This is a genomic window from Cupriavidus alkaliphilus (genome assembly GCF_014191175.1).
Taxonomy (GTDB): Bacteria; Pseudomonadota; Gammaproteobacteria; order Burkholderiales; family Burkholderiaceae; genus Cupriavidus; species Cupriavidus alkaliphilus.
Genome location: NZ_JACHWE010000002.1, coordinates 736,132 through 792,450 on the forward strand (window position 1 = coordinate 736,132; position 56,319 = coordinate 792,450).

Below are 56,319 nucleotides of genomic sequence, written 5' to 3' on the forward strand. Positions count from 1 at the left end.
GCTGTGCAGGCCGGTGGAATAGCGCCACACCGGGCCGTCGTCGCCTTCGGTCAGCACGTAGATGTTGACGCGGCCGCCTCCCCGCTTGAGCGAGGCCTCGATCGCCTCGACCACGCGCACTTTCTCGGCATTGCCAAGGCGGAAGCGGTCCGCAACCACGTCGAGCAGCTTGCGCGCGCCGGTGGGCGACTGCACCACGCGCTGCGCCTGCACGCGCGTATAGCCGCTGACCGACAGCCACTGCTGGACTTCCTCGTCGGTGGCCGATTCCGGCAATTCCACCGGGAAGGTCACCACCAGCCGGGCGTCGTGGTGCGGCTGGCCGGTGGCCGTGCGCGCGACCAGTTCGGCGTAGATGGTTTCCGGCGAGTCATGCCGCACCGGCTGCGCGGTCTGCTTGTCGAACAGCTCCGCCGCGCGCGCGTACAGCAGCTTCAGGTGATCGTTCAGCTCGGTCATCGTGCCGACCGTCGAACGCGAGCTGCGCACCGGGTTGGTCTGGTCGATGGCAATCGCCGGCGGCACGCCATCGACGCGCTCGACCTGGGGCCGGTCCATCCGGTCCAAGAACTGGCGCGCGTAGGCGCTGAAGGTCTCGACGTAGCGGCGCTGGCCTTCGGCATAGAGCGTGTCGAACACCAGGCTGGACTTGCCGGAGCCGGAGGGCCCCGTCACCACGGTCATCTCGCCGGGACGCAGGTCGAGATCGACATCCTTGAGGTTGTGCTGGCGGGCGCCGCGAATGCGGATTAGCTGCTTGCTCGACACGGTTTCTCTTTCGGATCAGGACGTTAAGGGAAGGGCGGGACACGTCCCGACCACTGTACATCCATACAGTCTATCAGGTTGGAAACGAATTCGTATCGATCGGCTCGCCGTGAATCAGACAACTGACGGTGCGGCCGGTTGTGCCAGCGGCTTTGATTGATGCTTCCGCCAGTCAACCAACCGGTCTTCTTTCGAATTATCGTTGTATTGCCATTTATCGATTACCGGTATACGATATGATCCAGTCATTCCGATGCTCTGGCACCTTTGAACTGTTCCGGGGCCGCTGGGTGCCTCGCTTTGCCAACATCCATGCGGTAGCCGTGCGCAAATTGGTCATGCTGCACGAAGCCACGACGCTGGACATGTTGCGCTCGCCGCCGGGCAACCGGCTGGAGCGGCTAAGCGGCGAGCGCAAGGGCCGCTACAGCATCCGCATCAACAGCCAGTGGCGGATCTGCTTTATCTGGACCCACGACGGCCCCGCCGCCGTCGAAATCATCGACTATCACTGAAAAGGGCGAACACCATGGCGTACTTCAAGGATGGCATGCGGCCGGTCCACCCTGGCGAGATCCTGCGCGAGGAATACCTGGTGCCGCTGGACATGAGCGCCAACGCGCTTGCCGTCGCCCTGCGCGTGACAGCGGCACGCATCAACGAGATCGTGCGTGAGGAGCGCGGCATCACGCCTGACACGGCGCTGCGGCTGGCACGCTATTTTGGCGGCGATGCGCGTTCGTGGCTGAACCTCCAGGTCAACTACGACCTCAAGGTCGCCGAGCGCGACCATGGCGAGCGGATCGCAGCGGAAATCACGCCGCGCGACCCGGCGGCAGCGCAGGCAGTGCAGACCCGGGCAGCGAAGTAAAGACGCCGTCCGGGCGGCGCAGCCGCACCGCCCGGACGCCCCGCGCTAGCGCGCCAGCGCTTCCGCCACCGCGCGGAAGGCCCGGAACGTGATCGCGTTGTTGGCCCCATTGCCGGCCACCGGATGCGAGGCGTACCGCACGATGGTCAGCTCGGCTTGCGGGTCGATGTAGATGCGCTGGCCATGGATGCCGGCGGCCTGGAACATGCCGTGGCTGTCGTGCGAGACCCACCACATGTCGCGGTAGCTCCAGCCCGGCAACGCCGCCGCGCTGCCGGACCTGGCGAACAGCTCGCGGCTGCCGCCGCGGCGGATATCGGCCACCACCGACGCCGGGATGATCTGCTTGCCGTTGAAGCGCCCGTTGCCGCGAATGGTCTCGCCAAAGCGCGCGAGGTCGCGCAGGGTAGTGTTCAGCCCGCCGCCCCCGGATTCGGTGCCGATGCTGTCGACGGTGAAATACGCGTCCTGCTCGGCGCCCATCGGCTGCCAGATCCGCTCGGACAGCAGCTTCGCCAGCGGCTGCCCCGAGGCACGGCGCAGGATCCACGCCAGCACCTCGGCATTGACCGTCTTGTAGGCAAACGCCGCATCGTGGCTGCCGTCCTTCTGCAGCGTCTTCAGGAAGTCATAGAAGGTGCCGGGGCCGTTGTAGTCCGCCGGCCGGGCCAGCATGCCGCCGGCGCGCGCGTAGTCCCAGACCTCGGCCTTGGGATCGGCATAGTCCTCGGAGTAGCGCACGCCGATGGTCATGTCCATGACCTGCCGCACCGTGGCATCGCCGTAAGCGGTACCAGCCATCTCCGGCAGGTAGCGCGTCACCGGCGCGGCCGGGTCGAGCTTGCCTTCTGCGGCCAGCATGGCGGCCAGCGTGCCGACGAACGACTTGGTCACCGACATCGCGATATGCGGCGTATGGCTGTCGAGCGCGCCGAAATAGCGCTCGTAGATGACCGTGCCCTTGTGCATCACCAGGATGCCGTCGGTATAGGTCAGCGCCAGCATCTCGTCGAAGGTGCGGCGCGTACCGTCGGCATCGGTGAACGGAATCGCGCCGATGGCCTGTTCCGCGCGCGGCAGCGTGCTGGCCGGGCCGGGGCCGCGCCACACCGAGGCGGTCGGCACCAGCTCGCGCACGTGCGAAAACAGCCACCGATTGCGCGGAAACTTGTTGCCCCCCGGTACATGGGTGATCAGCTTGTCCGGAGGCGGGGGAAAGCCTTGCATCCAGCCCACGACGTTCGGGTCGGTGGCCAGCGCCGCGGCCACCGTCGTCGCCGGTGCGGCGGGCGCGGAAGCGGCGCGGGCGGCGGGCTGGCTCCACGCCGGCAGGCTCGCCGCGAACAGGGCCACGCCAGCCAGGCGGCGCCATGGCCGCGGGGATTTCCGATGGGGCTTCAACGACATGCTGTCTCCTTCATGATTTTTGTCAGGGATCGCCGCCCTCGCCTCAGTCCGTCGCTGCCTCCGCGCCCTGCTGATGTGTAATCAGTGCTTGGGTGAGCTTGTCGATGCAGCGATCCAGCGTTTTCACTTCAGCCTCGGTCAGCACCGACAGGAACATCTTCTCCAGCATGTCGCCGCGCTGGTAGGTCTGCGCCACCAGCGCTTCGCCGGCCGGGGTCAGGTAGAGGTTCAGCTGGCGGGCATCGGCTTCGCCCACTTCACGCCGCAGCAGGCCGCGCTTTGCCAGCGCGGTGACCAGCTTCGATGTCACCGTTTTTTCCAGCAGCACCAGTTCCATCAAGCGTGTCAGCGTCAACCCCGGCTCCAGCCCGGCGAAACGCAGCACACGCAGTTCGCGCAGGCCGATGCCGAATTCACGCTCGTAGAAGCCGGAGGCCGAATTCTTCGTCATTTCGCAGAGCCGGTTCAGGCGGAACGACATGAACTCGAGGATCGAGTGGGTGCGGGTGGCGTTGGACATATGGGCTGTAGGTGGGGCGGCAAATGGATTCTATGGGCAATAGTTTCCATTGGCAACTATATGGGCTAATCATTTTGGGGCAGGCAGCGCGCCGCGCATCCGATCAAGCCGGGGAGCCGGATGCTTGCTGCGTGTCGGCATGCGGCAGGGCCAGCGCATGATGCGGCACCGGCACCGTACGTCGATACCAGTCGTCCACCCAGCCGTCGACCAGGCTGAAATCGCGGACCTGCTCCGGGCGGCGCAGCAGCACGCCCAGCACACGCAATTGCAGGAAGTCCGGTGACGGCCTGGTCCGCCATGCCGCCGGCCCATAGAGCGTGAGTTCGACCTGGAAGAAGCCGTCGCCGGGACAGGTCACCGTCATCACGCGAGACATTTCCTCGCCGACCTCGCTCCATCCGGTATGCACGCTGAGCAGCGTCGGCGAGCGCACGAACTGGGTCAGCTCAAGCTCGCCGTGCGTATACGAGATGCCGTTGCCGTCCTCCATCGGCACGCCGAACGTCGCAGGGCGCCAGGCATATTCGATGGCCAGCACATCGCCCTGGCACAACTGCAGGTAATAGCGGAAGCTGTGGCGCCGCTCGGCCTCCCAGTCCGTGGTCGGGTCGGCGATGCCGGCTTCGTCCCAGCCTTGATGCCGCGGGTCGAACAGCACCACCGCGCTACGCGGCACTGACGCTTCGTGCCGGGCCGGCATCGCAGCGCGGTCCAGCGCCGTGGACTCGTGGGTGATCTCGACGCGCCATTGTCCGGCTGCGTCGCAGCGCCAGCTGGCGCCGCTCTCCTGCTGTGGCGCGTTGCATTGCGCCAGGCGGTCGGGCGAGTCCGTCTCCAGCCACGCCTCGATCTCGCCGTGCTCGGTCCCGGACGGGTCGCCCTGGCCCACGCCGATCTCGTAGACGCCGTCATGCAGTATGGGGATGCACGCGAAGCGCGCGGCACTCACCCGGACCTCCCGGCGCGGCAGGCCGCCATCGCGCCAGCGTCCCGAGATGTCGCAATGCCAGGATTGCCCGGCCGGCGTCGCGGCGGCGGGGGCGTAGCGCAGCAGCAGGCGGTCGCCGGCACGCAGGAAGTACTCGCGGGTGGCGCAGATGTCCGTACGCGGCCAGCGTTCGTTGAACGAAATGCGGAAGACGTCGAGTGGCAGGTGCCAGCCGTTGCCATCGGGGGCCGGGTGTGGCGTTGCGGCAGCCGTCCCGGACGGCGCTGAACCCTGTACCAGGCCAGGCGCGGAGGGCTGCACGGCGACGCGGGGAGCCGTGTCGCAAGACCCCGGGGAATCCGGCGAGACCGGAAGCCGCTTACCCTCGGCGTCGCCGAGCCAACGGCCCGCCAGAATGACCAGCAGCACCTCGCCAGCCCAGATCAGGACTGCCAGAACAGCCACCCACCAGCCCGACACAACCTGGCTGGCAACCAGCACGGCAATCGCGGCGAGTATCCAGAACATGGGCGGTCGGCGAAGAAAAAAGACGCGGGAGCCTGGGCTGCCTGCCAGATCAGGCTGGCTCAACTGGCGTGGCCGGCCCCTCGACCACCGGGCAGCCACCCGCGGCGGCGCTTAGTCCAGCAGATGCCCCATCCGCGTGCGCTTGGTCGCCAGGTATTTCTCGTTTTCGGCGTTGGACGGCACGATGTGGCGCAGTTGCTCCGAGACCGTAATGCCCGCCTTTTCCAGCGCGGCGGCCTTCAGCGGGTTGTTGCTCATCAGGCGCACCGACTTGACGCCCCACTGGTGCAGCAGGTCCGCGGCAAAGGCATAGTTGCGGGCGTCGATGGCCTGGCCCAGCGCGAGGTTGGCGTCGACGGTGTCGAGGCCGCCGTCTTGCAGGCGGTAGGCCCGGATCTTTTCGGCCAGGCCGATGCCGCGCCCTTCGTGGCCGCGCAGGTACAGCAGGATGCCGCGGCCCTCGGCGGCGATCTTTTCCATGGCGAGTTCAAGCTGGGGCCCGCAGTCGCAGCGGCATGAGCCGAACACGTCACCGGTCAGGCATTCGGAATGCATGCGGATCAGCACCTTGTCGCCCGCCACGTCGCCGACGCTGAGGGCCAGGTGCTCGATGCCTGAGTCGGCGCCCTTGAAGGCGTGCGCCGTGAAGTCGCCGAATCGCGTCGGCAGGCGCGCCGAGTCGATCAGCTCAATTTCTGTGTCATTCATACCGGAATTCTTGGTCAAAAGGCGGGGGCGCAGCCCGGCACCGCCGACATTATGAGCGGAATCGGTCGTTCGCGCTGGAATTCCCCCGCCAGGGCCGGCTTCGGGGGTGGTCGGCCAATTCCTACAAGCGCAAGCGCCGTCGACTTATGCAGCCGCTTCAAACGGGCCCCTAGACTCGGTATACAGGACACGGACCGTCCCCGGCGGGCACGGAAACAATGCGCAGCACCCGCCTCGCGGCACGGCCGCAGCAGGAGTTCGCGATGACAGCCAATCCATTGAGCGCCGAGGCCGCCGGCACCAAGCTCGCAGCATTGTTCGACACCAAGCTCGCGGCCAGCAGCGCCGCCGAGCGCGTTTGCTACGAGGCGCACCTGAAGCGGGGACAGGTGCGGCTGGTGCACCCGTACGAGGCCCATTTCGGCCGCAAGCTCGAGCCCGAAAACGACGGCATCGTCCACACCGCGGTGCGCTCGCACCTGATCATGGCAGCGTTGGGCGCCATTATCGGCCTCGCCGTGGTCGGCATCCTGCACCGGCAGGAAGTCGACGCGGTGATGCAGAGCCCGGGCCTGGCAGCCGGCGCGGCGATCTTCCTGGGGTTGATGTTCGGCATGCTGCTGGCCGGCCTGATGACTGCGCGCCCGGACCACCAATTGGTGATCACGCCGGTGCGCGAGGCCGTGCAGCATGGCCGCTGGGCGGTGCTGGTGCACCCCACTACGCCGCAGCAATGCAACGATTCCCTGCGCGCCCTGCGCAATACCACCAGCGAAGTGCTCAGGACCGCCTGATTACGGCTCGACCGAGGTCTCGCGCTTGAGCGTGCGCAGCACGAAGGTCGAGCGGCTGTGGCGCAGGCCGGGCAGCTTGTAGAGCTTGTGCCGCAGGAATTCCTCATAGCCCTGCGTGCCGGCCACCGCCACCTTGATCAGGTAGTCGTACTCCCCGGTCAGCAGGTAGGCCTCCATCACCTCGGGCAGTTCCGCCAGGGCCTTGCCGAAGCGGTACAGCATGTCATCGTCGTGCCGCTCCAGCGTGACTTCGATCAGCACGGTGTCGGGCAGGCCCAGCGCCTTCTGGTTCAGCAGCGCGGCGTAGCCTTCGATCACCCCGCTTTCTTCCAGCGCGCGCACGCGGTTCCAGCATGGCGTGGCCGACAGCCCCACCTGCTCCGCCAGACGCGCATTGGACAGGCGGCCGTCGCGCCGCAGTTCGCGCAGGATGCGGCGGTCGGTGTCGTCGAGTTTGGGCGACTGTGCCATCAAACACCATAGGAAAAGAATAATCTTCTTTTCATTCTATCAAAGCACGTCAGTTATCCTGATATTCCCACCAACATGGAGAAAATCAGAAAGCCAATTCTGCGGCACGGCTGGTAAATTTACCTGCATAGATCGACTGCCGGAAACGACACATGCCAGCCACCCGCTCCCTCCCCACCCTGCGCCTGTCGCTGCGACTTGCCCCTGCCGACCTGTTCGGCGCCATGGAATGGGTGCTGGCCAATGCGCGCCGTACCGGACTGGCGCCGCAGCAGCTGAGCTTCGACGCCGCCCCGCAGGCCGTGCTGCATGCCACCCTGACGGCAGATGATGCCGGCCTGCTGTGGCTGTTCCTGCGCCGCCTCGATAACGGCTTCGACGTGGAACTGCTAGTGGCCGACGTGGAGGATCCGGACGACGACACCGTGGCGGAACCGGCGCCGCGCGCCGCCACCCGCCGCGACCGGCCCGCCGAGCTGATGCTGACGGCCTGAATCGATCCGGCCGCCGCTACGCGGCCGGCGCCAGCAGCTCGATGCCGTCGAGCTGCGCTGCGCAGGTATCGCGCACGATGGCGACAAAATCCGCCACGTAGGGCCGCCGCGCCATCGCCGACGGCACGGTCGCGTAGAGTTCGCTCCACAGTCCTTTGGCGCCGATGCGCTTGGCCAATACGTAGTCGTGGTCGACGTAGTTCTTGACGCCCCAGTTGGGCAGCGCCGCCACGCCGCGGCGGCTGGCCACCAGCTGCAGCACGGCCACCGTCAGTTCGGCGGTGCGCCGCTCCAGGTGGATGCCGGCGGGTTCGAGCACCTCGCGGATCAGGTCGATGCGTGACTCGGGCACCGGGTAGGTAATCAGCGTTTCGCCGGCAAGGTCGGCGGCTTCGATGCGGCGCTTGTTGCGCAGCCGGTGTTCGTTGGCAATGACCGCGAGGATCTCGAAGCGGAACAGCGGCGCCACCTCCAGCCCGCGCCGCGCCGCCGGCTGCGATCCGATCACCATGTCGGCGCGGCCGTTGCGCAGCAGCGCGATCGGATCGGCATGGAAGCCCGCGACCAGGTCCACCTCCACTTCGGGCCAGCGCCGGCGGAACTCGTCCATCACCGGCATCAGCCAGTCAAAGCACGTATGGCATTCCAGCACCACGCGCAACTCGCCGCGGGTGTCGCCCTTGAGCCGTTCGATATCGCGGTCGGCCGCGCTGACCGCGGCCAGCACCTCGCGCGCCAGCGCCAGCAGGCGCTCGCCCGCCGGCGTAAAGCGCAGTCCCTGGCGGGTGCGATCGAACAGCGGCAAGCCGTAGTGCGATTCGATCGCCTTGATCTGGTGCGACAGCGCTGACTGGCTGACATGCACCCGCTCGGCCGCGGTGGCCAGCTTGCCGGACTCGGCAATGGCCACCAGCGAACGCAAATGGCGAACTTCGATCATGCGTGGCCCCCGCGTCGCCATCCTTCCGTCTTGATATGAAATGGATTCATATAATGTTTAAAACTTGTCGCTTGATTCATTTTATGGGTAAACCGACACTGTGCGCCAGACCTCTACCGGAGCAACATCGATGGCACGCACCCATATCCTCGGCTTTCCCCGCATCGGCGAGCGCCGTGAACTGAAATTCGCGCAGGAAGCGTTCTGGCGCGGCGAACGCACCGAGGCCGAACTGCGCACGGTGGCTGCCGGACTGCGCCGCCGCCACTGGCAGCTGCAGGCCGAGCGCGGCCTGGACACCGTCGCCACCGGCGACTTTGCCTACTACGACCAGATGCTGAGCCTGACCGCGTTGCTGGGCGCGCTGCCCCGCCGCTTTGGCTTCGACCCGGCGCAACTGACGCTGGCGCAGTATTTCGAATTGGCCCGCGGCAATCGCGAGCAGCCGGCGATGGAAATGACCAAGTGGTTCGACACCAACTACCACTACCTGGTCCCGGAGCTGGACGCCGACACCACCTTCGACGGCGGCCCGCAATGGTTTTTCGAGGAAACCGATGAAGCGCTGGCGCTGGGGCTGCGTGCCCGTCCCGCGCTGATCGGCCCCGTCACCTACCTGTGGCTGTCGAAGAGCCATGTGCCGGGCTTCGACCGGCTGTCGCTGCTGCCGCGGCTGCTGCAGGCATATCGCCGCATCCTCGGCCAGCTCAAGGCCCGCGGCATCGAATGGGTGCAGATCGACGAGCCGGCACTGTGCCTCGACCTGGAACCGGCCTGGCTCGATGCCTTCGACACCGCCTATGCCGCGCTGCAGGAGGGTGGCCCGACGGCGCGCCCGAAGCTGCTGCTGGCGACTTACTTCGACACCGCTGCCGACCATGCGCAGCGCGCTTGCGCGCTGCCGGTCGACGGCTTCCATATCGACCTGGTGCGCGCCCCGGCGCAACTGGCGGCATGGCAGGCCGTGCTGCCCGAGCATGCGGTGCTGTCGCTCGGCGTGATCGACGGCCGCAACATCTGGCGCACCGACCTGCGCCGCGTGCTGGACCTGCTGCGCCCGCTGCACGGCGCGCTGGGCGAGCGCCTGTGGCTGGCGCCGTCGTGCTCGCTGCTGCATGTGCCGGTGTCGCTGGCGCATGAAGCGCGGCTCGATGCCGAGCTGAAGTCCTGGCTCGCCTTCGCCACCGAAAAGCTGGACGAACTGTCGGTGCTGGCGCGCGCGCTGAACCAGGGCGACGGGACCGTCGCCGATGTGCTGGCGGCTTCGGACGCCGCGCAGGCGTCGCGCCGGGCCTCGCGGCGCGTGGTCAATCCGCGCGTGCAGCAGCGCCTGGCTGGCGTGGATGACGCGATGGCGCATCGCACCAGCCCCTTCGCCGAGCGCATCGAGCGCCAGCGCGCGGCGCTTGCGCTGCCGCTGCTGCCGACCACGACCATCGGTTCGTTCCCGCAGACCGCCGCGATCCGCCAGACCCGGGCCGCGTTCAGGCGCGGCGAGATCGGCGCGCTGGAATACCTCGAGCGCATCCGCGCCGAGATCGCACTGGCGGTGCGCAAGCAGGAAGCGCTGGGGCTCGACGTGCTGGTGCATGGCGAGGCCGAGCGCAACGACATGGTCGAATACTTCGGCGAGCAGTTGTGCGGCTATGGCTTTACCGAGAACGGCTGGGTGCAGAGCTACGGCTCGCGCTGCGTCAAGCCGCCGGTGATCTACGGCGACGTGTACCGCCCGGAACCGATGACGGTCGACACCGCCCGCTACGCCCAGTCACTGACCGAGCGGCCGATGAAGGGCATGCTGACCGGCCCCATCACCATGCTGCAGTGGTCCTTCGTGCGCGACGACCAGCCGCGCGCCACGACCGCGCGCCAGCTCGCGCTGGCGATCCGCGACGAGGTCTGCGACCTCGAGCAGGCCGGCATCCGCGTGATCCAGATCGACGAACCGGCGCTGCGCGAAGGGCTGCCGCTGCGCCGCGCCGACTGGGACGCCTACCTGGACTGGGCGGTGACCGCGTTCCGCCTTTCGGCCAGCGGCGTGCGGGACCAGACCCAGATCCATACGCATATGTGCTATGCCGAATTCAACGACATCCTGCCCGCGATCGCGGCGATGGACGCCGACGTGATCACCATCGAGACCTCGCGCTCGGCGATGGAACTGCTGGAAGGCTTTGGCGACTTTGACTATCCCAACGAGATCGGCCCGGGCGTCTATGACATCCACTCGCCGCGCGTGCCGTCGGTGCAGGCGATGGAGCGGCTGCTGGACCGCGCCTGCCAGGTGGTGCCGCCGCAGCGGCTGTGGGTCAACCCGGACTGCGGGCTGAAGACGCGCGGCTGGGAGGAAACCGAAGCGGCGCTGGCCAACATGGTCAGCGCGGCCCGCGCGCTGCGCCAGCGCCTGTCGGCCCCGGAAATCGCGGCGTGGAAGCGCGTCGAGCGCACTGCCGCGGCCGGCGCCGCCCCCGCGCCGCACGCGGCCGGCGCCTGCACCGCGTGCGCCACGCACGCGCACTGACCAGCCGGCCTCAGGCAAAACACCGCGGCGTAAACAAAGCAGGCCGCATGCCCGTCGGGGCATGCGGCCTGTTTGCCTGCGGGCGTCCGGCGGATCAGTTCACGCGCATCACCGCCGGCGGCATCCAGCTGCCGTCCAGCAGCGCCTGTTCCGGCCAGTACGCGCGCAGCATCATGTTCAGGCCATCGGGCGGCGCCGGCAGCCAGTTGGCAGCCTTGGCGCCGGCCGGGCGCTCATGCTGGATGTAGATGTCGAGCGAGCCGTCGCGGTTGTAGCGCAGGCGGTCGCGGCTGCCGATGGCGTAGCGCCGGATCGGGTTCGGGACAAAGGCCTGGCGCTCGTTGTACAGCGTCAGCGACCAGAACGCGCGCGCCGGCGGCAGCTGGTCCTTGTCGAAGTGCAGCACGTAGCGTGCCCCGCCCTGCAGCGGCTTGCCGTTGGCATCGGTGCGGGTGGAGGCGTAGATCGCATCCTCCGGCAGGTTGGCGCCCAGGCCCACCCATGCCGTGACCGCGCGGCGGCCATAGCTGGTGCCGTAGGTGCCCAGGTCGCGATGCATGACCCAGCCATTGCCGGCATCGGCGTTGCCCTTGCGCGCCGCCTGCTCGATCGACGCCAGCGCGGCCGTGGCCCCTTCCTGCACGGCCCGCGCGGTGGACGGCTCCATCACCGTGGTCTTGAACGGCACGCCCGGGCGAATGCCCATGCGGTGCATTTTCTCGACCATGGCGCTGTCGGCCGGTGCCGGCGGATTGGCCGGCAGCAGCGCGGCAAACCGCGTGAAGAACGCCTGCGCGTCCATGGCCGCGACCTGCTCGACCGGGGCGCTGTTGGGGTCCAGCCCGGGCCGCGCCGCGGCCTTGTCCGGCACGCGGCGGCCGCCACCCCAGGCCGACAGCGGCGTCAGCCGGTACTGGTCCTGCAGCCGGTGCACCAGCGGCAGGTCCTGCGTGCCGTTGGCCTGCGTGCGGCCGATCAGCCAGACCATCGACGTGGGCGAGCGGATCTCCTGCACGCCCTTGGGCAGCGTGCCGCGCCAGTCCGGACCGGTGATGGCGAAATTGCCGCGGCGGGTGCCGGTGGTGCGCTTGCCCGGTGCGGCGAACACATTGGTCCAGGCGTCCATCAGCGGCATCAGGTAATAGCGCCCGCGCGTATCGGGCACGGACAGGATCACCGGCTCGCGCGACAGGTCCAGCCACGCCGACGAGTACAGCGTGTCGGCGTTGGGGCTGACCACATCGGTGAAGGTGGCGTCCGGGAAGGTGCGCTTGTGGCTGAAGGTGTTGGCGGGCGTGCGCAGCGTCATCAGCTCGCGCGTCACGTCCATCAGCACCATCGGATAGGCAAAGGTGAAGACTTCGGCGGACAAGGCCTTCATGGCCTGGTCGGAAGGCGGCTGCTCGGCGGCCGCCGGGTTGCCGGCATAGTCAGGCCCGGTGGCGCAGCCGGACAGCATGACGGCGAGCGTGACCGCGCCCGCCAATTGACGAAAGATAGGCTTCATGACCCCGATTCCCAAAGTTCTTGCGTGTTCTCCGGGCATTTCGGCTATGACTGCCGGCATGTCGTCCCGGAGGCGCATCTGTCCGTCGCATCTTGTCCGCGTGCTACGACCCTGTCAATTACTCGAATGCGGGGATCCGAGACCGGGCGCACCGACGGCAGGACACTACGGCGAAGGGGTGCATGATAAGCCACGCGGCCGGGCTGCGGAAAGGCCCGGCATGGCTGCGGTCAGCGGCTCAGTGGCTCAGCGCGCCAGGAAATCGACCACGACCTTGCTGAAGGCCTGTGCCTGCTCCAGGTTGGAGATATGCGCGGCTTCCAGCTCGACGTAGTGCGCGCCGGGAATCGTCTGCGCCAGGTGCACGCCATCGCGCGGCGGCGTGGGCAGGTCGCCCGAGCCGGCGATCACCAGCGTGGGCGTGGCAATGCCGGCGATCGCGGCGCGCAGGTCGGCGTCGCGCACCGCCAGGCAGTTGGCGGCATAGCCGGCGGCCGGGCTGGCGCCGAGCATGGCGCGCAGCGACGCCACCAGTTCCGGATGCGCGGCGGCGTAGGCCGGAGTCAGCCATTTGTCGACCACGGCGGCGGCGATCGACGCCACGCCGTCGCGTTCGACCGCCGCGGCGCGGTTGGTCCAGTTTTCGGGCGGGCCGATATACGCCGCGGTATTGCACAGCACCAGCTTGAGCAGCCGCGGCGCATGGTTCAGCGCCAGCCACATGCCGGTGATGCCGCCCATCGACAGGCCGCAGAAGCTGGCCTGCCCGATGCCAAGCTGGTCGAGCAGCCCGATCACATCGCCGCCCAGCTGCGCGATGCTGTAGGGACCGGGCGGCACCGACGACTGCCCATGCCCGCGCGTGTCATAGCGCAGCACGCGGAAATGCTGGCTGAAGGCATCCACCTGCGGTGCCCACATGTCCAGGCTGGTGCCGAGCGAATTGGACAGCACCAGCACCGGCAGGTGCTCGGCGCCATCGAGGCGGTAGTGCAAACGAACGTCGGGAAGATCGGCGAAGGGCATGGTATCGGTCAGTCAGGGATCGCGGGCGGTATTGCGGATCGGTCCGGCTCAGTTCTGCGCGATGGCGGAACCGTGCTGGGCCAGCGGCGTGACCTTGATCTCCATGTACGGGTACAGCGGCAGCGCGGTCAGCAAGGTGTGCAGTTCATCGTTGTCGCTGACGTCAAAGATGCTGACGTTGGCGTACTGGCCCACCACGCGCCACAGGTGGCGCCACTTGCCTTCGCGCTGCAGGCGCTGCGACATGGCCTTTTCATCGGCCTTGAGCTGCTCGACGAATTGCGGGTCGAGCGATGCGGGAATCCTGACGGTCATTTCGGCCATGAACAGCATGGGGTCTCCTGGATTGGGTGGCGATGGGGCGGCGTGCGCGGCCCGGCTTACAGACGCGGTTTACAGACGGCAAGTGCCGTCGAGATAGGCCTTGCGCCAGCGCACGATGCGCACCTCGGCAAACAGGCCCGCCGCGGCGAACGGGTCGGCGTCGATAAAGCGCTGCGCGGCCTCGCGGCTGTCGACATCGACGATATAGACGCCGCCGCCGGCGTCGGAGCCGTCATCGTTGAGCTTGGCGCCGCAGGCCAGCAGCAGCGCCTTGTTGGCGTCGAGGTAGTCCAGATGGCTGGCGCGGGTGGCCTGGCGCACGTGCTGGTGGTCGGGCTTGTCGACGGTTTCGATCAGGTACGGCATGCGTTTCTCCTGTCAGCCTTGCGGCCGGGCATCAAAGTCAGGCAATCTGCGCGCCCCACATCAGCATCGCAGCGATATAGATCAGGCCTACCCAGAACATCATGATCACGGTGTAGCCCATCACGTCCTTCAGGTTCAGCTTCGACAGCGCGAGCGCGGGCAGGATCCAGAACGGCTGCACCAGGTCGTTCCAGGCGTTGCCGAGCATCACCGACATCGAGGTCTGGCTGACCGAGCTGTTGATGGCCTTGGCCGCGTCGACCATGAACGGACCCTGGATCACCCAGTGGCCGCCGCCGGACGGCGCGAAGAAGTTGATCACGAAGGAACTGACCAGGCCCCAGAACGGCAGCGTCTGCGGCGTGGCGATATCGACGAACACGCGCGAGATGGTATCCACCAGCCCAGAGCCGGCCATGATCGCCATGATGCCCGCATAGAACGGGTATTGCAGGATGATGCCGGAAATGGTCTTGATGCCTTCGTTGAGCTTGGCCACGTAGTTGACCGGCGTGCCCAGCAGCAGCACCCCGCCGAACAGGATCAGGAAGTTGATCAGGTTCAGGTCGAGCGAGCCGCCCTGGGTGAAGTAGATGACGGCATAGGCCATGCCGCAGAGACCGATCGCCAGGCTCAGGATGCGGCTGTTGTTCAGGCGCCCGGCCAGCGTGTTCTCGCCGCCGATGCTGTGTCCCGGGCCAGCGTCGGCCCGGGCCGGTTCCTGCTCGCGGCGGATCTCGACCACTTCGGCCGGATGGCGCGGGTGCAGCCAGGCATTGAGCAGCGGCAGCGTGACGATCACCGCCAGGCTGGTCAGCAGCATCGGCGTCGAGAAGATGGTCTCGGACAGCGGGATCACCCCCATCGCCTTTTCCATCGGATGCCCCGGGGTCGAGATCAGCACCGGGATGCTGGCCGACAGGCCCAGCCCGTAGAGGGTGAAGCCGCTGTAGGCCGAAGCGATGATCAGCGGGTAATGCACGCCGCGGACCTTCAGCGCCAGCTTCTTCGCGATGATGCCGCCGATGACCAGCCCGAAGCCCCAGTTCAGGTAGCTGCCGATGCCGCCCACCAGCGTGGCGACGATGATGGCCGTGCGCGGCGTATGCACGGCGCCGACGATGCGGTCGAGCATGCGGTCGGTCAGCGGCGCGGTGGCCAGCACGTAGCCCATCGCCAGGATCACGGCCATCTGCGTGGTGAAGGCCAGCAGGTTCCAGAAGCCCTTGCCCCAGCTGGCGATCACCGCCGGGGCCGCCTGCCCCTGCACCAGCACCGCCAGTGCCATGGTCAGCAGCGTCAGGCCGATGGCAAACACAAAGGGATCCGGCAGGTACCGGCGCATGAGTTCGGTGAAGAACCCGGCGATCTTGTTCATGACTTCCTTGTCTCCAGAGTCGGCGAAAGTTACGCCATTAGAACTACAGTTCTATATGCGAACTTCACGAAGGCGCGTGGCTATGCTAATGGCCGTTCGACCGGTAGGTCAAGGAAATGGGAAGTCGCGATTACCGCTATTTGGCGCAATAGTTACGCGCTTGCGCCCTCGGTATTTTCGGTGAAGCGACGGCGCAGCTCAGTACCGCATCTGCACATCGTCGACCTTGCCGGTACGCGCGTTGTAAAGGCAGGCGTAGTGGAAGCCGATCGCGGACGAGCTGTCGTCCGGCTCGAACACGCCTTCGCCGTTGACCGAGGTCTGCGCGTTGGGGCGCTGGTAGTACTGCTCGCGGTCGGCCATCAGCATGACGCTGCCGGGTTGCGGATAACGGCGCTGGAGCGCTTCGGCCACCGCCGGCTCGCAGGCCGCGGATGCCGCCCGGGACATGGCCTGGGGATCGACGGTGATGCGGGTGCTGGGCGGCGGCACCGGGCGCGGCGCCCGCTGCGGCGGCGTCTCGCAGGCCGCCACCAGGCACGCAACCGTCAGGCACAGGTAAGAAGCTCGGATCACGCGGACCTCCTCCGATGGGAGCGCCGGCGGTGGCGCTCCGGAAAGTGAAGCGGAGCTATCAGGTTACTGCCTGTGGCCGGAAAAGCCAAAGCCCGCCCGCGCCTGCCGCCGGGCCGGACCGGCGTGGCCGCGGCCGCGGCGCCTGGAGTCAGCGGACTTTCGAATCCGCGAACGCGGCTAAACTAGCGCACGCGGCCGTGCCCTGCCTTCCCCTGTCTTGCCCCCGCCCGCGCCGCGCGTACAACCCACGATGCCGACACAATGACAACCACAGAGACAAGCGGCAACCGCCCCGCCAATCCCACGCCGCTGCTGCGCACGGCCGCCAGCCTGCTGGTGGTGCGCGATGCGCCCGCCGGCATGGAGGTGCTGCTGGTGCGCCGCGTCGAACGCGCCAACGACCGCAGCAGCGGCGCCTATGTTTTTCCCGGCGGCACCCTCGATGCGCAAGACCGGCACCTGCACGCGCACGCGCACGGCCTCGATGACGTGCTCGCCAGCGAGCGCCTGGGCCTGCCGGCCAGCGGGCTGGACTTCTACCTCGCCGCGGTGCGCGAATGCTTCGAAGAGGCCGGCCTGCTGTTCGCCTGCGACCATCAAGGGCGCCTGCGCGCGCCGCACGAGCTGGACGCCGCCCAGCAGGCGCTGCTGCGCGAGGCCGTGCAACGCGGCGGTCCCGGGCTGGCCCACGCCTGCGAGCAGCTGGGCCTGCGCCTGGCGGCGGACCGCCTGGCCTATCACAGCTACTGGCTGACGCCGCCCGGCCTGCCCAAGCGTTTCGATACCCGCTTCTTCGTCGCCATCGCTCCGGAGGGCCAGCTGGCCGTACCCGACGGCACCGAGATCGTCGAGCACCGCTGGGTGCGCCCGGCCGAGGCCGCCGACCCGGCCAGCGGCCTGCCGATGATGCATGTCACGCGCCGCACGCTGGGCTCGATCGCGCAGTTCGAGACCGCCGCGGCCTGCTTTGCGTATTTCTCGCAGCTGCGCGGCATCGCCTGCATCATGCCGCGGCTGGCCACCGGCGCGGCGGGAGTGCGTCCGGTGATGCCAAACGAGCCCTGCTACGCCGAGATCGGCCGCATCGATCCCGACGGCAAGGTGCACGGCCGCTACGAACTGGCACCCGGCGTGCCGGTGCAGTTGTCGCCGCGGGTATGGCGGGTCACGGCCAACAACGGCAGCGTGATGACTGGCCCGGGCACCAACACTTACCTGGTCGGCGGCGGCGCGCGCAATGAATGGGCCGTGATCGATCCGGGCCCCGACGATGGCGAACATGTGCGCGCCATCCTGGAAGCGGCGCCCGGCCGGATCCGCTGGATCCTCGCCACGCATACGCACCTGGACCATTCGCCCGCGGCGGCGGCATTGCAGGCCGCCACCGGCGCCACCGTGCTGGGACGCGCCGCACCCGCCGGCCCCTGGCAGGACGCCACCTTCACACCGCAGCGCGAACTGCAGCACGGCGAGCGCCTGGCCTTGTCCGACGCTTGCACCCTGCGCGTCTGCCACACTCCCGGCCATGCGTCCAACCACCTCTGCTACCTGCTCGAGGAAGAAAAGACGCTCTTCACCGGCGACCACGTGATGCAGGGATCGACGGTGGTGATCGGCCCGCCCGATGGCGACATGCGCGCCTACCTCGACTCGCTCGCGGCGCTGCAGGACGAAGACCTGGAGTGGCTGGCGCCGGGACACGGCTTCCTGATCGCGCGCCCGCAGGACGCCATCCGCATCCTGGTGCGGCACCGCCTGCAGCGCGAGGCCAAGGTCGCCGGCGCGCTGCGCGAACTCGGCCCGGCCGCGCTCGGCGAACTGGTGCTGCGGGTCTATGACGATGTGCCGCCGCGCATGCACCCGGTGGCGCAACGCTCGCTGCTGGCGCACCTGATCAAGCTGCGCGACGAAGGCAAGGCGCGGGAGGCGGATGGCGTCTGGTCGGAAGCCGCCGGGTGAGGCTGTCAGCGGCCGTTGAAGATTTTTCGGCGGGGGGCTTGCGCAAATCAATAATTGCGATACAATTGCGCCTCTCGTGTGCGGCTGTAGCTCAGTTGGATAGAGTACTTGGCTACGAACCAAGGGGTCGTGGGTTCGAATCCTGCCAGCCGCGCCACCTATGCAGAAAGAAAAAGGGCTTCCGGAAACGGAAGCCCTTTTTTGTTGCCGCGCGCCTTGCGCGCGACTGCCCCCACCACCCTTACCACCGATAGCGCGCACCGACAGTGCCGCTCGGGTTGCGCCCCGCCCTGACCTTGAACCACAGCTTCACGCCGGTCTTGGTATTGCCATGCGCGCCGATATTGAACGAGAACAGTCCGCGCAGCAGGTCGGCATCGATCTTGGTGCCGTTGATATTGATGACCTGCTTGCGGCTCTCCTGCCACCAGTCAGCCTCGACGAACGGATAGATGCCGGCCAGCCGCGTCGGCTGCGCGCCGTACAGGCGCACGCCGATGCCGGTGGCGCTGGCATCGCCGGGCATCGGCTGCGACAACTTGTTCGGGTCGGCGCTCATGCCGGGCTGGTAGGCGAGTTGCAACCGCGGCTGGATGGTCAGCCCGCCGGCACGCGGCACCACGGCATCGACCGCCAGCGCCATGGTGCGTACGCGATTGTCGGCAAAGCCGCTGGCGGTGGTGATGTCATCGAGATGCAGCGACAACCGGCGCGCACGCTCGGGCATGGCCGCTGTCTCGCGGTCGACGGCGGCGAGACCCGGGGCATCGTCATCGGGCCCGGCGCCGCTCGCGCGCGGCAATGCGGAAGAAGATCGGGATGAAGATGGCGGCGACACGGCCGCGTATTCGACCACCACCGGCTCCAGCGGCTGGACCATCCAGCCGCTCGCTTCGGAGGCGTCGGCCAGCGGCCCGGAAACCTGCGCCGGCTCCGCCGGACCGGCTTGCGCCAGGCTTGCCTGCAGCGGTGGATCAGAGCCGGAAGCGCCGTGGAAATCCGGCAAGGCTTCATCTGCGTGGGCCAGCGCACACATCAGCATGGCCAGCATGGCGCAGTAATGCAGGTGATGGCGGACGATGCCGGGATGCGCGGCACAGCCGTGCCATCCGGGGCTCGTCCCCGCCTCCCTCTCTCTCGATGATGACAAGACCACAGTCATGGCAACCACCTTCGGGACGTTATAAATGCCTGCCCGATGAGCTTGAGCATAGGTCAAATGCCCCGCCAGCGTTAGCCGCGAATGTTCGGCCGCGCGCGCCCGCGAAAGCCTGCCGGACAGCGGCCGGCGCCGCTGTCGCCGGCGCGAATCGCGGACGATTTGGACAGCTGCCGCGGCCTTTTCGTCAATAATGTCGGGATTGACAGAATTTTCACGCATGGCCCGGCCACTGGCAGCCGGGTGGAGACAGCATGGCCCTGCGGCAACGCGCCCGACAGCTTGATCCCGGCAACGGCAGTGCGCCGAGCGCCGGCAACGGACCGCGCCGCAGCCTGCAGCGCAAGCTGGCAGTGGCGACCACGGTGGGCGGCCTGTGCACGGTGGTGCTGGCGGCACTGGTGATCGCCGCCTCGTACGGCGACTTCGCCGCGGCCCGGCAAAACCTGTACGACATCTCGGCGTACCGCGACGTGCTGGACGCCGCCAACACGCTGTCCGCCGAACGCGGCCCGGCCAACAGCGTGCTGGGCGAACCGCCCTCGCCCCACAGCGCGGCGCGCGCGCGCCTGCAGGTGTTCCGCGCCCGCAGCGACGCCGCGCTGGCGCGCCTGTCCGCGCCGCCGCCGGCCCCCTTCGGCCTGCACAGCCACCACCTGCCGCCGCTGATGGTCGAACGCGTGCGCGAGCGCCTGGTGCGGGCGCGCACCGAGATCGACGAACTTGCCGCGCGCGCGCCGCAGCAGCGCGACATGGACGAGATCCGCCACGCCATCGAAAGCATGTTCGAGGTCGTCGACGCACTGCAGCCCGCCATCGCCTGGCAGGTACGCGAGCTTTCCGTTTGCGATGACGGCCTGGCCGCGCCCGCGCTGACCGGCAAGATGCTGGGCGACCTGCGCGAGTACGCGGGACGCATGGCATCGCAGATCATGGCGCCGGTGGCGGCGCGCCAGCCGATGCCGGTGCAGAGCCTGGTCGACGCGACGCGCTCGCGCGGACGGCTGCTGGAGCTGTGGCAGCTGGCCGGGCCGGCTTACAACATGTTCGGCGCCGCGCCGGCGCTGGAGCAGGCCTATGCCGACGCCGGCCACCAGTTCTTCGGCCGCGGCGTGGCCATGGTCGACAGCCTGGTCACGCAGGGGCGCATCTCGGGCAACTACTCGATGACGCCCACCGAACTGACCAGCCGCTACGTGCCCACGCTGGAGCCGCTGGAGCGGCTGCGCAGCGTGTTCCTGGACGAGGTGGTGGCGCATTTCACCGGCACGCGCGAGCGCGCGTTGCGCCGGCTCGCGGCCGCGTGCGGCACCTCGGCGCTGATCCTCGCGGTGCTGGGCTACATGCTGGTGTTCGCGCGGCGCTCGGTGTTCCTGCCGCTGCTGCGCGCGCGGGCGGAGGTGATCGCGCTGGCCGAGGACCGCGGCCAGCCGCACCAAACCCCGAGATCCGAGACAGCCATGCAGGCCAGGCGCATGGGCCAGGCCGCGGAGATGCGGCGCCTGTTCGATGCCATCGACATCCTGCGCCGCAAGCTGCGCGAGCGCGCCGCGCTGACCGCGCAACTGGAGCAGCAGGCCCGCACCGACAGCCTCACCGGCCTGCTGAACCGGCGCGCGCTGGAACTGGTGGCGGCCCGGTACGGCGCGCACGAGACCGCCAGCCTGGTGCTGGTCGACGTCGACCGCTTCAAGCAGATCAATGACCGCCACGGCCATGCGGCCGGCGACCAGGTGTTGCGCAACATCGCCGCGCAGATGCGCGCGCTGGTGCCGGCCGAGGGGGTGCTGGCCCGCTTCGGCGGCGAGGAATTTGCGCTGTGGCTGCCGCACGGCCGGCCCGGCGAGGCCGCGGCGCTGGCCGAAACGCTGCGCGCGGCCATCGCCTCGCGGCCGGTCTACCTGTCCGGCACCACGCAGCTTGGCGTGACCGCCAGCTTCGGCGTGGCCGTCGGCCATGGCGGCGCGAGCCACTGGCAGCGCCTGTTCGGCGCGGCCGACGCGGCCATGTACCGCGCCAAGGCGGAGGGCCGCAACTGCGTGCGCGAGGCGCAGGACCTCGACGGGATGCCGGCACGCTGAACCACTGGACCAGGCGATGTCCGAAAGCCGCGGACGAAAAAAAAGCCCGCTCGCGCGGACGTGGTTGCCATGGAGCATGGCCTGAAACGAAGAAAGGCTCGCTTGCGCGAGCCTTTCCGAATTTTGGTGCCCAGAAGAGGACTCGAACCTCCACAGTGTTGCCACCGCTAGGACCTGAACCTAGTGCGTCTACCAATTCCGCCATCTGGGCTTCGTATTGCTGCTGCGATGCGGCTGCATTGCTGCTGCGATGCGAAGAACGAAATTATGCCGAGTGCCGTGGGTACTGTCAACACCCGCCTGCAAAAAATTTTGTGCGCGCTATGCCGCACCCCCGTCGCGCCGGAAATCCACCTGCGCCGGCCGTCCCGGCAGCGCCAGCGCCGCGGTCGCCGCCGGCATGGTGGCGATGGTCTTGCCGGCGCGCAGCACGCGCAGCCGCGTGGCGCGCAGCCGGATCGCCTCGACCGGGTCGCGCGCCTGCAGCAGCACCAGGTCGGCCCGGCAGCCCGGCGCCAGGCCATAGCCTTCCAGCCCCAGGATGCGCGCCGGCGCGGCGGTGACCGCGTCGAAGCAGGCGCGCATCGCTTCCTGCCCGGTCATCTGGGCCACGTGCAGGCCCATGTGCGCCACTTCCAGCATGTCGCCGGAGCCCAGCCCATACCAAGGATCCATCACGCAATCGTGGCCGAAGGCTACCGGCACGCCGGCCGCCATCAGCTCGGGCACGCGCGTCATGCCGCGGCGCCGCGGATAGGTGTCGTGCCGCCCCTGCAGCGTGATGTTGATCAGCGGATTGGCGATCGCCGCCACGCCGGCCTCGCGCATCAGCGGGATCAGCTTGGACACGTAGTAGTTGTCCATCGAATGCATCGAAGTCAGGTGCGATCCCGCCACCCTGCCCTGCAGGCCCAGCCGCACGGTTTCGCTGGCAAGGGTCTCGATATGGCGCGACAGCGGATCGTCGCTTTCGTCGCAATGCATGTCGACGCGCAGGCCGCGTTCGGCCGCCAGCTCGCACAGCAGCCGCACTGACTCCGCCCCCTGCGCCATGGTGCGCTCGAAATGCGGAATGCCGCCGACCACGTCGACCCCCAGCTCCAGCGCGCGCTTCAGGTTGGCGAGCGCGCCGGGCGCGCGCAGCACGCCGTCCTGCGGGAACGCCACCAGCTGCAGGTCCAGGTAGGGCCGCACGCGTTCGCGCACATGCAGCAGCGCCTCCACCGCCAGCAGGCGCGGATCGCACACATCCACATGCGAGCGGATCGCCAGCAGCCCGCGCGCCACGGCCCAGTCGCAATAGGCAAGCGCGCGCTCGACGATGGCCTCCTGCGTCAGCAACGGCTTCAGTTCGCCCCACAGCGCAATGCCTTCCAGCAGCGTGCCCGACTGGTTTACGCGCGGCAGCCCGTACGACAGCGTCGAGTCCATATGGAAGTGCGCATCGACGAACGGCGGCGTTACCAGCTGGCCGGCGGCATCGATCTCTTCGCCCGCGCGCGCGGCCAGGGCCGGCCCGACTGCGGCGATGCGCCCGTCGGCGATGCCGATATCGATGCCGGTGCGCCCGTCGGGCAGGTTGCAATGCCGCAGGATCAGGTCGAGCATGGGTCGTGTCGTGGTATCCGGTATGGGTGAATTCAGGCCGGCGGCAGCGGCGCCAGGCCGCAGCCGCGCAGCAGCATCACCACCACGTGCTCGGTGGCGTGCGCATAGTCCTGCGGCTGCAGCCGGCTGATACCCAGCACCGCGCAGACCTGCGATTCAAAGTCCGCGTAGGTCTGGGTGGCGGCCCAGATGGTGAAGAACAGGTGCTGCGGATCGACCGGCGCCATCTGGCCGCGGTCGATCCACTGCTGCACCACCGCGGCCTTGCGCGACACCAGCTCGCGCAAGGCGTGGCGCAGCACCTCGCCGATCTCGGGCGCGCCGTGCAGCAGCTCGTTGGCGAACACCCGCGACGCATCCGGATGGCTGGCCGACAGCCGCATCTTGGCGCGGATGTACTGCTCCAGCGCCACCTGCGGCGGCAGCTCGGCGCGGATCACGTCGGCTTCCGACAGCCACAGCTGCAGCGTGTGCGCCAGCACCGCGCGGTACAGCGCCTGCTTGGTGCGGAAGTAGTAATGCAGGTTCGACTTGGGCACCCCCGCGCGCATGGCGATCTCCGCCATGGTGGCGCCGGCAAACCCGGCGCGCGCAAACACATGCTCGGCCGCGCGCAGGATCATGGCCTGGTTCTCCTGCCGGATGCGGCCGCCCGCCACCGCGCGCGCGGGCGGCGCGCGCGGCGTCGGCGCAAGGCCGGCGCGCGAGTCCATCAGCGCGTGCCGTACAGGCGGTCGCCGGCGTCGCCCAGGCCGGGCACGATATAGCCGTGCTCGTTGAGGGTGTCGTCGATGGCCGCGGTAACGATGCCGACGTCCGGATGCGCGGTGCGCAGCGCGCGCAGGCCGGGGCGCGAGGCGATCATGCACACATACTTCATGGTCGTGACGCCGGCCTCCTTCAGCCGGTTCAGTGCCGCGATGGCCGAATTGCCGGTGGCCAGCATCGGGTCGACCACGATCACCATGCGCTCCTGGATGTCCTCGGGCATCTTGAAGTAATACTCGATCGGCTCCAGCGTCTCGGGATCGCGGTACAGGCCGATATGGCCGACGCGCGCCGCCGGCAGCAGGTCGAGCATGCCATCGATAAAGCCGTTGCCCGCGCGCAGGATCGACACCAGGCACAGCTTCTTGCCGGACAGCACGCGCGACTGCGTGGCCGCGATCGGCGTGCGGATCGCGATGGTTTCCATCGCCAGGTCGCGCGTGGCCTCGTAGGTCAGCAGCTGGCTGATCTCGCGCACCAGGCGGCGGAAGTTGTCGGTGGTGGTCTCCTCGCTGCGCACCAGCGTGACCTTGTGCTGCACCAGCGGATGGTCGACCACCATCACGCCGGACAGGCTGGCAAGGTCGGCGGGACCCGGCACGCCGGGCTCGACTGCGGGAACAGCGGTCATGTCGTTCATGGTGACGCTCCTGAAGCCACGTTGCACAAGCCTTGCCTGCCTGCGACGCCGCCCGCGGCGCGGGCGGCGCGTTCAGAACACCGTGCCGTCGCTGGTGATGGCAAACGGCGGCGCGCCGCCCGGCCGGCGCTTGGCGGCAATGCGCCGTCCTGCCGCCCAGGTGCCGCCTTCCAGCACGCGCGCCAGCGGGAACTGCGCTTCCTCTAGCCCCAGCGCCTGGCGCACGCAATCTGCCACAAGGTCCAGGCCGCTGACGGTCAGCGCGCGCCATTCGACGATGACGGGCTCATCCACCGCATGCGGTTCGGCGGCAAAGCCGGGATCGCGCGGCACCATCAGCTCGAAGTCGTACAGCAGGCCGCCGTTGCGGTACTCGGGCAGGCCGGTCAGCGCATCGAGGCCGGTCACGGTCAGGCCGGCGTCCTCGAGCGGCTCCAGCAGCGAATAGGTCAGCCACTGGGTCAGCTTGTGGAACGGCACCAGCCCGCCCGGCGCGGCCGGATGGCGCCAGCAATCGCCCAGCGACACGCCCTCGACCACGATGCGCCCCGGCCACACCGGCCCGAGGCCCACCAGCAAGGTGCGCAGCAGGAAGCCGGCATCGAGCTGGCCGCCCACGGCGTGCGCCTTCAGGTAGTCATAGAGGTTGCCCAGCCGCGCCGGCCGGCCGAACAGCGCCGGGGTCGCGTCCATCACCTCGCCCAGCCGGCGCAGCAGCCCGGCGCGGCCTTCCAGGCCCACCAGCGGGTTGTGCTGCGCGACCTGGAAGGCATGGGCAATGCTGTCGGCGTCGATGCGCTGCAGGCGCTCGGCATCGGCGCGCAGGGGATCGCCCGGCGCCGCGGAGAAGCCGCCGCGCGCGAACAGGTCGAAGCTGGCCGCGCCCAGACCTTCCGAACGCGTCAGCACCAGGTCGCTGGCCGGATCGCGGTAGCGCCATTCCGGCCCGGCGCCGGCATCCAGCAGCACGCTGGGGATCACCAGGTCGATGCCGATGCGGGCGCGCTCCTCGCGGTGCTCGGGACCACTCAGCGCGGCGCGCTCGCACAGCACCTGCCAGCGGTCCGTGCGCTGGTCGCCCGCGCCGCTTTCAAAATGACGCCAGCGGCTGTGATACGGCACCTGCAGGTCCGGATAGCGCTGGCGGATGGTGCTGGCGACGTAATCGGCAATTGCATGCACGCGGTCCGGGTGCCAGGTGAAGCGTTCGGAAGCGCCGCTGGCGACGTGCTCGGTGACCGCCGCGCAATGGGTGCGCACCGCCTCGGCGCACAGCAGCGCCGAAGCGGGATGCCCTTCGGGCACCGGGCTCAGCCAGCCGTTGCCATGGCGCTCGTTGCCGGCGCTGTCCTCGGGATACCTCGTCATTCGTTCAACCCCCTGCCCTTTGCCAGGGCCAGTTCGTTCGCATCCGGCGGCGTGTAGTGCGTGAAGTAGCCGGCGGCCACCTTGGCGTCGATCTCGACACGGGCGTCGGCGGGGATCAGCGCCTCGGGGATCGCCACCTGCTCGACCACCTCGATGCCCTGCGCCACCAGCGCCCCATGCTTCATGTTGCTCATCGACGCCCAGCGGTCGATGCGGCGGATGCCCAGCCAATGGAACACATCCGGCATCAGCTCCTGGAAACGCATGTCCTGCACGCCCGCCACGCATTCGGTACGGGCAAAATAAGTCTCGGCGCGGTCGCCGCCAACCTGGCGCTTGCGGGCGTTGTAGACCAGGAACTTGGTCACCTCGCCCAGCGCGCGGCCCTCCTTGCGGTTGTAGACCACCAGCCCGACACCGCCCTGCTGCGCCATTTCGATGCACACCTCGATGCCGTGTGCCAGGTACGGCCGGCAGGTACAGATGTCTGACCCGAACACATCCGATCCGTTGCATTCATCGTGCACGCGGCAGGCCACGCGGGTCTCGGGCTGGCCCAGCTGGCTGACATCGCCGAAGAAATACAGCGTCATGCCGCCGATCGGCGGCAAGAAAACCTTCAGGTCCGGCCGCGTCACCAGTTCCGGGAACATGCCGCCGGTCTGTTCGAACAGGCTGCGGCGCAGCACGCTTTCCTTGATGCCGAACCGGACCGCCATGCCGGGCAGGTACCACACCGGGTCGACCGCCGCCTTGGTCACGCGCACGTCGCCATTGGCATGCAACAGGTTGCCGTCGGGCTTGAGCCGGCCCGCGGCAATGGCCGAAACCAGCTCCGGCATGTTGATGTGCGCGCGCGTCACCGCGATGGTCGGGCGGATGTCGACGCCGGCGGCAATGCGGTCGGCAAAGACGGTGGAGACCAGGTGGCCCCAGGGGTCGAGCGAGACGATCTTGCCCGGCTCGCCCCACTGCGGATGCGGGCCGATGGCCTCGGCGGGCGCGGTGTCGGTCAGGTCGGGGCGATGGTCGCGCTGCAGCGTGCCGGAGGCGACCGCCAGCGCGCGGTAGATGGCGTAGGCGCCGGCGTGGGTGCCGATCACATTGCGCTGCGCCGGATTGCCCAGGCTGGCAATCACCGGCCCGCGCTCCGCCGCCGTGGGTGCGCCCCAGTGGATGGGTTCGGCCGGCTTGTCGCGGCGCGCGTGCGAAGTCAGGACGATATGGTCGGACATGACACCCTCGGTTCCCGATGGAATCCTGACCAATCGGTCAGGTTTACGATTCCATACTAGGCAACCTTTGTGCCATCGCCCAATGCCCGTTTACGCCAGTGTGGCGTTCATGTGTGTGGCGCCCAACGCAAGTCCGCGGCAGCGCTATGCACGCCCGGCGTGCCGACGGCACCACGCCCGCGGCACCCATGCACCACGCGGATGCCGAGCACGACCACGCAACGCAAGCGCGCCCCGGGTAGTGCCGCGCGGCGATGCGTGCAAGGGTTACATGGTCGGGCGGCTCGCCGAGCCCGGGCCCGAGTCGCCTGCCGCGTCACGGCGGCCGCCCAGCATCGCCCGCAGTGCCGCGAACGGCTGCGCACTTTCGACGAAGCGGTAGAACACGGCGCCCGCCACATTGCTCAGGGCCCACGCCGCCACCATGCCGAGCGCGTTCAGCACCGGCTGCCCCGGTGCCAGGTGCGACACCAGCGCATTGACCACCAGGCACACCGGGAAATGCACCAGGAACACGGAATAGGAAATCCGTCCGAAGTAGCCCACCACGCGCGCCCGTGGCCAGCGTTCCAGCCATTCGCCGCGCCGCGCCAGCGCCAGCACCAGCGCGGTGGCCAGCGCCACGGCAATCCGCAGCCGGAAATCCAGCACCAGCGCGCCCAGCGCCACCGCGCCGATCAGCGCCAGCGGCAGCAGCGGCCGGCCGGGCGCCGACGCCCAGTAGGCCAGCGTGCCCATGCCATAGGCGCCGAAGAAGTACACCGCCCAGATATCCCAAGCGGCATCGCGGTTGAACCAGAACAGCGACGCCACGGCCGCAAGCGCCACCAGCCCGATGCTGGCCGCCACGCCCGCTGGCGCCCTGCCGCGCGACACCGCGCGTGCGGCCCACAGCGTGCCCAGCAGCAGCGCGAACAATTGCAGGTCGATGGCCACGTACCAGACCCCGGCCGACAACGCGTCGACGTCGACGATGTCATGGAGCAGCGTCAGGTGCGCAAGCAACTGCCCCAGCGTGGGGGACGCCGGGATCGAGTCATGCGTCATCCAGTGCCGCGCCACGGCGGCACCGGCAACGCTGAGCAGGATCGCCGCGGCAAACGGCACCACCAGTTTCTGGTAACGGCGCCACAGCAGCGACAGCGGGTGCTGGCGGATCTCAAGCCGTCCGTCGGGTGCCAGACTGCGCGCCGCCAGGAAGCCGCTGATCACCAGGAACACCTGCACCGCGATGCGCGCGTAGTCATAGAGCCAGTCCAGCAGCCCCGGCGCCAGCCGGTACGCGGCGTCGGACATCGGTCCATAGAAGGCGAGGTGGTGCAGGACGATCAGTTGGGAGCTGACGGCTTTCAGGGCGTCGATGCACGGCAGGCGCGACGGGCAGGAGCTCATTGTTATAGGGAGAATGCAAAAGGCACGGAAGGCGCGATTCTACCCGTTGCGCCCGCACCCAATGTGCCGCAATGCATACATTTTGCGGATTGGTTACACAGTGGCCGCGCTTGTTGCCAGTTCGACCGCCGCTGTCTTGTCGCAGCGGCTGGGGGCGGGCGTTATTGGCACAGCGCCATCAGCGCTATCCACGCCTGGGCATGGGCCGGATCCAGCCACCCTGCCAGGGCCACCGCGCACAGCGCGGCGAGCCCAAGCAACGACAGCCAGACGCGCAGCGCGGGCATAGCGGGCTTCATGGCCGTGCCGGCGCCAGGCCGCGCCGGACGACCTGGCGGTCGTCGATCGGCGAGTGCAGCGCCGCGGCGACGATGCCCAGCGCCATGGCGCCGTACCAGACCGCGTCGTACGAGCGGGTCAGCTCGAACACCAGCCCGCCCAGCCACACCCCCAGGAACGAGCCGAGCTGATGGCCCAGGAACACGAAGCCGAACAGCGTGGCGAGATAACGCACGCCGAACACCTGGGCCAGGATGCCGTTGGTGAGCGGCACCGTGCCCAGCCACAGCAACCCCATCGCGGCACTGAAGGCGTACAGCGTCGCCGGGCTCAGCGGCAGCAGCAGGAACAGCGCCATCGCCGCGGTGCGCGTGAGGTAGATCCCGGCGAGCAGGTACTTCTTGCTGTGACGCCCTCCCAGCAGCCCGCACACATAGACGCCGGCCACATTGGCCAGCGCGATGATGGCGAGCGCCACCATGCCATCGGCAGGACGCATGCCGCGGTCCAGCAGATAGGCAGGCAGGTGGCTGGCGATAAACGCCAGCTGGAAGCCGCACGCAAGAAAGCCCAGGTTGAGCAGCCAGAAGCCCGAATGGCCGAAGGCCTCGCGGACGGCGGCGCTCAGCGGCTGTTCCCCCACCGCTTCCGGCGCGCGGTGGTCCGGCGCCGCCGCCGCGTCGCGGTCCTGGAACGGCAGCGCCAGGGGCACCAGCACGGCCAGTGCCAGCGCAAGCAGCAGCAGCGCACCCGCCCATCCGGTCCCGGCAAGCAGCGCCTGGGCGCCCGGCACCAGCGCAAACTGGGCGATGCCGCCGACGGCGCCGGCCAGCCCCAGCGCGCGGCTGCGCTGCGCGGCCCCGGTCATGCGGCTGAGCGCGCCGTAGACCACGCCGAAGGTGGTGCCGGACAAGGCCACGCCGACGCAAAGGCCCGCCGACCACACCAGCGCCGTCGACGTATGCGCCTGCGTCATCCCATAGAGCCCAGCGGCATACAGCGCCAGCCCGCCCGCCATCACCTTCCACGAGCCGTAGCGGTCGGCCAGCATGCCGGTGAAGGGCTGCGCCAGCCCCCAAGCCAGGTTCTGCACCGCCATGGCAAAGGCGAAGGTCTCGCGGGTCCAGCCGCGCTCGGCAATAATGGGCAACATGAACAGCCCTTGCACATGGCGCACGCCCAGCGCCATCCCCATCAGCACGCCACCGGCCAGCACCAGCACCCAGAGTTGCCGCCACCAGGGCGCGGCGCCGGAAGCGGACGAGCGTGGCAGATGGATGGTCATGACAGCCCCTTGTCGATCGATGGCGCCCGCAGGCGCGATGGCTCTATTGCACGCGACGGCAGGTCTTCCTTCAACCGATCTTTCGGTCGTTCTGCCATGCGCATCACGCATGCCAGGAGCTTCCCGGATCGTGCTGTAATGAGGCCTCGCGCGTCTGCCCGGAGCTCACTCCATGTCCACCCCGCTGGTTCGCCTGTTCTCCCTCGACCTGCTCAAGGGCTTCGTCGCCGTCGGCCGGCGCATGAGCATTACGCAGGCGGCGGACGACCTGTGCCTGACCCAGTCGGCGGTGAGCCGCCAGATCCATGCGCTGGAGGCGCAGCTGAAGGTGCAGCTGTTCGTGCGCAAGCATCGCGGCGTCGCCTTCACCGCCGAGGGGGAACGCTTGTTTCGCAGCGCCGACAGCGCGCTGCAGCAGCTGCAGGACGTGGTGGCCGAGGTGCGCCGCAGCGAGGGCCGCCAGCCGGTCACCGTCACCGCCAGCATCGGCGTGACCGGCCTGTGGCTGCTGCCGCGGCTGGGCAGCCTGCAGAAGGCCCACCCGCACCTGGATGTGCGCCTGTCGGCCAGCAACCGTATCAGCGACCTGCGTGAAGAAGGGATCGACCTCGCGGTGCGCTATTGCCGCGACGCCGCGGCGCCGCCCGACGCCGTGCGCCTGTTCGGCGAGCATATCGCCCCGATCGTGCACCCTGCCTTGCTGGGCGCGGCCAGGCAGGACGGCGACCCACTGCTGCAGCTGCCGCTGCTGGAATTCGACGATCCGCGCCCGTGGCTGCAATGGCGCAGCTGGCTGGCGCCGCGCGAATTCCGTCATGCCAGCCAGCGCGGCATGCTGCGTTTCAACCAGTACGACCAGGTCGTCCACGCCGCACTGGCGGGGCAAGGCATCGCGCTTGGCCGGCTGGAACTGGTGCGGCCGCTGATCGATGGTGGCCAGCTGGTAGTCGTGCCGACGGCGCGGCAAGTTGCTCCCAGCCCGAATTCGTACTGGCTGGTTCACGCCGCCGCGCATCCGCGCGACGAGGTCAGGCGCGTGGCGGCATGGATCTGCCGGGAAGCCGCGCAAACGGCCATGATGCCAAGCCCCGCAGCCACTTGAACCCGGGGCCGCGGCGTTGCCGCGGCGCCTCGATCCGGCACAGCGCCGGACCGGCTCCATGCAGCGCGGCAAGGAAGACCTCGGTGTCGCCTAGCAGCCGATGGCGCTCGCCACGCGCAAGCAACAGATCCGGCGACGCCCGGCCCGGCGCCTCGATGGTCACCCACACGGTGCCGCCGCGGCAGACCAGCTCCGTGCCGGCCCGCAGTCGCAGCCGGACGCATTCCGCTTCGAGGGAAAGAGTGCATGACATGAAAGGCTCCGGTTGACCCTTCCATTGTGTGGCTCGCCACGGTGCCCTGCCATGAGCATTGCGCCGGCCGGGCATGCGCGGGCGGCATGACCGGCTGGCTAGCGCCGCCCCGTGCGCAGCCCCGTCTGGAGCAGCGCCTCGCCAGGCGGCGCCACGTTCAGCGTCGCCAGCAGCAGTCCCGTGCCGGCCAGGATGCGGTACTCGCTGGCCAGTTCGGTGTACTGCCCGGTCACGTACGCGTTGCGCGCGCTGAAGTATTCATTCTCGGCATTGAGCAGGTCCAGCAGGCTGCGCTGGCCGATGCGGAACTGCCTGCCGTAGCTGACGCGCGTGGCATCGCTCGCCTGCACATACTGCTGCAGGCTCGCCAGCCGGTCCTGCGCGGTACGGTAGGCGTTGTAGGCCAACGACACGCTCTCCTGCACCTGCCGGCGCAGCCGCTCCAGGTTCTGCTCGGCCTCCTGGATCTGGAAGCCGGCCTCATTGATGCGCGCCTTGTCGGCGTTGCCGCGGAACAGGTTGTAGCGCAGGCGCAGCATCACCCTGCGCTCGTCGGTGGTGCCCAGCACGCGATCGCGGTCGCGCCCGGCGCCGGCCTCCAGGTCCAGCCTTGGCCACAGCTCAGACCGCGCCAGCGAGCGCGCGGCCTCGGCTTCGGCAATGTCGGCCTGGCCGGCGCCCAGCGCGGGATGGCTGGCGCTGGCCAGCTGTTGCGCTTCGCGCTCGCTCGCCGGCAGCATGGCGGCGAGCGAGTCCGGGCGGGACAAGCCCTGCGGCGTCGCCCCGACCACGCGCTGGAACGCCGCCACGGCATCCTGCAGCGCGCCTTCTTCGGCGCGAAGGCTCGCCTGTGCCAGCGCCAGCCGGCTCTCGGCCTGGAACAGGTCGGCGCGGCGCAGTACGCCGTTGTCGGCGCCGAGCCGGATCTGGTCATGGATGTGCTGGTGCGCCTGCAGGTTGGCGACGCCGATGGCCACCGTTTCCTGCCGGCGCAGCACCTCCACGTACACGCCCACCGTGCGCAGGGCGATGTCCTCGGCGGTGGCGCCAACCCGGTAGGCCGCGCCTTCGATCCGGGCGCCCTGGCGCTCGACATCGCTGCTGACCGCGAAGCCGTCGAACAGCATCTGGGTGATGGTGACATCGGCGGCGTGGCGCGCAGATGACGAATCCGAGCCGCCGATCGCGCGCGAACTCTGGCTGTCCAGGCGCGCCCGGCCGCCGGCACCGCTGATATCGACGCGTGGCAGGTAGCCGGCGCGCGCCTGCCTCAGACCCTCGTCGGCCGCCAGACGGCGGCTGCCCGCCGCCAGCACTTCGGGATTGCTGCGCACGGCCTGCTCCACGGCCTGCGGCAATGCCTGTGCTAACGCAGGCTGCGGCACCAGCATCGCCATCCATAGCAGTGCGGGTGCCAGCCGGCACCATGTCGTCGTCATGCTTCCCCCTGCCCGGGTACACCGCGTCCGTGCGCTGCACGCGCCGGACGCGGCGCCCTACCCGCTTCTTATGGTTATATGCCCTGCCGGCAGCGATGCCGCCGTCCTGCATTGCCGCGTGGCCGCGGCATCCTCCCCTCTTTCCCGTCCGTTCTCCGTAGTCCCGCGTCAGACCATCTGGATATTGCCGTTGCTCAACAGCGTATTCAGATCGAGCCCCACCATGCCCTGCAGTACCGCGACATCCTGGAAGGCGGCGGCCGTGCCAGTTCCGTCGCGATCCAGGCTGACCACGGTATTGCCGTCGACCTCGGCCAGCCGCACGAACTGCGCGGCATTGTCGCTGCCGACGCCGACGCCAGACAGCAGGTCGGACAGGTCCAGCACATCGCCGCCGCTGGCCGCGGGCGCCAGGTTGAAGTCAGTGATAGTGTCGACCGAAGCGGCATCAGAACGCAGGACGCGGAAGATATCGCTGCCGTCGCCGCCGGCCAGTGTGTCGGCGCCGGCGCCCCCGACCAGCAGGTCATTGCCGGCAGCGCCTGCCAGCAGGTCATCGCCGGTGCCGCCGCGCAGCACATCGTTGCCGGCGGAGCCCGAGATCGTGTCGTTGAACGCCGAGCCGATCACGCCTTCCATCTTCGTGTAGCTGTCGGTGCCAAGGCTGACGGCGCCGAGGTTGACCGCAGTCACGCCGCTGCCCTGGACCAGCGTGAAGCTGATCGCGCCGGTCGCATCGGAGAAATCCAGCAGGTCGATGCCGGCGCCGCCGTCGAGGGTGTCATTGCCGGCGCCGCCGCGCAGGACATCATTGGCGCCGCTGCCGGCCAGCGAGTCATTGAAGCGCGAACCGATCACGCCTTCCATATTGCTGTAGGTATCGCTGCCAAGGCCCACGCTGGACAGGTTTACCAGCGTGCTGCCGCCCTGCATCAGCGCAAAGGTCAGCCCGCCGCTGGCATCGGAAAGGTCCAGCATATCGATGCCGCCGCCACCGTCGAGCGTATCGTCGCCGGCGGCCCCGCGCAGCACGTCGTCGCCGGCGCCACCGCGCAGCGTGTCGGTCGCTGCCCCGCCGATAAACACATCGCCGGCGGCGGCGCCGGTCAGCGCATCGCTGTTGCTGCCGCCATCGAGATAAGAGGCCTGGTAGCTCTGGCCGGCCAGCGATACCGTGGCCGCGCCATTGGTTGACGAGACATTGACTGTCACGGTGGCCGTGCTGGTGCCGCCTGCGCCATCGGAAACGGTATAGCTGAAGCTGCCCGTCGCCGTGTTGCCCGAGTCGAACAGGATGTAGCTGTTATTGGTGTCCGGCGCGAATCTCAGGTTGCTGATGGCTCCGCTGGTCCCGCCCAGAGCGGTAATCGAAAGCGCCAGGCCGTCGACGTCGCCGTCATTGCCGAGCAAGGCACTGACGGGTATCAAGATATTGCTGGTGTTGTTCGAGACATAGACCACATCCGCGGCGGCCACCGGTGCATCATTGACGGGATTGAGGGTGATCGCGACCGAGTCGGTGTCGGTGCCTGCGCCGTCGCTGGTCTGCATCTGCAGCGAGGCGCCGCCGGCATAGTCCTTGTCGCCGGTGAATTGCAGGCCATCGAGCGCGGCGTTGATGGCCGCGTCGCTGCCGGTGAAGGTCATGGTGCCATCCGCGCTGCCGTCGCCCGCAAGGAACTGCAATCCCGCGGTGCCGTTCAGCGTAATGGTGCCGGCGCTGGCCGTCAGGGTCACCGTGTGGCTGGTGCCGTCCACGTCAGCGATGCTGAGCGCATTGCCGGTGGCGGCGCTGAATACCAGCGGCGTGTCCTCGTTGACGACCTGCGCCACCGGAACACCGTTGACGACGGTGTCGTTGGTGCCCGCGATATTGACCTTGATTTCCCGGCTCGCGCTGAGGTCCGCCGAATACACCGTCAGCGAATCGCTGGCCTGCTGGCCTGCCGCCAACGCATCGGCCTTGTCGTTATCGAGCGTGTAGGTCCACGCGCCGGAGCTGCTGTCGAAGGTGAACGTGCCGTACTGGCCCACCAGGCTTTCCGGCGCCACCGCGGCAAGGTGCGCTTCGCCGCTGTCGACATCGCTGACCGTCAGCGTGCCGCTGGCCGATGCGTCGCCCGCCGTTGCGTTCGCCACACCGCCGGCCTCGGTCACCACAGTGTCCTCGCTCGTCGACGCCGTGATGGTCGCCGCATCGTTCGTGCCGGTGATATGGACCGTGATGGTCTGCTGCGCGGTCTGGTCCGCCGATGACACCAGCAGCGAATCGCTGACCTGTTGGCCGGCTGTCAGTGAGTCGGCCTTGCCGTTAGCCAGCGTGTAGGTCCAGGCCCCGGAGCTGCTGTCGAAAGTGAAGGTACCGTACTGGCCCACCAGGCCTTCCGGCGCCACCGCGGCAAAGTGCGCTTCGCCGCTATCGACATCACTGACCGTCAGCGTGCCGCCGGCCGATACGTCGCCCGCCGTCGCGTTCGCCACGCCACCGGCCTCGGTCACCGTCATGTCTTCGCTCGCCGACGCCGTGATGGTCGCTGCATCGTTCGTGCCGGTGATATTGACCGTGATGGTCTGCTGCGCGGTCTGGTCCGCCGATGACACCAGCAGCGAATCGCTGACCTGTTGGCCGGCGGTCAGTGAGTCGGCCTTGTCGTTATCCAGCGTGTAGGTCCACGCGCCGGAGCTGCTGTCGAAGGTGAAGGTACCGTACTGGCCCACCAGGCTTTCCGGTGCCACCGCGGCAAAGTGCGCTTCGCCGCTATCGACATCACTGACCGTCAGCGTGCCGCTGGCCGATACGTCGCCCGCCGTGGCGTTCGCCACACCGCCGGCCTCGGTCACCACGGTGTCCTCGCTCGCCGACGCCGTGATGGTCGCCGCATCGTTCGTGCCGGTGATATGGACCGTGATGGTCTGCTGCGCGGTCTGGTCCGCCGATGACACCGGCAGCGAATCGCTGACCTGTTGGCCGGCGATCAGTGAGTCGGCCTTGCCGTTATCCAGCGTGTAGGTCCAGGCCCCGGTGCTGCTGTCGAAGGTGAACGTGCCGTACTGGCCCACCAGGTTCTCCGGTGCCACCGCGGCAAAGTGCGCTTCGCCGCTGTCGACATCACTGACCGCCAGCGTGCCGCTGGCCGATGCGTCGCCCGCCGTCGCGTTCGCCACACCGCCGGCCTCGGTCACCACGGTGTCCTCGCTCGCCGACGCCGTGATGGTCGCCGCATCGTTCGTGCCGGTGATATGGACCGTGATCGTCTGCTGCGCGGTCTGGTCCGCCGATGACACCAGCAGCGAATCGCTGACCTGTTGGCCGGCGGTCAGTGAGTCGGCCTTGCCGTTATCCAGCGTGTAGGTCCAGGCCCCGGTGCTGCTGTCGAAGGTAAAGGTACCGTACTGGCCCACCAGGCTTTCCGGCGCCACCGCGGCAAAGTGCGCTTCGCCGCTGTCGACATCGCTGACCGTCAGCGTGCCGCCGGCCGATACGTCCCCCGCCGTCGCGTTCGCCACACCGCCCGCTTCGGTCACCGCGGTGTCTTCGCTCGTCGATGCGGAAATCGTCGCGACATCGTTGGTGCCGTTGATGCGGATGCTCAGTGTCGATGCCGCCGAGGCCTGGCCATCCGTCACGCTATAGCCGAAAGACTCCTCGACATGGTCGCCGGGGCGCAGCGACTGGACCAGCGGATTGCCGTTGTCCAGCGTGTAGCTGTAGCTGCCGTCGGCGTTGATCTGCAGCGTGCCGTACTGGCCGACATAGGTGCCGGGACTGGCCACGGCCAGCACATTGCCGGGATCGACGTCGCTGTCATTGGCCAGCACGTTGCCGGTAACCGGGTTCGGAAGGTTGTCTTCGCCGATGGCGTTGGTATCGGCCGCGGCGGCAGGAGCATGGTTATCGTAGCCGGCAAAATCGGATTTGGTCAGGTCGTGCAGGCCGTCCAGGCGAATCACCATTTCGGCCGTGGCGGGATTGCCGTCGACATCGACGTAGACGTAGGTGTTGCCGCCCGCTTGCTGGTACCAGGCCCCATGGGCCGTCGGCGTCAGGCCGCCCCACTGGAAGCCGGTGTCGCCCAGCACCGGGCGCAGGTCCAGGCGATCGGTGCCGCGCTCAAAGCCGGCGATGACGTCCATGCCGGCCGCGGTGGAATCCGAGACAGCGTGGTAGACAAAGGTGTCGCGGCCGCTGCCACCGCTCAGCATGTCGCCGCCGCCCCCACCGGCGATGGTGTCGTTGCCGCCTTCGCCGTAGATGGTGTCCTTGCCATTGCCGCCGGCAATGATGTCGTCGCCGCCGACGACGGCGCCGTCGCCGTTGTCGCCAAAGATCAGGTCGTCGCCGTTGCCGCCCTGGATGCGGTCATTGCCTGGCTGGGCCGATTCATGCCCGCGCCCGCGCAGATAGTCGGCATAGCTGTCGTAGCCGTCGCCATAGAGCGTATCGCCGCCGTTGTCGCCGGTGTAAAGCGTGGACGCGCCGTCGGCGCTGCCAATCACGTCGTCGCCGCTGCCGCCATAGACGGCGTCGGTGCCGTTGCCGCCCGACAGGCTGTCGTTGCCGCGCCCGCCGAACACGCGGTCCTTGCCGTTGGCGCCCAGCAGCGTGTCGCTGCCATCGCCGCCCTCGACGATATCGTCGCCATTGCCGGCATCGACATAGTCGCTGCCATCGCCCGCGCTGACATAGTCGTTGCCGTTGCCGCTCAGAATGGTGTCGCTGCTTGCGGTGCCGATGAGGCTGTCGCTGCCGTTGGTGCCAGTCACGGTTGCCATGGTGGTTCTCTCTCCGTCCTGAATGCAGGCCCCGCGGCCATGCGTTGCTTGTTATCGTTGCAATAGGCCCGCGCGAGGGCCGGCTGGGTGCTACCGTTCACGGAACGCCATGTCCCGGGTCTTGATGATGGGCTTGAGCAGGTAATGGAGCACCGTCTTCTGCCCCGTCAATACATCCACCGTGGCAACCATGCCGGGCAGGATCGGGACCTGTACGGTGCTTCCTGCCGGCCGGTTGTCGCGGGTGCGCACGCGCACCAGGTAGTAGCTCTCGGGGCGCTCGCCGGGTCGCTCCGGCGTGAGCGTATCGGCGCTGATATGTTCGACGGTGCCGGCAAAGCCGCCATAGACGGAGAAGTCGTAGGCCGACAGCTTGACCACGGCGGGCTGCCCCGGCCGCAGGAAAGCGATGTCGGCCGGCCGCACGCGGGCCTCGACCAGCAGGGTGTCTTCCAGCGGCACGATCTCCACCAGGTCCATGCCCGGCTGGACCACGCCCCCCACGGTATTGATCTTGAGCTGCTTGACGATGCCGGCCAGCGGCGCGCGCACCAGGGTGCGGTCGACCCGGTCCTGCAAGGCGGTGTTGGTGGCGCTCAGCGCTGCCTGCTCGGCCCTGGCCTGGTTGAGCTCGCGCATGGCCTCGGCGCGGAAATGCGCACTCGCCTCGGCGAGCTTCTGCTGGCTTTCGCGATAGGCCGCCTCCAGTCGCGGCATCGCCAGCCGCGACGCGTCGAGCTCGCCCTTGAGGTCATTGGTCTGCCGCTCCAGCCGCAGCACATCGACATCGGACACCACGCCCTGCGCCACCATCGGCCGCATCATCGCCAGCTCCTGCGCCACCAGGCGATGGCTTTGCCGCAGCTGCTGCTCGCGCGAGCGCTTTTCGGCCAGCTCCTGCCGGCGCTGCTCCGACTGCTGGCGCAGCACGGCCAGGTTCGCTTCCAGCGCGTGCCTGCGCGAGGCGAACAGCGAGCGTTCCTCGGCCACGAAACGGCGCGTATCGCCGTCGCCGCCCGCGCCGGCGACGAAGTCGGTGCCGGCGGCCTCGGCGCTCAGGCGCGCGATGCGTGCCACCAGCGCATCGTCCTTGGTACGGCCCTCCTGGTACGAGGCGGTGAAGCGCGTATCGTCGATGCGCATCAGCGGCTGGTCCTTGCTGACGACCTGCCCCGGCCGCACCATGATCTGCGCCACGATCCCGCCTTCCAGGTTCTGCACCACCTGCACCTGGCTCGACGGAATCACCTTGCCCTCGCCCACCGCCACCTCATCGACCCGCGCCAGCGCTGCCCAGGCCAGCGCCACGCTGACGAAGCCCACGGCACACCACAGGATCCAGTGCGCGAACCAGCGAGGCCGCGACAGCGCCGCCGCGTCGCGCGCATCCATGAATGCGGTGTCATCGGCATGCGGCCGCAGCGCGGCGGCCACGCGTCGCGCAAGGGTACGGAGCTCAGGCCGAGGCGACATGGAGCTTCCTCCCCGCCAGCGCGTTCAGCACCTCGGCCTTGGGCCCGTCCGCGACGATGCGGCCCTGGTCCATCACGATCAGGCGATCGACCAGGCTCAGCAGCGAGCCGCGGTGGGTCACCAGCAGCAGCGTGCGCTCACCCAGCGCTGCCGCGAGCCGCGCCTTGAACTGCTCTTCGGTGCGGTTGTCCATGGCACTGCTGGGTTCGTCGAGCAGCAGCAGCGGCGGCTGCAACAACTCCGCGCGCGCGATGGCGATGGCCTGCCGCTGGCCACCCGAGAGCCCCTCGCCGCGCTCGCCCAGGCGCAGGTCATAACCCTCGGGCAGGCGCTCGATGAATTCGCTGACACCGCCCAGGCGCGCGGCGCGGAGCACGGCGGCATCGTCGGCGTAGGGCGCGCCCATCACGATGTTGTCGCGCACGGTGCCGCTGAACAGCATCACGTCCTGCGGCACATAGCCGATACCGCGCCGCAGCGCCGCCGGGTCGAGCTGGCGCACCTCGGTACCGTCGACCAGCACCGAGCCGGCATCGGGCGGATACAGGCCCAGGACCAGCTTTTCGATGGTGGTCTTGCCCGAGCCGATGCGGCCGATCAGCCCGACCCGCTCGCCGCTGGCAATGCGGAATGACACACCGTCGAGCGCGGCACCGTCGCGGCCGGGATAGCGGAAGCTGACCGCGCGGAATTCGATCTCGCCGCGCAACGGCGGACGGTGCAGGAAATGCTTGCCGGGCGGGCGCTCGACCGGCAGCGCCATGGTCCGGTCGAGGGCGGCCAGCGCGGTGCGCGCCTGGTGATAGCGCGTGGTCAGTCCGGCCATCTGCGACAGCGGGGCCAGCGCACGCCCGGCCAGGATGGTGCAGGCGATCAGGCCGCCCATGGTGAGGCGGTCGTCGGCAATCTGGTAGACGCCCATCACCACCACCGCCAGCGTGGCGGCCTGCTGCGCGAACAGCGCAGCGTTGATGACGCATGCCGACAGCCAGCGCGAGCGCAGCGCCAGCCGGGCCATCTGCCCGACCACCTGCTCCCACTGCCGCTGCGCGACACCTTCCGCGCCCGTGGTCTTGATGGTCTCCAGCCCCACCAGCGTCTCCACCAGCACCGCCTGCCGCTGCGCCGCGCAGGCACTGCCGGCCCGCACCGCGCGCGACAGCGGTCCCTGCAGCGCCAGGCTGAGGCCAAGCACCAGCGGCACCGTCAGCAGCGGCACCCATGCGAGCGCGCCGCCCACCCAGAACATCGCGGCAATGAAGACCGCGGCGAACGGCAGGTCGACCAGCGTGGTGATGGTGGCGGAGGTCAGGAAATCGCGCACCGATTCGAATTCCTGCAGCTGGCTGCTGAGGCTGCCGACCGGGGCGGGCCGTGAGCGCATCTCGATGCCCAGCACTTTCTCGAACAGCGTGGCGGATACCGTCACGTCGATGCGTTTGCCGGCCACGTCGACAAAGTAGCCGCGCAGCATGCGCATGGCGAGCTCGAACAGCAGCACCAGGCCGACGCCCACGGCAAGCGCCCACAGGGTCTCCAGCGCATGGTTCGGCACCACGCGGTCATAGACGTTCATGGTGAACAGCGGCATTACCAGCGCAAACAGGCTGAGCAGCAAGGAAGCCACCAACACCTCGCCATAGACCGGCCAGCACTGACGCATCACGCCCCAGAACCATGCCCGCGGCCCTTGATCCGGCGCTTGGTCGGGCGCTTGGTCGGGCGCGGCATCGACAGCAGCCCGGGCGGCATCCGAACGGTACGCGGGCCGGGCAAACACGGCGTGTCCGGTGTAGCGTGCCAGCAGGTCTTCGCCGCGCACGGCCTGTTCGCCGTCGCCGAACTCGGGCAGCACCACCACCAGCATGCCTTCCTCGGCGCGGCGCACCAGGATGCAGGCCTCGCCCTGGTCCAGCAGCAGCATCGCGGGCAGCACGCGGTCAGGGATCTCGTCGGGCCTGCGTCGTACCAGCCTCGCGCAGAGGCCCGCGCGCGCTGCGGCACGCGCGCACAACGCGGGGGTAAGGCGATGGCCCTCCAGCGGCAGCCCGGCGACCAGGGCCTCGGCGGAGGCCGGCTGGTGGAAGTGCCGGGCCAGCCAGAGCAGGCAGTCCAGCAGCGCATCGTCAGGACGCGCGTGGCCGGGCAGACCCGGGGCGGCATGCCGGATCTCGCGCGCATGCGTGGCGGCTGCGTGCATGGCACAGGTCCCGGTGTCAGCGCGACGGTGGACCAGGCCGCGGCCGGCCGATGGCACCTGCCGCCATCGTCGTGCGCCCGCGATTGCTTGCTGCCATCGTGCCTCCCGTCCCGTTGACATGTCGTTTTCTGCAAGCGTAGGGGAGGCGGTCGCCGGCGCCCATCGTCCGGATGGCGCAACCGGCGCATCCAATGGTCGGGGAGCCTCATCCGTTTGGCGTTTCACCAATGCAACCGATGCGGGGAAACGAGTCGTACCTGGGAATTTGCTTATGACGACAATGTCCTTCGCCGCACGCAGGCCGGGGGTATACCCTAGCGTCTTCGCCGGATTGCCGGCTGCTTTCCAGTTTCTCCCCGCATGACCGCCTTCGCCTTGCCTGCCCTGACCGCCCGCCTTTCCCGCGCCCGCCGCCCGCTCGCGGCAATCCTGCTCGCCGCCGGCGCCGCCGCCATGCTGGCCCCGGCCGCGGCACGCGCCCAGAGCCCGGTGCTCGACAAGATCCGCGACGCGGGCACCATCGTGCTGGGCTACCGTGAATCCGCGCTGCCGTTCTCGTTTGCCGACGACAAGGGCCAGCCGGCCGGCTATGCCGTCGACCTGTGCCTGCGCGCGGCCGAGGCGGCGCGCCAGAAGCTCGGCCTGAAGGACCTGAAGGTGCGCTGGATGCCGCTGACGCCGCAGAACCGCATCCCGGCAGTGGTGAACGGGCTGGTCGACCTCGATTGCGCTCCCAACACCAATTCGCTCGAGCGCCAGAAGCAGGTTGCGTTCAGCGTCTCGCACTATGTGTCGACGGTGCGCATGCTGGTGCGCGCCGACTCGGGCATCCGCTCGTTCGGCGACCTGCGCGGCAAGACCGTGGTCACCAGCGCGGGCTCGACCGGCGACCGCCACGTGCGCCGCTTCAAGGGCCAGTACGGCTATCACGACGTCTACGCCAAGGACCACGGCGAATCGTTCCTGCTGCTGGAATCGGGCCGGGCCCAGGCCTTCGTGATGGACGACGTGCTGCTGGCCGGCCTGCGCGCGCGTGCCAAGGATCCTTCGCAGTACGTCATCGTGGGCCCGGCGCTGTCCGTCGAGCAGAACGCGCTGATGCTGTCCAAGGCCGATCCGGAATGGAAGCGCCTGGTCGACCAGACTCTCGCCACCACCTTCGCCGGCCCCGAGGTCAAGGCGCTGCAGCAGCGCTGGTTCCAGCAGCCCATCGGCAGCCGCGGCATCAACCTGGCGCTGGCGCCTTCGGGAGAGGTGCGCGCGGCCTGGAAGCACCCGTCCGACGCGGTCACCGAATAAGGCGTCCCGGCGGCGCCATGCGCAATCGCGCTGGTGCCGCAATTCAGGGTTTCCATGAGGTTGCCGTGCCGGGCAAGCTCCAAGTTGACAGTCGTGAATGATGTTGGCGACACTGGCCCGGGCCATCCCTTTACAGGGCAGGCCATAGACACGACCGCCCGACGGCGGCATATCTCAGGAGAAACCATGAACAAGTTCGTCGCGACCGCGATCGCACTCTGCCTTGGCGCCGCTTCGCTGGCCGTGCAGGCACAAACCGGCGGCAAGCAGCAGTTCGATCCGTATTCCCAGGGTGCCAAGTCGGGCGAGAAGTTCGACCCGTACAGCCAGGGCGCCAAGGCCGGCGACAAGTTCGATCCGTACAGCCAGGGCGCAAACAAGAGCACCCGCACTGACCTGGCCCCTGCCGCTCCGGCCGCCGACAAGAAGCCGGCCAAGCAAGGCACCAAGAAAAAGAACGACAAGAGCAGCAAGAAGAAAGCCACCCCCGCTCCGGCTGCCAGCTGAACCACGGCTGCCACCGGATACAAGAAAACCCGCCGCGGCGGGTTTTTTTATGCCCTCGCGGGCGAGGAGGCCATGGCGCCGGCTACGGCGCCTGCGTATCGCGCTCCAGCGCGGTGACATCGACGCGCTGCACCTTGTCGTCCTGGCGCACCTCGGTGCGCAGCACGAAGGCCTCGGCCGGGCAGTACCAGTCGGTGACATGCATCACGGTGGGCTCGACCTGCACCAGTTCGCCACCGATCATCAGCGGCCCGAGCGAGGTGCGCTTGTCGTAGGAAATCGGGTGGCATTCCTTGCGCCCCATCAGGGTGTCGATCATCTGCAGCCTGCCCACGTGGCGCGAGCCGATATGGATGGTGGCACGCTGCGCGTCCATGGTGCTGACCGCTTCATCGGAGCCCAGCGGATAGACCTTCAGCGAGACGCTGGAGCGGAACACTTCGCCCTCCAGCGTGGTGCCTTCGCGCAGGTCCAGGCCGGCGTAGTTGAACACCCCCTTGCCGCGGAACGCCGCCTCGCCATACATGCGGGCATAGCGCGCGCGCGCGTTGATGACCGCATGCTGGCTTTCGATGCTGGTCTGCGCCTCGGGCGCACTGCGTTCGATCACCACCTCGTGGACCTGGTTGGTGATCACCGGCGGCCCCATCAGCGCGGACAGCGCCGACTTGGAATTGACCTCGAGCTGGGCGCGGCACCCGGTCGGGCTGCGCTGCACGTCGCGCAGGGTCATGCGGATCGACATCGGCATCACGCCGTCGCCTTCCATCTGCACATGGGATCCGGAGCGGAACCACGGCGCATTGCACAGCACCGCCGCGGCGGCGGCCTGCGCCTGGCTGGCCGCCGCCTGGGCGATGCCGCCGGTGCCGGGCAGCACCGCCATGCCCTGGGCGCCGGCGGGTTGCACCAGGAGTGCCACGAATAGCGCCACGAACGCCGCCGCGCACGCCACCAGGCCGGCCTGCCGGATTTGCTGAACCTCTGTGTTCACATCGATCCCCGTCTGGATGGTTCCGCCCCCGCAATCCGCCGCGGTTCCGCTGATATTCGACTGCATCACATCAGAATTATGGCGTTTTTGTTGCGCATGTAACCGGTCATTTCACGCCATCGTCGGTCTAACAGGCAAGCCGACGATGATGCCGGGGCTCCTTGCTGGGCTCACCCGGCCACATATGCTTTATACACCTCATTTGTCGCGTAACTGGCCCTCCCGCCACTCCCGGGATCCGTCCGGAGTGACTTGGCCGCCGTGCTACCATTGCGCGCCTCGCGTATTCCAGCGGTTGTGGCGTTCCGGGCGCCTGGCGGCCATGGCGCGCCTGCGGCGCGCCCGCGCGGACATTCCGGTCAGGTGTCCACCGCCAGGCCCGGCTCAGCGTTGTGATGGCTTGCCCATCGCCGCGCGACGCCCGAGACCTCGTCCGCCGCGCTTTTCCAGGAGATCCATGCGTAGTTCATCGACCTCGCGGGTTGTCGCCGCGCCGTCCATCGGAGCCACCGCAAGTACCGTCATGCTGGTTGGCCTGCTGATCCTGCTGGTCTGGTTCGGTACCCTGGACATGCGCCACCTGCTGCGCTCCGATGAAGGCCGCTACGCCGAGATTGCCCGCGAGATGGTCGCCACCGGCGACTGGGTCACGATCCGCTACCACGAACTCAAGTATTTCGAGAAACCGCCCTTCCACATGTGGGTGACGGCGCTGGCCTACACCCTGTTCGGCGTCGGCGACTGGCAGGCGCGCCTGTGCGTGGCGTTGTCCGGCATGCTGGGCATCGGCGTGTCGATGCTGGCCGCGGCCCGCTGGTACGGCCGTCGCGTGGCGATGCTGACCGGCCTGGTACTGGTGTCGACGCCGATGTGGAATGTCGCCGGGCACTTCAATTCGCTCGACATGACACTGTCCGGGGCCATGGCGTGCGTGCTCGCCTGCATGCTGCTGGCCCAGCATCCCGCGGCCACGCCGGCCGTGCGGCGCAACTGGATGCTGGCGTGCTGGGCGGCGATGGGGGTGGCGGTGCTGGTCAAGGGGCTGGTCGGACTGGCCTTGCCGGGGCTGGTGCTGGTGGTCTACACGCTGGCGACGCGCGACTGGAAGCTGTGGGGCCGCCTGCATCTGCTGGCCGGCATCGCGGTGCTGCTGGCGGTCACGGTGCCATGGTTCTGGCTGGTGTCCGAACGCAACCCGGAGTTCCTGCGCTTCTTCTTTATCCACGAGCACTGGCAGCGCTACACCTCCAATGTGCATCACCGCGAGGGCGCGCTCTGGTTCTTCGTGCCGCTGCTGCTGGCCGGCTTCCTGCCGTGGCTGGGCCTGGTGCCGCAGATGTGGCAGGCGGTGCGCGAGCGCGCCGGAGTGGCGCGCGGCAATGCGGCGCGCCCGTTCCAGCCGGCGCTGCTGGCCGGGCTGTGGGCGGCGGCGATCTTCGTTTTCTTCAGCCTGTCCGGCTCCAAGCTGCCGGGCTATATCGTGCCGATCTTCCCGGCGCTGGCCTTGCTTGCCGGCGTGGCTTTGGCAACCACCACGGAACGCGCGTGGCGCTGGCAGGTCAATGCCATGGTTGCGCTCGGCGTGATCGGGCTGCTCGCGATCCCGTTCGTCGGCATGATGGAAAAACCGGGCACGCCCAATGCGGTGTATCGTGAGTTCGCCGCATGGCTCGCGGTTGCCTTTGCCGTGATGCTGGGCGGCGCGCTGCTGGCTCGCAGGCTGCTGCGCACGCGCGGCGTGTTCCCCAGCGTGGTGGCCTATGCGCTGGCCATGTTCGTCTGCGCCACGGTCGGACTGCGCGCCCACGAAGTGATGGGGCGGCCGAGCTCCGGCGCGGACCTGGCGCCCGCGATCAGCGCCGTGCTGGCGCCCGACATGCCGCTGTACAGCGTGCGGCTGCTGGACCACACGCTGCCGTTCTACCTGCGCCGCACCACGATCCTGGTCGAGCATCCGGACGAACTCGAATTCGGCATCAGGCAGGAGCCGCAGAAGTGGATCCCTAGCGTCGACCAGTTCATTGCGCGCTGGCAGGACGGCCAGCGCGCGGTGGCGATCATGGCGCCGCAGACCTACGCCGCGCTGGCCGCGCGCGGCGTGCCGATGCACAAGATCGCCGGCGACCGCCGGCGCGTGGCCGTTGCCAATTTCGCGCTGCCCGGACAGCCAGCACAGACGCAAGCACCGTAATCCGCCAACCGCCTTGCCATGACGCTTTCCACTTTTGCTTTCATCCTGACCGGCGTGCTGCTCAATGCGGCGGCGCAGCTGCTGCTCAAGGCCGGCGTCAACGCGGTCGGCGCGATCACGCTGGACCGCGGCACGCTGCTGGTGACGGCGCTGCGCGTGCTGACGCAATGGCCGGTGCTGGCCGGGCTTACGCTGTACGTGGTCAGCGTAGGGGTCTGGATCGTGGGTCTGTCGCGGGTCGATGTGTCGATCGCCTATCCGATGCTGTCGCTGGGCTACGTGGTCAATGCGCTCGCGGCCTGGTGGCTGTTCGGCGAGATCATCGGCCCCTTGCGCGTGGCCGGCATCCTGCTGATACTGGCGGGCGTCTTCCTGATCGCCCGCTCCTGAAGGCTGTCCGCGCCTTCGCCTGGCCTGACCGCTGCTGCCTCTTTCGCCTGCCATGACCGCCTCCGCTCCCGCCTTCCTGCCCTTTGTGCGGCCCGAGATCGACGCCGCCGCCATTGCCGAAGTCGGCAAGGTGCTGGCTTCGGGCTGGATCACCTCCGGACCGAAGATGCAGGCCTTCGAGGCCGCGCTGTCCGACCTGTTCGGCGGGCGCCCGGTGCGCACCTTCGCCAACGGCTCGGCGACCATGGAGATCGCACTGCGCATCGCCGATATCGGCCCCGGCGATGAAGTCATCACCACGCCGATCACCTGGGTCGCCACCGCCAACGTGGTGGTGGCCGTGGGCGCGAAGCCGGTGTTCGTCGACATCGACCCGCGCACGCGCAACCTGGACCTCGACGCGGTCGAGGCCGCCATCACGCCGCGCACGCGCGCCATCATGCCGGTCTACCTGTCCGGCCTGCCGGTCGACATGGAACGGCTGTACGCGATCGCCGCCAGGCACGGGCTGCGCGTGATCGAAGACGCGGCCCAGGCGATCGACTCGCGCTGGCGCGGCGAGCGCATCGGCGCCTTCGGCGACCTGGTCAGCTTCAGCTTCCAGGCCAACAAGAACATCACCACCATCGAAGGCGGCTGCCTGGTGATGAACACGCCCGAGGAAGCCGTGCGCGCCGAGCGCCTGCGGCTGCAGGGCGTGATCCGCTCCGGCCTGGACGGCATGGATGTCGAGGAGCCGGGCGGCAAGTTCAACCTGACCGATGTCAACGCCGCGGTCGGCCTGGCCCAGCTGGAGCGGCTCGACGCCATCACCGCGCGCCGCGCCGAACTGGCCGACACCTACTTCCGCTGCGCCGCCGACAGCGGCCTGCAGGCCCTCGGCATCGAGCTGCCGCAGGCGCTGGACCCGCAGGCGGCCACCACCAACTGGCACATGTTCCAGGTGGTGCTGCCGACCGAGCGCATGCAGGGCGGCCCGGCACAGGCGCGGCAGAAGCTCATGGAAGCCATGCGCGAGCGCGGCATCGGCACCGGCGTGCACTATCCGCCGGTCCATCTTTTCACTTACTACCGCTCACTCGGCTGGCGCGAAGGCATGCTGCCGCACGCCGAGCGCATCGGGCGCGGCATCGTCACGCTGCCGCTGTTCCCGGCGATGCAAGCCTCGGACGTGGAGCGGGTCTGCGCAATCCTCAGCGAAACATGCAAACGTCTTTCCCAATGAGCCCGGTCCAGGTCTCGGTCGTCATTCCGGTCTACAACGAAGAAGACGGGCTGCAAGCCCTGTTCGATCGCCTCTATCCGGCGCTGGATGGCCTCGGCGAAAGCTACGAGATCATCTTTATCAACGACGGCAGCGTCGACCGCTCCGCGCAGCTGCTGGCGGCGCAGTTCCACAAGCGCCCGGAGGTGACCCGGGTGGTGCTGTTCAACGGCAACTTCGGCCAGCACATGGCGATCCTGGCGGGCTTCGAGCACACCCGCGGCAAGATCGTGATCACGCTCGACGCCGACCTGCAGAATCCCCCCGAGGAAATCCCGCGCCTGGTCCAGACCATGCGCGCCGGCCACGACTACGTCGGCACCATCCGGCGCCAGCGCAACGACACCGCGTTCCGCCGCTATGCCTCGCGCGCGATGAACCGGCTGCGCGAGCGCATCACCAGGATCCGCATGACGGACCAGGGCTGCATGCTGCGCGCCTATGACCGCACCGTGATCGACACCATCAACGCGTGCCGCGAGGTCAATACCTTCATCCCGGCGCTGGCGTACACCTTTGCCTCGAACCCGGTCGAGATCGAAGTCGGCCACGAGCAGCGCCACGCGGGGGAATCCAAGTACTCGCTGTACCAGCTGATCCGCCTGAATTTCGACCTCGTCACCGGCTTCTCGATCGTGCCGCTGCAGTGGTTCTCGGCCATCGGCACCTTGCTGTCGCTGCTGTCGGGGGTGCTGTTCGTGGTGCTGCTGGTGCGGCGCTTCGTGCTGGGCTCCGAAGTGCAGGGGGTGTTCACGCTGTTCGCCATGAACTTCTTCCTGATCGGCATCCTGCTGTTCGGCGTGGGCCTGCTGGGCGAATACGTCGGCCGCATCTACCAGGAAGTGCGCGACCGCCCGCGCTACCGCATCAAGGCCATACTCGAGGCCGACCCGGCCCGCACCGTGGAGCCGTGATGCGCGCCGTCGTCTTTGCCTACCACAATGTCGGCGACCGCTGCCTGCGCGTGCTGCACGCGCGCGGCGTGGAGGTGGCGCTGGTGATCACGCACCGCGACCGGCCCGACGAGAACATCTGGTTCCGCCGCGTGGCGGACACCGCCGCCGAGCTGGGTGTGCCGTTCCTCTATGGCGAGGACCCGGCCGATCCCGCCATCGCGCAGGCCGTGCGCGAGGCACGCCCGGATGTCATCTTCTCGTTCTACTATCGCGCCATGATCCCGGCCGGCGTGCTGGCGCTGGCACCGGGGGGCGCGTTCAACATGCACGGCTCGCTGCTGCCGAAGTACCGCGGCCGGGTGCCGGTCAACTGGGCGGTGCTGCACGGCGAGACCGAGACCGGCGCCACGCTGCACGCCATGGAAGCCAGGCCGGACGCGGGCGATATCGTCGACCAGACCGCCGTGCCGATCCTGCCCGACGATACCGCCGGCGAAGTGTTCGAGAAGGTCACCGTGGCGGCCGAGCAGACGCTGTGGCGCGCGCTGCCGGCGATGATGGCGGGACAGACGCCGCGCCGCCCGAACCGGCTGGCCGAAGGCAGCTATTACTCCGGGCGCAAGCCCGAGGACGGCCGCATCGACTGGAACCGGCCCGCCGCCGAGGTCTACAACCTGATCCGCGCGGTCGCGCCGCCCTACCCCGGCGCGTTCACCGAAGTCGGCGGGCAGCGCTTCATCGTGGCGCAGGCGCGCCGGCCGCTGCCGGGTGCGGTGCCGTCGATGCCCGCCGGCACGGCAACCGGCCTGCAGCTGCGCGACGGCCATGTCATCGGCGTGTGCGGCGACGGCGGCGTGGTCATCGTCACCCGGCTCCTGGCACCGGACGGCGCGGCCGTCACGCCGCAGGCGCTTGCCCGGCATCTCCATACCGAACAGTCCAACGAGGGAAACCGATGAAAAAGGTCCTGATTCTCGGCGTCAACGGCTTCATCGGCCACCACCTGACGCGCCGCATCCTGGAAACCACGCCGTGGGAGGTCTACGGCATGGACATGAACACGGACCGCCTGGGCGACCTCGTCGACCACCCGCGCATGCACTTCTTCGAGGGCGACATCACCATCAACCGCGAGTGGATCGAGTACAACATCCGCAAGTGCGACGTGGTGCTGCCGCTGGTCGCCATCGCCACCCCCGCCACCTACGTGCGCCAGCCGCTGCGCGTGTTCGAGCTGGACTTCGAGGCCAACCTGCCGATCGTGCGCGCCGCGGTCAAGTACCGCAAGCACCTGGTGTTCCCGTCGACCTCCGAGGTCTACGGCATGTGCAGCGATGAAGAGTTCGACCCCGACGCCTCGCCGCTGGTCTACGGCCCGATCAACAAGCCGCGCTGGATCTACGCCTGCTCCAAGCAGCTGATGGACCGCGTGATCCACGCCTACGGCATGGAGCAAGGATTGAACTACACGCTGTTCCGCCCCTTCAACTGGATCGGCGCGGGGCTGGACTCGATCTTCGAATCGAAGGAAGGCTCGTCGCGCGTGGTGACGCAGTTCCTGGGCCACATCGTGCGCGGCGAACCGATCAGGCTGGTCGACGGCGGCGCGCAGCAGCGGGCCTTTGCCGACATCGCCGACGGCATCAGCGCGCTGATGCGCATCATCGAGAATCCCGGCGGCGTCGCCAGCGGCAAGATCTACAACATCGGCAACCCGGGCAATATCCACTCGGTGCGCGAGCTCGCCGAGATGATGCTGAAGATGGCCGCCGACTACCCGGAATACGCGCAGGAGGCGCGCCACACCCGGATCGTCGAAACCTCGTCGGGCGACTTCTACGGCAAGGGCTACCAGGACGTGCAGCACCGCGTGCCGAAGATCGACAACACCATCGAGGAACTGGGCTGGCGCCCCGAGATCGGCATGGAGGCAGCGCTGCGACGCATCTTCGAGGCGTACCGGGGCAAGGTGGTCGAGGCCCGCACGCTGGTCGATTCCGGCAACTGAGCGCGCACGCACATGGCACGGATCGCACTGAAGGTCGACGTCGACACGCTGCGCGGCACGCGCCAGGGCGTACCCCGGCTGCTGTCGCAGCTGGCGGCCGCGCAGGCGCAGGCCACCTTCCTGTTCAGCCTGGGCCCGGACCATACCGGCTGGGCGCTGCGGCGCGTGTTCCGCCCCGGTTTCCTGCGCAAGGTGTCGCGCACCTCGGTGGTGTCGAACTACGGCCTGCGCACGCTGATGTACGGCGTGCTGCTGCCCGGTCCGGATATCGGCCGCAAGGGCGCCGCCGAGATGCGCGCGGCGCGCGCCGCCGGGCACGAATGCGGCATCCACACCTGGGACCACGTCTACTGGCAGGACAACGTGCGCGAGCGCGATGCCGCCTGGACCCGCGACCAGATGCAGCGCGCCTTCGCACGCTTTCGCGAGATCTTCAGCGAGCCCCCGGCCACGCACGGCGCCGCCGGCTGGCAGATGAACGAGGCAGCGTTCCGCCAGATCGACATCTGGGACATGGCCTACGCCTCGGATGGCCGCGGCAGCGCGCCCTATATCCCCACCATCGGCGGCGTGCCCTGCCGCCACGTGCAGATGCCGACCACGCTGCCGACACTGGACGAGCTGATCGGCACCGACGGCCTGACCGAGGACAACGTCCACACGGCCCTGCTGAAGCTGACCGACGGCACGCGCGACCATGTGTTCACGCTGCATGCCGAGCTGGAAGGCGGCAAGCTGGCGCCCGTGTTCGAACGGCTGCTGGCGGGCTGGCGGGCGCAGGGGCACGAGCTGGTGTCGATGGGCACTTGGTATCGCGGGCTGGATTGCGCGGCGCTGCCGCGCCTGCCGGTGACGTGGGGGGAGATTCCGGGGCGGAGCGGGGAGTTGATCGTGCAGCCAGCAGCAAGCTGACAAGCCGTTCCACCGGCCGACTGTGTGCTCCCTCTCCCGCATGCGGGAGAAGGGAGCAAACCATCGTAGTGGTCAGCCTTGGCGCCGCGCCCCCACCCGCAGCCCATTGAACACCACCAGCAAGCTCGCCCCCATATCGGCGAACACCGCCATCCACATCGTCCCCATCCCCAGCACCGTCAGTACCAGGAACACGGCCTTGATGCCCAGCGCCAGCGCGATGTTCTGCCTGAGGATGCTGGCGGTGCGGCGCGACAGCCGGACGAAGGCCGGGATCTTGCGCAGGTCGTCGTCCATCAGCGCCACGTCGGCGGTTTCGATCGCGGTATCGGTGCCGGCGGCGCCCATGGCGAAGCCCACGTCGGCACGCGCCAGCGCCGGGGCGTCGTTGATGCCGTCGCCGACCATGCCGATGCGGCCGCCGCGGGCATGCGCGGCGTCGGCCAGCGCGGCGATGGCATCGGCCTTGTCCTGCGGCAGCTGATTGCCACGCGCTTCGTCGATGCCGACCTGCGCCGCGATCGCCTGTGCCGTGTGCGGGTTATCACCGGACAGCATCAGCGTCTTGACGCCCAGCGCGTGCAGCTCGGCAATCGCCTGGCGGCTGGTGTCGCGCACGGTGTCGGCCACCGCGAACAACGCCAGCGCCGTGGCCGCACCCTGGCCATTTACCTGCGCCAGCAGCACCACGGTCTTGCCCTCGCGCTCCAGCGCTTCCAGCCGCGCTTCCAGCGCCGGCGAGCACGCGCCCATCTCATGCACCAGCCGGTGGTTGCCGAGCCGGTATTCCACGCCCTGCACGGTGCCGCGCGTGCCGCGCCCGGCCAGCGCCTCGAACGCCTCCACCGGCAGCGTGGCGATGCCGTCGGCCTGCGCCGCCGTGGCCACCGCGCGCGAGACCGGATGGTCGGAGCGCGCCGCCAGGCTGGCGGCAATGGCGCGCGCATGCGGGACCTCGTCGGCCAGCAGCGCATGGTCGGTCTGCGCGGGCTTGCCGTGCGTGATGGTGCCGGTCTTGTCCAGCGCCACCCAGGCCAGCTCGCGGCCCTGCTCCAGGTAGACCCCGCCCTTGACCAGGATGCCGCGGCGCGCGGCCGCGGCCAGCCCGCTGACGATCGTGACCGGGGTGGAGATCACCAGCGCGCACGGGCAGGCGATCACCAGCAGCACCAGCGCCTTGTAGATCCAGTCCACCCAGCCGCCGCCGGCCAGCAGCGGCGGCACGACCGCCACCGCCAGCGCGATCGCGAACACCGTGGGCGTGTAGATGCGCGCGAACTGGTCGACAAAGCGCTGCGTGGGTGCGCGGCTGCCCTGCGCGGCCTCAACGGCGTGGATGATGCGCGCCAGCGTCGAGTCGCTGGCGGGCGCGGTCACGGTGTACTCGAGTTCGCCGGACTGGTTGATCGAGCCCGCGTAGAGGGCATCGCCCTCGGCCTTGTCGACCGGCACGCTTTCGCCGGTGATGGGCGCCTGGTCCAGCGCCGACTGGCCACGCACGACCTTGCCGTCGAGCGCCACGCGCTCGCCCGGGCGCAGGCGCACCAGCGTGCCGACGGCCACGCCGGCGGCCGGCACGGTGTCCCAGCCGCCATCGGCGCGGCGCACCGTGGCCAGCTCCGGCGCCATCGCCATCAGGCCGCGGATGGCATTGCGGGCGCGGTCCAGCGACGCCGCCTCGATGCGCTCGGCCAGCGCGAACAGCACCATGACCATCGCCGCTTCGGGCCACTGGCGCAGCAGCAGCGCGCCGGTCACGGCGATGCTCATGAGCGCGTTGATGTTCAGGTTGCCGTTGCGCAGCGCGATCCAGCCCTTGCGGTAGGTGGTAAGCCCGCCCAGCGCCACCGCGGCCAGCGCCAGCACCGCCGGCAGCCACGGCAGCCCCAGGCCCAGCCATTCCGTCGCCTCGGCCCCCAGCGCGGCGACACCGGCCAGCGCCAGCGGCCACCAGGGCTTGCGCGCGGCGGTTTCGGGCAGCACTTGCTGCGCGGCTTCGGCGCTGAGCGGCACCGGCCGCATGCCCAGGCTTTCGATCGCGCGGGCCACCGGTTCCGCCGACGGCAGCGTGTGGTGCACCGTCAGCACGCGCTGGATCAGGTTGAATTCCAGCGCGGCGATGCCGGCCATGCCGCCCAGCTTGTTGCGGATCAGCGTTTCCTCGGTGGGGCAATCCATGGCGTCGATGCGCCAGGCAACGGTGGTGGCGCCGGACGGGACCTCGACCGGTGCCGGCGGCGTCAGCGCGACGGTGGCAGCGCACCCGCCGCCGCAACATGCGGCAGGCGCCGGCGCGGGTTCAGGGGCGTGGGCGTGACCGTGGTGATCGTGATCATGCGCATGGCAGGCGCCATGCGACCTATCGTGCACGGCGTGATCGTGTGGAAGAGCGTCTTCAGGTGACGTGCGAGCCATGTCTTGTTGTTCGCGCTGGTTTGACCTGATGACATTGAAGACCCTGTAGTCGCTACAGAGTCAAGCGGCATGGCCGTGGTGATGCCGGCCATGCCGCAGCGGGCCGCTAGTGCTCGCAGTTCACCATCCACGACATGCCGAAGCGGTCCACCAGCATGCCGAAACCTTCGGCCCAGAAGGTCTTCTGGTACGGCACCACCACCTGGCCGCCTTCGCTCAGGCCGTCGAAGATGCGCTGGCCTTCGTCGCGGCTGACCCCGCCCACCGACAGGCTGAAGCCGCTGAACGCCGGGCGTTCGCCGGGACGGCCGTCGGAGGCCATCACCTGGTTCTCGCCAATCTGCAGATTGGCGTGCATCACCTTGTCCTTCCAGTCATCGGGCACCGCCATGCCCGGTTCCTGCGGCGCTTCCTTGTAGCGCATCGCAAACGTGACCTGCGCACCCAGCACCTTGCCGTAAAAGGCCACCGCCTCGTCGAAGCGGCCGCCGAAATCCAGATACGGTTGCACCTGCATGTTGCTCTCCTGGTAGTCCATCGGGTTGCATGACATGGAACTGCCGGGCGCTCCAGCAATGGATGCGGCCGGCACGCGCGCCATTATGCGCGCGCGCCGGGCCAGTGCAAGCGCGGGTTCAGGATATGGCGGCGGGGGCGGCAGGCACCGGCATCGGCTCGGCCGGGAACTGCAGCGTGAACACGGTCAGGCCGTCGACGCTGCGCACCGTCACGCTGCCGCCGTGCAGCCGCATGATGGTGTCGACGATGGCCAGCCCCAGCCCCGTCGATGCGGCCGAGTTGCGCCGCGACGGATCGGCGCGGTAGAAGCGGCCGAAGATATGCGGCAGCGTCTCCGGCGGGATCGCCGGGCCCGGGTTGCTGACACGGATGCTGGTGCCGGTGCCGGTGCCCGCGGCCGTGGGCGCGCGCGCGACGTCGACCCGCACCGTGCTGCCCGCCGGCGCATGGCGCAGCGCGTTGTCGAGCAGGTTGGTCACCGCGCGCCGCAACAGCGTCTGGTCGGCCTCCACCGGGGCCGAGCCGGACACCGTCAGCACCACCTCGCGGTCCGCGGCCACGGCTTCGAAGTACTCGGCCATCTTGTCGAGCTCTTCGCGCGCGTCCAGCGTGCGCACGTCCAGCGCCACCTGCGCATGGTCGGCACGCGCCAGGAACAGCATGTTCTCGATCATGCGGGCCAGGCGCTCGTATTCTTCCAGGTTGGACTCGAGCAGCGCCTCGTACTCGGCGGTCTTGCGGCTCTGCGCCAGCGTGACCTGGGTCTGGCCGATCAGGTTGCTGATCGGCGTGCGGAAGTCATGGGCGAGGTCGGCCGAGAACTCGGACAGCCGTGAAAAGCTGTCCTGCAGCCGCGCCAGCATGTCGTTGAGCGCGGCCGCCAGTTCGCGCAGCTCCGCCGGCGCGCTGCCGACGTCAAGCCGCGTGGCCAGGCGGCTGGTGGTGACCGCGGCGGCGTCGGCGGCCATGCGCCGCAGCGGCCGCAGCGCGCGCCGCGCCAGCGCAAAGCCCAGCCCGGCGGCCACCGCGGCGCCGCACAGCGTGGCCCACAGCAGCTGGTGGCGATACTCGCGGATCAGCGCCACCCGATAGCCGGCATCGCGCAGCACCACGATTTCGACGGCCTTGTCCGAGTCGCCCAGCTGGCCCAGCGCGGCAATGCCGCGCGAGGGCACGCCGTTCTTTGGCCGCCAGGTCTGCAGCATGCCCTTCTCGGGTTGCGTGGTGGCGGGCAGCACGCGCAGCGGCGGCACGATCTCGTTGCGCGGGTTCAGCGTCACCAGCGGCTCGCCCTGGCGCGTGCGCACCACCAGGATCAGGCCCTCGTGGCCCATCGCGATATCGGCAAAGCGGTGGGTATCGGCACGGATCTCGGCCTCGCTGCGCACCTCGCGCAGCAGGTGGCGCACCAGCAGCACCTCGCCCACCAGCTCGCTCTCGTCGCGCCCTTCAAGCTGGGCCGACAGCGCGCTCGACAGGTAAGCCGCCACGCTGGCGAGGATCGCCGCGGTGGCCAGCCCGTAGGCCAGCGCCAGCCGCGTGGTAAGCGAAGACGGCAGCCGCATCATGCGTCCTGCACCCGCTCATCGCCGTCGTCCAGCACATAGCCCATGCCGCGGCGCGTATGGATCAGCTTGCGCGGGAACGGGTCGTCGACCTTGGCGCGCAGGCGCCGGATCGACACGTCGACCACATTGGTGTTGCTGTCGAAATTGACATCCCACACCTGCGAGGCGATCAGCGAGCGCGACAGCACCTCGCCGCGCCGGCGCGCCAGCAG

The 56,319-nt window shown here is 68.8% G+C and carries 49 protein-coding genes and 2 tRNA genes (2 of these 51 cut by a window edge); 18 read left to right on the forward strand and 33 right to left on the reverse strand.

Annotated elements, in window-relative coordinates:
• On the reverse strand, positions 1-768 hold the 5' portion of the coding sequence (gene uvrA, locus FHX60_RS09750) for an excinuclease ABC subunit UvrA (protein WP_183283203.1). Its footprint begins 5,094 nt before the window's first position; only the first 768 of its 5,862 coding nucleotides appear in the window; it begins with the start codon at positions 766-768; its stop codon lies beyond the left edge, outside the window.
• 236 nt (positions 769-1,004) lie between these two features.
• Here uvrA and FHX60_RS09755 point away from each other — a divergent pair, with 236 nt between their 5' ends.
• Both FHX60_RS09755 and FHX60_RS09760 read left to right on the forward strand, forming a co-directional pair.
• Entirely contained in the window at positions 1,005-1,283 is a 279-nt protein-coding gene (locus tag FHX60_RS09755; RefSeq protein ID WP_183283441.1) for a type II toxin-antitoxin system RelE/ParE family toxin, read from the forward strand.
• 14 nt (positions 1,284-1,297) lie between these two features.
• Positions 1,298-1,639, forward strand: a complete 342-nt coding sequence (locus FHX60_RS09760; RefSeq protein ID WP_112776549.1) for a HigA family addiction module antitoxin — start codon at positions 1,298-1,300, stop codon at positions 1,637-1,639.
• A gap of 45 nt (positions 1,640-1,684) precedes the next feature.
• Here the strand turns inward: FHX60_RS09760 and FHX60_RS09765 are convergent, their stop codons facing one another.
• The 4 genes from FHX60_RS09765 to ribA all read right to left on the reverse strand — a co-directional run bounded on the left by FHX60_RS09765 (position 1,685) and on the right by ribA (position 5,733).
• Positions 1,685-3,046: a serine hydrolase domain-containing protein gene (locus FHX60_RS09765; RefSeq protein ID WP_183283204.1), complete on the reverse strand. Its 1,362-nt coding sequence runs from the start codon at positions 3,044-3,046 to the stop codon at positions 1,685-1,687.
• Between the two features lie 43 nt (positions 3,047-3,089).
• A complete protein-coding gene (locus FHX60_RS09770) occupies positions 3,090-3,566 on the reverse strand; it encodes a MarR family winged helix-turn-helix transcriptional regulator (protein WP_112776547.1) in 477 nt (158 codons plus the stop codon).
• 103 nt (positions 3,567-3,669) lie between these two features.
• The gene (locus FHX60_RS09775; RefSeq protein ID WP_183283205.1) at positions 3,670-5,025 is read right to left on the reverse strand and encodes a hypothetical protein; all 1,356 of its coding nucleotides are present in this window, start codon (positions 5,023-5,025) and stop codon (positions 3,670-3,672) included.
• A gap of 111 nt (positions 5,026-5,136) precedes the next feature.
• A complete protein-coding gene (gene ribA / locus FHX60_RS09780) occupies positions 5,137-5,733 on the reverse strand; it encodes a GTP cyclohydrolase II (protein WP_112776546.1) in 597 nt (198 codons plus the stop codon).
• Positions 5,734-5,996: 263 nt separating this feature from the next.
• On the opposite strand from ribA, the gene FHX60_RS09785 reads away from it, so the two are divergent.
• Complete coding sequence (locus FHX60_RS09785; RefSeq protein ID WP_112776673.1) at positions 5,997-6,527, forward strand: riboflavin biosynthesis protein RibA; 531 nt, start codon at positions 5,997-5,999, stop codon at positions 6,525-6,527.
• On the opposite strand, the gene FHX60_RS09790 is transcribed toward FHX60_RS09785, so the two are convergent.
• On the reverse strand, positions 6,528-6,998 hold the full coding sequence (locus FHX60_RS09790; protein WP_012356231.1) for an Lrp/AsnC family transcriptional regulator: 471 nt from the start codon (positions 6,996-6,998) through the stop codon (positions 6,528-6,530).
• Between the two features lie 152 nt (positions 6,999-7,150).
• Here FHX60_RS09790 and FHX60_RS09795 point away from each other — a divergent pair, with 152 nt between their 5' ends.
• Positions 7,151-7,492 (forward strand): AsnC family transcriptional regulator, encoded by a 342-nt coding sequence (locus FHX60_RS09795; protein ID WP_112776545.1) that lies wholly within the window; start codon positions 7,151-7,153, stop codon positions 7,490-7,492.
• Positions 7,493-7,508: 16 nt separating this feature from the next.
• Here FHX60_RS09795 and FHX60_RS09800 read toward each other — a convergent pair whose 3' ends face one another.
• Positions 7,509-8,432 (reverse strand): LysR family transcriptional regulator, encoded by a 924-nt coding sequence (locus FHX60_RS09800; protein WP_092315634.1) that lies wholly within the window; start codon positions 8,430-8,432, stop codon positions 7,509-7,511.
• Between the two features lie 130 nt (positions 8,433-8,562).
• Here FHX60_RS09800 and metE point away from each other — a divergent pair, with 130 nt between their 5' ends.
• Positions 8,563-10,953: a 5-methyltetrahydropteroyltriglutamate--homocysteine S-methyltransferase gene (gene metE, locus FHX60_RS09805; protein ID WP_183283206.1), complete on the forward strand. Its 2,391-nt coding sequence runs from the start codon at positions 8,563-8,565 to the stop codon at positions 10,951-10,953.
• Positions 10,954-11,047: 94 nt separating this feature from the next.
• Here the strand turns inward: metE and FHX60_RS09810 are convergent, their stop codons facing one another.
• The 6 genes from FHX60_RS09810 to FHX60_RS09835 all read right to left on the reverse strand — a co-directional run bounded on the left by FHX60_RS09810 (position 11,048) and on the right by FHX60_RS09835 (position 16,130).
• A complete protein-coding gene (locus FHX60_RS09810) occupies positions 11,048-12,460 on the reverse strand; it encodes a DUF1254 domain-containing protein (protein ID WP_183283207.1) in 1,413 nt (470 codons plus the stop codon).
• A gap of 246 nt (positions 12,461-12,706) precedes the next feature.
• Positions 12,707-13,486, reverse strand: a complete 780-nt coding sequence (pcaD, locus tag FHX60_RS09815; RefSeq protein WP_183283208.1) for a 3-oxoadipate enol-lactonase — start codon at positions 13,484-13,486, stop codon at positions 12,707-12,709.
• A gap of 48 nt (positions 13,487-13,534) precedes the next feature.
• Positions 13,535-13,819, reverse strand: a complete 285-nt coding sequence (gene catC, locus FHX60_RS09820; RefSeq protein ID WP_092315626.1) for a muconolactone Delta-isomerase — start codon at positions 13,817-13,819, stop codon at positions 13,535-13,537.
• Positions 13,820-13,879: 60 nt separating this feature from the next.
• Positions 13,880-14,176 carry a YciI family protein gene (locus FHX60_RS09825; protein WP_092315624.1) on the reverse strand — a complete coding sequence of 99 codons (297 nt, stop codon included), beginning with the start codon at positions 14,174-14,176 and terminating at the stop codon, positions 13,880-13,882.
• A gap of 37 nt (positions 14,177-14,213) precedes the next feature.
• Complete coding sequence (locus FHX60_RS09830; RefSeq protein ID WP_092315622.1) at positions 14,214-15,554, reverse strand: short-chain fatty acid transporter; 1,341 nt, start codon at positions 15,552-15,554, stop codon at positions 14,214-14,216.
• Between the two features lie 198 nt (positions 15,555-15,752).
• The gene (locus FHX60_RS09835; protein ID WP_183283209.1) at positions 15,753-16,130 is read right to left on the reverse strand and encodes a short-chain fatty acid transporter; all 378 of its coding nucleotides are present in this window, start codon (positions 16,128-16,130) and stop codon (positions 15,753-15,755) included.
• A gap of 261 nt (positions 16,131-16,391) precedes the next feature.
• Between FHX60_RS09835 and FHX60_RS09840 the strand changes: the two genes are divergently transcribed.
• Both FHX60_RS09840 and FHX60_RS09845 read left to right on the forward strand, forming a co-directional pair.
• The gene (locus tag FHX60_RS09840; RefSeq protein ID WP_183283210.1) at positions 16,392-18,089 is read left to right on the forward strand and encodes an MBL fold metallo-hydrolase; all 1,698 of its coding nucleotides are present in this window, start codon (positions 16,392-16,394) and stop codon (positions 18,087-18,089) included.
• A gap of 80 nt (positions 18,090-18,169) precedes the next feature.
• Positions 18,170-18,246: transfer RNA gene (locus FHX60_RS09845), tRNA-Arg, on the forward strand.
• Between the two features lie 84 nt (positions 18,247-18,330).
• On the opposite strand, the gene FHX60_RS09850 is transcribed toward FHX60_RS09845, so the two are convergent.
• The gene (locus FHX60_RS09850) at positions 18,331-19,140 is read right to left on the reverse strand and encodes a hydrolase (RefSeq protein ID WP_375790532.1); all 810 of its coding nucleotides are present in this window, start codon (positions 19,138-19,140) and stop codon (positions 18,331-18,333) included.
• A gap of 362 nt (positions 19,141-19,502) precedes the next feature.
• On the opposite strand from FHX60_RS09850, the gene FHX60_RS09855 reads away from it, so the two are divergent.
• Positions 19,503-21,329 (forward strand): GGDEF domain-containing protein, encoded by a 1,827-nt coding sequence (locus FHX60_RS09855; RefSeq protein WP_183283212.1) that lies wholly within the window; start codon positions 19,503-19,505, stop codon positions 21,327-21,329.
• Between the two features lie 124 nt (positions 21,330-21,453).
• On the opposite strand, the gene FHX60_RS09860 is transcribed toward FHX60_RS09855, so the two are convergent.
• The 9 genes from FHX60_RS09860 to FHX60_RS09900 form a co-directional block, all read right to left on the reverse strand.
• Positions 21,454-21,540, reverse strand: a tRNA-Leu gene (locus tag FHX60_RS09860).
• Between the two features lie 110 nt (positions 21,541-21,650).
• Positions 21,651-22,937, reverse strand: coding sequence for an amidohydrolase family protein (locus FHX60_RS09865; RefSeq protein ID WP_183283213.1), 1,287 nt, complete (start codon positions 22,935-22,937; stop codon positions 21,651-21,653).
• Between the two features lie 32 nt (positions 22,938-22,969).
• Positions 22,970-23,650, reverse strand: a complete 681-nt coding sequence (locus FHX60_RS09870; protein ID WP_112776535.1) for a TetR/AcrR family transcriptional regulator — start codon at positions 23,648-23,650, stop codon at positions 22,970-22,972.
• A complete protein-coding gene (gene upp / locus FHX60_RS09875) occupies positions 23,650-24,345 on the reverse strand; it encodes a uracil phosphoribosyltransferase (RefSeq protein ID WP_183283214.1) in 696 nt (231 codons plus the stop codon). The genes FHX60_RS09870 and upp overlap by 1 nt, the downstream gene beginning before the upstream one ends.
• A 72-nt stretch (positions 24,346-24,417) precedes the next feature.
• Positions 24,418-25,713 carry a URC4/urg3 family protein gene (locus FHX60_RS09880; RefSeq protein ID WP_112776533.1) on the reverse strand — a complete coding sequence of 432 codons (1,296 nt, stop codon included), beginning with the start codon at positions 25,711-25,713 and terminating at the stop codon, positions 24,418-24,420.
• Positions 25,710-26,948: a GTP cyclohydrolase II gene (locus tag FHX60_RS09885; protein ID WP_183283215.1), complete on the reverse strand. Its 1,239-nt coding sequence runs from the start codon at positions 26,946-26,948 to the stop codon at positions 25,710-25,712. The genes FHX60_RS09880 and FHX60_RS09885 overlap by 4 nt, the downstream gene beginning before the upstream one ends.
• 267 nt (positions 26,949-27,215) lie before the next feature.
• A complete protein-coding gene (locus tag FHX60_RS09890; RefSeq protein WP_183283216.1) occupies positions 27,216-28,340 on the reverse strand; it encodes an acyltransferase family protein in 1,125 nt (374 codons plus the stop codon).
• A gap of 161 nt (positions 28,341-28,501) precedes the next feature.
• A complete protein-coding gene (locus FHX60_RS09895) occupies positions 28,502-28,639 on the reverse strand; it encodes a hypothetical protein (protein WP_183283217.1) in 138 nt (45 codons plus the stop codon).
• Complete coding sequence (locus FHX60_RS09900) at positions 28,636-29,904, reverse strand: MFS transporter (RefSeq protein WP_183283218.1); 1,269 nt, start codon at positions 29,902-29,904, stop codon at positions 28,636-28,638. The genes FHX60_RS09895 and FHX60_RS09900 overlap by 4 nt, the downstream gene beginning before the upstream one ends.
• Before the next feature lie 172 nt (positions 29,905-30,076).
• Here FHX60_RS09900 and FHX60_RS09905 point away from each other — a divergent pair, with 172 nt between their 5' ends.
• Positions 30,077-31,006 (forward strand): LysR substrate-binding domain-containing protein, encoded by a 930-nt coding sequence (locus FHX60_RS09905; RefSeq protein WP_183283219.1) that lies wholly within the window; start codon positions 30,077-30,079, stop codon positions 31,004-31,006.
• Here FHX60_RS09905 and FHX60_RS09910 read toward each other — a convergent pair.
• From FHX60_RS09910 to FHX60_RS09930, 5 genes are all read right to left on the reverse strand, one after another.
• A complete protein-coding gene (locus FHX60_RS09910) occupies positions 30,933-31,334 on the reverse strand; it encodes a DUF2917 domain-containing protein (RefSeq protein ID WP_311728489.1) in 402 nt (133 codons plus the stop codon). The genes FHX60_RS09905 and FHX60_RS09910 overlap by 74 nt on opposite strands.
• Positions 31,335-31,357: 23 nt before the next feature.
• Positions 31,358-32,698 carry a TolC family outer membrane protein gene (locus FHX60_RS09915; RefSeq protein ID WP_183283223.1) on the reverse strand — a complete coding sequence of 447 codons (1,341 nt, stop codon included), beginning with the start codon at positions 32,696-32,698 and terminating at the stop codon, positions 31,358-31,360.
• Positions 32,699-32,866: 168 nt separating this feature from the next.
• Positions 32,867-37,471 carry a beta strand repeat-containing protein gene (locus FHX60_RS09920; protein ID WP_183283225.1) on the reverse strand — a complete coding sequence of 1,535 codons (4,605 nt, stop codon included), beginning with the start codon at positions 37,469-37,471 and terminating at the stop codon, positions 32,867-32,869.
• A 90-nt stretch (positions 37,472-37,561) separates the two neighbouring features.
• A complete protein-coding gene (locus tag FHX60_RS09925) occupies positions 37,562-38,944 on the reverse strand; it encodes an HlyD family type I secretion periplasmic adaptor subunit (RefSeq protein ID WP_183283226.1) in 1,383 nt (460 codons plus the stop codon).
• The gene (locus FHX60_RS09930; RefSeq protein ID WP_183283227.1) at positions 38,928-41,144 is read right to left on the reverse strand and encodes a type I secretion system permease/ATPase; all 2,217 of its coding nucleotides are present in this window, start codon (positions 41,142-41,144) and stop codon (positions 38,928-38,930) included. The genes FHX60_RS09925 and FHX60_RS09930 overlap by 17 nt, the downstream gene beginning before the upstream one ends.
• Positions 41,145-41,504: 360 nt before the next feature.
• Here FHX60_RS09930 and FHX60_RS09935 point away from each other — a divergent pair, with 360 nt between their 5' ends.
• On the forward strand, positions 41,505-42,443 hold the full coding sequence (locus FHX60_RS09935) for an amino acid ABC transporter substrate-binding protein (RefSeq protein ID WP_183283229.1): 939 nt from the start codon (positions 41,505-41,507) through the stop codon (positions 42,441-42,443).
• Between the two features lie 186 nt (positions 42,444-42,629).
• A complete protein-coding gene (locus tag FHX60_RS09940) occupies positions 42,630-42,950 on the forward strand; it encodes an amino acid ABC transporter permease (RefSeq protein ID WP_183283231.1) in 321 nt (106 codons plus the stop codon).
• An 82-nt stretch (positions 42,951-43,032) separates the two neighbouring features.
• On the opposite strand, the gene FHX60_RS09945 is transcribed toward FHX60_RS09940, so the two are convergent.
• Positions 43,033-43,944 (reverse strand): hypothetical protein, encoded by a 912-nt coding sequence (locus tag FHX60_RS09945; protein ID WP_112776672.1) that lies wholly within the window; start codon positions 43,942-43,944, stop codon positions 43,033-43,035.
• 457 nt (positions 43,945-44,401) lie between these two features.
• Between FHX60_RS09945 and FHX60_RS09950 the strand changes: the two genes are divergently transcribed.
• From FHX60_RS09950 to FHX60_RS09980, 7 genes are read left to right on the forward strand one after another with little or no spacing between them, the layout of a single operon-like run.
• Positions 44,402-46,135 carry a glycosyltransferase family 39 protein gene (locus tag FHX60_RS09950; RefSeq protein WP_183283232.1) on the forward strand — a complete coding sequence of 578 codons (1,734 nt, stop codon included), beginning with the start codon at positions 44,402-44,404 and terminating at the stop codon, positions 46,133-46,135.
• A gap of 18 nt (positions 46,136-46,153) precedes the next feature.
• A complete protein-coding gene (locus FHX60_RS09955; RefSeq protein ID WP_012356262.1) occupies positions 46,154-46,525 on the forward strand; it encodes a DMT family transporter in 372 nt (123 codons plus the stop codon).
• 52 nt (positions 46,526-46,577) lie between these two features.
• Positions 46,578-47,750 carry a DegT/DnrJ/EryC1/StrS family aminotransferase gene (locus tag FHX60_RS09960; RefSeq protein ID WP_092315578.1) on the forward strand — a complete coding sequence of 391 codons (1,173 nt, stop codon included), beginning with the start codon at positions 46,578-46,580 and terminating at the stop codon, positions 47,748-47,750.
• Positions 47,747-48,703, forward strand: a complete 957-nt coding sequence (locus FHX60_RS09965; protein ID WP_373861888.1) for a glycosyltransferase — start codon at positions 47,747-47,749, stop codon at positions 48,701-48,703. Before FHX60_RS09960 ends, FHX60_RS09965 begins: the two co-directional genes overlap by 4 nt.
• Complete coding sequence (locus FHX60_RS09970; RefSeq protein ID WP_183283233.1) at positions 48,703-49,644, forward strand: formyltransferase; 942 nt, start codon at positions 48,703-48,705, stop codon at positions 49,642-49,644. The genes FHX60_RS09965 and FHX60_RS09970 overlap by 1 nt, the downstream gene beginning before the upstream one ends.
• Positions 49,641-50,693, forward strand: coding sequence for a bifunctional UDP-4-keto-pentose/UDP-xylose synthase (locus FHX60_RS09975; protein WP_183283234.1), 1,053 nt, complete (start codon positions 49,641-49,643; stop codon positions 50,691-50,693). Before FHX60_RS09970 ends, FHX60_RS09975 begins: the two co-directional genes overlap by 4 nt.
• A gap of 12 nt (positions 50,694-50,705) precedes the next feature.
• On the forward strand, positions 50,706-51,605 hold the full coding sequence (locus FHX60_RS09980; protein ID WP_183283235.1) for a polysaccharide deacetylase family protein: 900 nt from the start codon (positions 50,706-50,708) through the stop codon (positions 51,603-51,605).
• 72 nt (positions 51,606-51,677) lie between these two features.
• Here FHX60_RS09980 and FHX60_RS09985 read toward each other — a convergent pair whose 3' ends face one another.
• The 4 genes from FHX60_RS09985 to FHX60_RS10000 all read right to left on the reverse strand — a co-directional run.
• Positions 51,678-54,020, reverse strand: a complete 2,343-nt coding sequence (locus FHX60_RS09985; RefSeq protein WP_183283236.1) for a heavy metal translocating P-type ATPase — start codon at positions 54,018-54,020, stop codon at positions 51,678-51,680.
• A gap of 106 nt (positions 54,021-54,126) precedes the next feature.
• The gene (locus FHX60_RS09990) at positions 54,127-54,537 is read right to left on the reverse strand and encodes a VOC family protein (protein WP_183283237.1); all 411 of its coding nucleotides are present in this window, start codon (positions 54,535-54,537) and stop codon (positions 54,127-54,129) included.
• Positions 54,538-54,655: 118 nt separating this feature from the next.
• Positions 54,656-56,107: a heavy metal sensor histidine kinase gene (locus FHX60_RS09995; RefSeq protein WP_183283238.1), complete on the reverse strand. Its 1,452-nt coding sequence runs from the start codon at positions 56,105-56,107 to the stop codon at positions 54,656-54,658.
• Positions 56,104-56,319: the 3' end of a heavy metal response regulator transcription factor gene (locus FHX60_RS10000; RefSeq protein WP_018008628.1), read on the reverse strand. 474 nt of this gene lie beyond the right edge of the window; 216 of the gene's 690 nt are visible here — the last part of the coding sequence; its start codon lies beyond the right edge, outside the window; the stop codon is at positions 56,104-56,106. The genes FHX60_RS09995 and FHX60_RS10000 overlap by 4 nt, the downstream gene beginning before the upstream one ends.

Bases quoted from the DNA above. Each gene is read 5' to 3' on its own strand.
- upp (WP_183283214.1), bottom strand. From the start codon at position 24,345: ATGAACGACATGACCGCTGTTCCCGCAGTCGAGCCCGGCGTGCCGGGT.
- pcaD (WP_183283208.1), bottom strand. From the start codon at position 13,486: ATGCCCTTCGCCGATCTTCCCGACGTTCGTTTGCACTACCGCCTCGAT.
- ribA (WP_112776546.1), bottom strand. From the start codon at position 5,733: ATGAATGACACAGAAATTGAGCTGATCGACTCGGCGCGCCTGCCGACG.
- FHX60_RS09810 (WP_183283207.1), bottom strand. From the start codon at position 12,460: ATGAAGCCTATCTTTCGTCAATTGGCGGGCGCGGTCACGCTCGCCGTC.
- FHX60_RS09855 (WP_183283212.1), top strand. From the start codon at position 19,503: ATGGCCCTGCGGCAACGCGCCCGACAGCTTGATCCCGGCAACGGCAGT.
- FHX60_RS09965 (WP_373861888.1), top strand. From the start codon at position 47,747: ATGAGCCCGGTCCAGGTCTCGGTCGTCATTCCGGTCTACAACGAAGAA.
- FHX60_RS09900 (WP_183283218.1), bottom strand. From the start codon at position 29,904: ATGACCATCCATCTGCCACGCTCGTCCGCTTCCGGCGCCGCGCCCTGG.
- FHX60_RS09955 (WP_012356262.1), top strand. From the start codon at position 46,154: ATGACGCTTTCCACTTTTGCTTTCATCCTGACCGGCGTGCTGCTCAAT.
- FHX60_RS09940 (WP_183283231.1), top strand. From the start codon at position 42,630: ATGAACAAGTTCGTCGCGACCGCGATCGCACTCTGCCTTGGCGCCGCT.
- FHX60_RS09760 (WP_112776549.1), top strand. From the start codon at position 1,298: ATGGCGTACTTCAAGGATGGCATGCGGCCGGTCCACCCTGGCGAGATC.
- FHX60_RS09970 (WP_183283233.1), top strand. From the start codon at position 48,703: ATGCGCGCCGTCGTCTTTGCCTACCACAATGTCGGCGACCGCTGCCTG.
- catC (WP_092315626.1), bottom strand. From the start codon at position 13,819: ATGCTGTTCATGGCCGAAATGACCGTCAGGATTCCCGCATCGCTCGAC.
- FHX60_RS09885 (WP_183283215.1), bottom strand. From the start codon at position 26,948: ATGTCCGACCATATCGTCCTGACTTCGCACGCGCGCCGCGACAAGCCG.
- FHX60_RS09800 (WP_092315634.1), bottom strand. From the start codon at position 8,432: ATGATCGAAGTTCGCCATTTGCGTTCGCTGGTGGCCATTGCCGAGTCC.
- FHX60_RS09890 (WP_183283216.1), bottom strand. From the start codon at position 28,340: ATGAGCTCCTGCCCGTCGCGCCTGCCGTGCATCGACGCCCTGAAAGCC.
- FHX60_RS09765 (WP_183283204.1), bottom strand. From the start codon at position 3,046: ATGTCGTTGAAGCCCCATCGGAAATCCCCGCGGCCATGGCGCCGCCTG.
- FHX60_RS09990 (WP_183283237.1), bottom strand. From the start codon at position 54,537: ATGCAGGTGCAACCGTATCTGGATTTCGGCGGCCGCTTCGACGAGGCG.
- FHX60_RS09975 (WP_183283234.1), top strand. From the start codon at position 49,641: ATGAAAAAGGTCCTGATTCTCGGCGTCAACGGCTTCATCGGCCACCAC.
- FHX60_RS09865 (WP_183283213.1), bottom strand. From the start codon at position 22,937: ATGCTCGACCTGATCCTGCGGCATTGCAACCTGCCCGACGGGCGCACC.
- FHX60_RS09785 (WP_112776673.1), top strand. From the start codon at position 5,997: ATGACAGCCAATCCATTGAGCGCCGAGGCCGCCGGCACCAAGCTCGCA.
- FHX60_RS09915 (WP_183283223.1), bottom strand. From the start codon at position 32,698: ATGACGACGACATGGTGCCGGCTGGCACCCGCACTGCTATGGATGGCG.
- FHX60_RS09830 (WP_092315622.1), bottom strand. From the start codon at position 15,554: ATGAACAAGATCGCCGGGTTCTTCACCGAACTCATGCGCCGGTACCTG.
- FHX60_RS09880 (WP_112776533.1), bottom strand. From the start codon at position 25,713: ATGACGAGGTATCCCGAGGACAGCGCCGGCAACGAGCGCCATGGCAAC.
- FHX60_RS09950 (WP_183283232.1), top strand. From the start codon at position 44,402: ATGCGTAGTTCATCGACCTCGCGGGTTGTCGCCGCGCCGTCCATCGGA.
- FHX60_RS09910 (WP_311728489.1), bottom strand. From the start codon at position 31,334: ATGCCCGGCCGGCGCAATGCTCATGGCAGGGCACCGTGGCGAGCCACA.
- FHX60_RS09790 (WP_012356231.1), bottom strand. From the start codon at position 6,998: ATGGCACAGTCGCCCAAACTCGACGACACCGACCGCCGCATCCTGCGC.
- FHX60_RS09770 (WP_112776547.1), bottom strand. From the start codon at position 3,566: ATGTCCAACGCCACCCGCACCCACTCGATCCTCGAGTTCATGTCGTTC.
- FHX60_RS09795 (WP_112776545.1), top strand. From the start codon at position 7,151: ATGCCAGCCACCCGCTCCCTCCCCACCCTGCGCCTGTCGCTGCGACTT.
- FHX60_RS09985 (WP_183283236.1), bottom strand. From the start codon at position 54,020: ATGGCTCGCACGTCACCTGAAGACGCTCTTCCACACGATCACGCCGTG.
- FHX60_RS09755 (WP_183283441.1), top strand. From the start codon at position 1,005: ATGATCCAGTCATTCCGATGCTCTGGCACCTTTGAACTGTTCCGGGGC.
- FHX60_RS09895 (WP_183283217.1), bottom strand. From the start codon at position 28,639: ATGAAGCCCGCTATGCCCGCGCTGCGCGTCTGGCTGTCGTTGCTTGGG.
- FHX60_RS09905 (WP_183283219.1), top strand. From the start codon at position 30,077: ATGTCCACCCCGCTGGTTCGCCTGTTCTCCCTCGACCTGCTCAAGGGC.
- FHX60_RS09930 (WP_183283227.1), bottom strand. From the start codon at position 41,144: ATGCACGCAGCCGCCACGCATGCGCGCGAGATCCGGCATGCCGCCCCG.
- FHX60_RS09870 (WP_112776535.1), bottom strand. From the start codon at position 23,650: ATGGACTCGCGCGCCGGCCTTGCGCCGACGCCGCGCGCGCCGCCCGCG.
- FHX60_RS09850 (WP_375790532.1), bottom strand. From the start codon at position 19,140: ATGCTGGCCATGCTGATGTGTGCGCTGGCCCACGCAGATGAAGCCTTG.
- metE (WP_183283206.1), top strand. From the start codon at position 8,563: ATGGCACGCACCCATATCCTCGGCTTTCCCCGCATCGGCGAGCGCCGT.
- FHX60_RS09920 (WP_183283225.1), bottom strand. From the start codon at position 37,471: ATGGCAACCGTGACTGGCACCAACGGCAGCGACAGCCTCATCGGCACC.
- FHX60_RS09995 (WP_183283238.1), bottom strand. From the start codon at position 56,107: ATGATGCGGCTGCCGTCTTCGCTTACCACGCGGCTGGCGCTGGCCTAC.
- FHX60_RS09980 (WP_183283235.1), top strand. From the start codon at position 50,706: ATGGCACGGATCGCACTGAAGGTCGACGTCGACACGCTGCGCGGCACG.
- FHX60_RS09935 (WP_183283229.1), top strand. From the start codon at position 41,505: ATGACCGCCTTCGCCTTGCCTGCCCTGACCGCCCGCCTTTCCCGCGCC.
- FHX60_RS09775 (WP_183283205.1), bottom strand. From the start codon at position 5,025: ATGTTCTGGATACTCGCCGCGATTGCCGTGCTGGTTGCCAGCCAGGTT.
- FHX60_RS09925 (WP_183283226.1), bottom strand. From the start codon at position 38,944: ATGTCGCCTCGGCCTGAGCTCCGTACCCTTGCGCGACGCGTGGCCGCC.
- FHX60_RS09825 (WP_092315624.1), bottom strand. From the start codon at position 14,176: ATGCCGTACCTGATCGAAACCGTCGACAAGCCCGACCACCAGCACGTG.
- FHX60_RS09960 (WP_092315578.1), top strand. From the start codon at position 46,578: ATGACCGCCTCCGCTCCCGCCTTCCTGCCCTTTGTGCGGCCCGAGATC.
- FHX60_RS09840 (WP_183283210.1), top strand. From the start codon at position 16,392: ATGACAACCACAGAGACAAGCGGCAACCGCCCCGCCAATCCCACGCCG.